This is a genomic window from Aeromonas sp. XH (assembly GCF_033348475.1).
GTDB classification, from domain to species: Bacteria; Pseudomonadota; Gammaproteobacteria; order Enterobacterales; family Aeromonadaceae; genus Aeromonas; species Aeromonas sanarellii.
The window spans coordinates 551,546-607,281 of the sequence record NZ_CP137630.1 but is presented as its reverse complement, the minus strand read 5'-3'; the positions used below and the strand labels follow the sequence as shown (position 1 = coordinate 607,281).

At 63.8% G+C, this 55,736-nt stretch carries 55 protein-coding genes and 5 tRNA genes (1 of these 60 cut by a window edge); 34 read left to right on the top strand and 26 right to left on the bottom strand.

What is annotated here, in order from left to right; all coding sequences use genetic code 11:
* Positions 1-44 precede the first annotated feature (44 nt).
* Together cysQ and nudE are read right to left on the bottom strand one after the other, a co-directional pair.
* Complete coding sequence (gene cysQ, locus R2B70_RS02905) at positions 45-857, bottom strand: 3'(2'),5'-bisphosphate nucleotidase CysQ (protein ID WP_161646607.1); 813 nt, start codon at positions 855-857, stop codon at positions 45-47.
* A 43-nt stretch (positions 858-900) separates the two neighbouring features.
* Positions 901-1,509: an ADP compounds hydrolase NudE gene (gene nudE / locus R2B70_RS02900; RefSeq protein ID WP_161646606.1), complete on the bottom strand. Its 609-nt coding sequence runs from the start codon at positions 1,507-1,509 to the stop codon at positions 901-903.
* Positions 1,510-1,656: 147 nt separating this feature from the next.
* Here nudE and yrfG point away from each other — a divergent pair, with 147 nt between their 5' ends.
* Complete coding sequence (gene yrfG, locus R2B70_RS02895) at positions 1,657-2,325, top strand: GMP/IMP nucleotidase (RefSeq protein ID WP_318162589.1); 669 nt, start codon at positions 1,657-1,659, stop codon at positions 2,323-2,325.
* 115 nt (positions 2,326-2,440) lie between these two features.
* On the opposite strand, the gene tyrS is transcribed toward yrfG, so the two are convergent.
* On the bottom strand, positions 2,441-3,709 hold the full coding sequence (gene tyrS, locus R2B70_RS02890; protein WP_318162588.1) for a tyrosine--tRNA ligase: 1,269 nt from the start codon (positions 3,707-3,709) through the stop codon (positions 2,441-2,443).
* A 145-nt stretch (positions 3,710-3,854) separates the two neighbouring features.
* On the opposite strand from tyrS, the gene R2B70_RS02885 reads away from it, so the two are divergent.
* The gene (locus R2B70_RS02885) at positions 3,855-4,670 is read left to right on the top strand and encodes a helix-turn-helix transcriptional regulator (protein WP_412055156.1); all 816 of its coding nucleotides are present in this window, start codon (positions 3,855-3,857) and stop codon (positions 4,668-4,670) included.
* A gap of 59 nt (positions 4,671-4,729) precedes the next feature.
* Here the strand turns inward: R2B70_RS02885 and exeN are convergent, their stop codons facing one another.
* The 13 genes from exeN to exeC form a co-directional block, all read right to left on the bottom strand.
* Entirely contained in the window at positions 4,730-5,488 is a 759-nt protein-coding gene (exeN, locus tag R2B70_RS02880; protein ID WP_318162587.1) for a GspN family type II secretion system protein ExeN, read from the bottom strand.
* Complete coding sequence (gene exeM / locus R2B70_RS02875) at positions 5,485-5,976, bottom strand: GspM family type II secretion system protein ExeM (RefSeq protein ID WP_209794011.1); 492 nt, start codon at positions 5,974-5,976, stop codon at positions 5,485-5,487. Before exeM ends, exeN begins: the two co-directional genes overlap by 4 nt.
* On the bottom strand, positions 5,973-7,157 hold the full coding sequence (gene exeL, locus R2B70_RS02870; protein ID WP_318162586.1) for a GspL family type II secretion system protein ExeL: 1,185 nt from the start codon (positions 7,155-7,157) through the stop codon (positions 5,973-5,975). The genes exeM and exeL overlap by 4 nt, the downstream gene beginning before the upstream one ends.
* A 112-nt stretch (positions 7,158-7,269) precedes the next feature.
* A complete protein-coding gene (gene exeK, locus R2B70_RS02865) occupies positions 7,270-8,280 on the bottom strand; it encodes a GspK family T2SS minor pseudopilin variant ExeK (RefSeq protein WP_318162585.1) in 1,011 nt (336 codons plus the stop codon).
* Positions 8,270-8,905 carry a GspJ family T2SS minor pseudopilin variant ExeJ gene (gene exeJ, locus R2B70_RS02860; protein WP_318162584.1) on the bottom strand — a complete coding sequence of 212 codons (636 nt, stop codon included), beginning with the start codon at positions 8,903-8,905 and terminating at the stop codon, positions 8,270-8,272. Before exeJ ends, exeK begins: the two co-directional genes overlap by 11 nt.
* Positions 8,902-9,246, bottom strand: a complete 345-nt coding sequence (gene exeI / locus R2B70_RS02855; protein WP_209794007.1) for a type II secretion system minor pseudopilin GspI — start codon at positions 9,244-9,246, stop codon at positions 8,902-8,904. The genes exeJ and exeI overlap by 4 nt, the downstream gene beginning before the upstream one ends.
* Positions 9,247-9,320: 74 nt before the next feature.
* Entirely contained in the window at positions 9,321-9,872 is a 552-nt protein-coding gene (exeH, locus tag R2B70_RS02850; protein ID WP_042075900.1) for a GspH family T2SS minor pseudopilin variant ExeH, read from the bottom strand.
* Positions 9,869-9,988: a prepilin-type N-terminal cleavage/methylation domain-containing protein gene (locus R2B70_RS02845; RefSeq protein ID WP_084202620.1), complete on the bottom strand. Its 120-nt coding sequence runs from the start codon at positions 9,986-9,988 to the stop codon at positions 9,869-9,871. The genes exeH and R2B70_RS02845 overlap by 4 nt, the downstream gene beginning before the upstream one ends.
* Before the next feature lie 47 nt (positions 9,989-10,035).
* The gene (gene exeG, locus R2B70_RS02840; RefSeq protein ID WP_216991036.1) at positions 10,036-10,464 is read right to left on the bottom strand and encodes a GspG family T2SS major pseudopilin variant ExeG; all 429 of its coding nucleotides are present in this window, start codon (positions 10,462-10,464) and stop codon (positions 10,036-10,038) included.
* Positions 10,465-10,555: 91 nt separating this feature from the next.
* Complete coding sequence (gene exeF / locus R2B70_RS02835) at positions 10,556-11,776, bottom strand: GspF family T2SS innner membrane protein variant ExeF (protein ID WP_042075903.1); 1,221 nt, start codon at positions 11,774-11,776, stop codon at positions 10,556-10,558.
* A 1-nt stretch (position 11,777) separates the two neighbouring features.
* Complete coding sequence (gene exeE / locus R2B70_RS02830; protein ID WP_318162583.1) at positions 11,778-13,283, bottom strand: GspE family T2SS ATPase variant ExeE; 1,506 nt, start codon at positions 13,281-13,283, stop codon at positions 11,778-11,780.
* On the bottom strand, positions 13,283-15,343 hold the full coding sequence (gene exeD / locus R2B70_RS02825) for a GspD family T2SS secretin variant ExeD (protein WP_216991037.1): 2,061 nt from the start codon (positions 15,341-15,343) through the stop codon (positions 13,283-13,285). The genes exeE and exeD overlap by 1 nt, the downstream gene beginning before the upstream one ends.
* 21 nt (positions 15,344-15,364) lie before the next feature.
* Positions 15,365-16,219 (bottom strand): GspC family type II secretion system variant ExeC, encoded by an 855-nt coding sequence (gene exeC, locus R2B70_RS02820; protein ID WP_280842014.1) that lies wholly within the window; start codon positions 16,217-16,219, stop codon positions 15,365-15,367.
* 213 nt (positions 16,220-16,432) lie between these two features.
* On the opposite strand from exeC, the gene hslR reads away from it, so the two are divergent.
* From hslR to R2B70_RS02785, 7 genes are all read left to right on the top strand, one after another.
* Positions 16,433-16,831, top strand: a complete 399-nt coding sequence (hslR, locus tag R2B70_RS02815; protein ID WP_318162582.1) for a ribosome-associated heat shock protein Hsp15 — start codon at positions 16,433-16,435, stop codon at positions 16,829-16,831.
* Between the two features lie 103 nt (positions 16,832-16,934).
* Positions 16,935-17,819 (top strand): Hsp33 family molecular chaperone HslO, encoded by an 885-nt coding sequence (gene hslO, locus R2B70_RS02810; protein WP_318163313.1) that lies wholly within the window; start codon positions 16,935-16,937, stop codon positions 17,817-17,819.
* A 149-nt stretch (positions 17,820-17,968) separates the two neighbouring features.
* Positions 17,969-19,594 (top strand): phosphoenolpyruvate carboxykinase (ATP), encoded by a 1,626-nt coding sequence (gene pckA, locus R2B70_RS02805; RefSeq protein ID WP_209794001.1) that lies wholly within the window; start codon positions 17,969-17,971, stop codon positions 19,592-19,594.
* A gap of 176 nt (positions 19,595-19,770) precedes the next feature.
* Positions 19,771-20,436, top strand: coding sequence for a GntR family transcriptional regulator (locus R2B70_RS02800; protein ID WP_042075918.1), 666 nt, complete (start codon positions 19,771-19,773; stop codon positions 20,434-20,436).
* A 33-nt stretch (positions 20,437-20,469) separates the two neighbouring features.
* Positions 20,470-22,272: an aminopeptidase P family protein gene (locus R2B70_RS02795; protein ID WP_318162581.1), complete on the top strand. Its 1,803-nt coding sequence runs from the start codon at positions 20,470-20,472 to the stop codon at positions 22,270-22,272.
* A 136-nt stretch (positions 22,273-22,408) separates the two neighbouring features.
* A complete protein-coding gene (locus R2B70_RS02790) occupies positions 22,409-22,861 on the top strand; it encodes a GNAT family N-acetyltransferase (RefSeq protein ID WP_318162580.1) in 453 nt (150 codons plus the stop codon).
* Positions 22,862-22,990: 129 nt separating this feature from the next.
* Entirely contained in the window at positions 22,991-23,461 is a 471-nt protein-coding gene (locus tag R2B70_RS02785) for a glycine zipper 2TM domain-containing protein (protein ID WP_042075925.1), read from the top strand.
* 75 nt (positions 23,462-23,536) lie between these two features.
* On the opposite strand, the gene R2B70_RS02780 is transcribed toward R2B70_RS02785, so the two are convergent.
* On the bottom strand, positions 23,537-24,499 hold the full coding sequence (locus tag R2B70_RS02780; RefSeq protein WP_318162579.1) for an inorganic triphosphatase: 963 nt from the start codon (positions 24,497-24,499) through the stop codon (positions 23,537-23,539).
* A gap of 170 nt (positions 24,500-24,669) precedes the next feature.
* On the opposite strand from R2B70_RS02780, the gene R2B70_RS02775 reads away from it, so the two are divergent.
* On the top strand, positions 24,670-25,350 hold the full coding sequence (locus R2B70_RS02775; RefSeq protein ID WP_042075928.1) for a TIGR00153 family protein: 681 nt from the start codon (positions 24,670-24,672) through the stop codon (positions 25,348-25,350).
* A gap of 23 nt (positions 25,351-25,373) precedes the next feature.
* A complete protein-coding gene (locus tag R2B70_RS02770; RefSeq protein ID WP_042075931.1) occupies positions 25,374-26,639 on the top strand; it encodes an inorganic phosphate transporter in 1,266 nt (421 codons plus the stop codon).
* 110 nt (positions 26,640-26,749) lie between these two features.
* Here R2B70_RS02770 and R2B70_RS02765 read toward each other — a convergent pair whose 3' ends face one another.
* Positions 26,750-27,988 carry a multifunctional CCA addition/repair protein gene (locus R2B70_RS02765; RefSeq protein WP_042075934.1) on the bottom strand — a complete coding sequence of 413 codons (1,239 nt, stop codon included), beginning with the start codon at positions 27,986-27,988 and terminating at the stop codon, positions 26,750-26,752.
* Positions 27,989-28,217: 229 nt separating this feature from the next.
* Between R2B70_RS02765 and R2B70_RS02760 the strand changes: the two genes are divergently transcribed.
* The 5 genes from R2B70_RS02760 to mltC all read left to right on the top strand — a co-directional run bounded on the left by R2B70_RS02760 (position 28,218) and on the right by mltC (position 33,179).
* Positions 28,218-29,861, top strand: coding sequence for an ExeA family protein (locus R2B70_RS02760; RefSeq protein ID WP_042075936.1), 1,644 nt, complete (start codon positions 28,218-28,220; stop codon positions 29,859-29,861).
* Positions 29,861-30,550: a GspB family T2SS assembly factor variant ExeB gene (gene exeB, locus R2B70_RS02755; protein WP_318162578.1), complete on the top strand. Its 690-nt coding sequence runs from the start codon at positions 29,861-29,863 to the stop codon at positions 30,548-30,550. Before R2B70_RS02760 ends, exeB begins: the two co-directional genes overlap by 1 nt.
* An 86-nt stretch (positions 30,551-30,636) precedes the next feature.
* Positions 30,637-31,722: an A/G-specific adenine glycosylase gene (gene mutY, locus R2B70_RS02750; RefSeq protein ID WP_318162577.1), complete on the top strand. Its 1,086-nt coding sequence runs from the start codon at positions 30,637-30,639 to the stop codon at positions 31,720-31,722.
* A complete protein-coding gene (locus R2B70_RS02745; RefSeq protein WP_010675742.1) occupies positions 31,719-31,991 on the top strand; it encodes an oxidative damage protection protein in 273 nt (90 codons plus the stop codon). Before mutY ends, R2B70_RS02745 begins: the two co-directional genes overlap by 4 nt.
* Positions 31,992-32,075: 84 nt before the next feature.
* Positions 32,076-33,179, top strand: coding sequence for a membrane-bound lytic murein transglycosylase MltC (mltC, locus tag R2B70_RS02740; protein WP_318162576.1), 1,104 nt, complete (start codon positions 32,076-32,078; stop codon positions 33,177-33,179).
* Positions 33,180-33,238: 59 nt separating this feature from the next.
* Here the strand turns inward: mltC and R2B70_RS02735 are convergent, their stop codons facing one another.
* Entirely contained in the window at positions 33,239-33,619 is a 381-nt protein-coding gene (locus tag R2B70_RS02735) for a NirD/YgiW/YdeI family stress tolerance protein (protein WP_318162575.1), read from the bottom strand.
* Positions 33,620-33,854: 235 nt separating this feature from the next.
* On the opposite strand from R2B70_RS02735, the gene R2B70_RS02730 reads away from it, so the two are divergent.
* The gene (locus R2B70_RS02730) at positions 33,855-34,862 is read left to right on the top strand and encodes an SGNH/GDSL hydrolase family protein (RefSeq protein ID WP_318162574.1); all 1,008 of its coding nucleotides are present in this window, start codon (positions 33,855-33,857) and stop codon (positions 34,860-34,862) included.
* 289 nt (positions 34,863-35,151) lie between these two features.
* Positions 35,152-36,183, top strand: coding sequence for a porin OmpA (gene ompA, locus R2B70_RS02725; RefSeq protein WP_042075948.1), 1,032 nt, complete (start codon positions 35,152-35,154; stop codon positions 36,181-36,183).
* 66 nt (positions 36,184-36,249) lie between these two features.
* On the opposite strand, the gene R2B70_RS02720 is transcribed toward ompA, so the two are convergent.
* From R2B70_RS02720 to R2B70_RS02710, 3 genes are read right to left on the bottom strand one after another with little or no spacing between them, the layout of a single operon-like run.
* A complete protein-coding gene (locus R2B70_RS02720) occupies positions 36,250-36,816 on the bottom strand; it encodes a membrane integrity-associated transporter subunit PqiC (protein WP_209793990.1) in 567 nt (188 codons plus the stop codon).
* The gene (gene pqiB, locus R2B70_RS02715; protein WP_318162573.1) at positions 36,813-38,462 is read right to left on the bottom strand and encodes an intermembrane transport protein PqiB; all 1,650 of its coding nucleotides are present in this window, start codon (positions 38,460-38,462) and stop codon (positions 36,813-36,815) included. The genes R2B70_RS02720 and pqiB overlap by 4 nt, the downstream gene beginning before the upstream one ends.
* Positions 38,455-39,726 (bottom strand): paraquat-inducible protein A, encoded by a 1,272-nt coding sequence (locus R2B70_RS02710; RefSeq protein ID WP_042075953.1) that lies wholly within the window; start codon positions 39,724-39,726, stop codon positions 38,455-38,457. The genes pqiB and R2B70_RS02710 overlap by 8 nt, the downstream gene beginning before the upstream one ends.
* A 177-nt stretch (positions 39,727-39,903) precedes the next feature.
* On the opposite strand from R2B70_RS02710, the gene hfq reads away from it, so the two are divergent.
* Complete coding sequence (gene hfq / locus R2B70_RS02705; protein ID WP_033128946.1) at positions 39,904-40,263, top strand: RNA chaperone Hfq; 360 nt, start codon at positions 39,904-39,906, stop codon at positions 40,261-40,263.
* 138 nt (positions 40,264-40,401) lie between these two features.
* Here the strand turns inward: hfq and R2B70_RS02700 are convergent, their stop codons facing one another.
* The 3 genes from R2B70_RS02700 to dapA form a co-directional block, all read right to left on the bottom strand.
* On the bottom strand, positions 40,402-40,992 hold the full coding sequence (locus R2B70_RS02700) for a beta-phosphoglucomutase family hydrolase (RefSeq protein ID WP_318162572.1): 591 nt from the start codon (positions 40,990-40,992) through the stop codon (positions 40,402-40,404).
* A gap of 149 nt (positions 40,993-41,141) precedes the next feature.
* A complete protein-coding gene (locus R2B70_RS02695) occupies positions 41,142-42,782 on the bottom strand; it encodes a GGDEF domain-containing protein (protein WP_209793985.1) in 1,641 nt (546 codons plus the stop codon).
* A 95-nt stretch (positions 42,783-42,877) separates the two neighbouring features.
* Positions 42,878-43,750, bottom strand: coding sequence for a 4-hydroxy-tetrahydrodipicolinate synthase (gene dapA / locus R2B70_RS02690; RefSeq protein ID WP_318162571.1), 873 nt, complete (start codon positions 43,748-43,750; stop codon positions 42,878-42,880).
* 299 nt (positions 43,751-44,049) lie between these two features.
* Here dapA and rsmC point away from each other — a divergent pair, with 299 nt between their 5' ends.
* The 9 genes from rsmC to R2B70_RS02645 all read left to right on the top strand — a co-directional run bounded on the left by rsmC (position 44,050) and on the right by R2B70_RS02645 (position 49,026).
* Positions 44,050-45,078 carry a 16S rRNA (guanine(1207)-N(2))-methyltransferase RsmC gene (gene rsmC / locus R2B70_RS02685; RefSeq protein WP_318163312.1) on the top strand — a complete coding sequence of 343 codons (1,029 nt, stop codon included), beginning with the start codon at positions 44,050-44,052 and terminating at the stop codon, positions 45,076-45,078.
* Positions 45,079-45,185: 107 nt separating this feature from the next.
* On the top strand, positions 45,186-46,445 hold the full coding sequence (gene glgC, locus R2B70_RS02680; RefSeq protein WP_084202623.1) for a glucose-1-phosphate adenylyltransferase: 1,260 nt from the start codon (positions 45,186-45,188) through the stop codon (positions 46,443-46,445).
* Positions 46,435-47,895: a glycogen synthase GlgA gene (glgA, locus tag R2B70_RS02675; protein ID WP_318162570.1), complete on the top strand. Its 1,461-nt coding sequence runs from the start codon at positions 46,435-46,437 to the stop codon at positions 47,893-47,895. The genes glgC and glgA overlap by 11 nt, the downstream gene beginning before the upstream one ends.
* A gap of 116 nt (positions 47,896-48,011) precedes the next feature.
* A tRNA-Leu gene (locus R2B70_RS02670) sits at positions 48,012-48,097 on the top strand.
* A gap of 56 nt (positions 48,098-48,153) precedes the next feature.
* A tRNA-Leu gene (locus R2B70_RS02665) sits at positions 48,154-48,239 on the top strand.
* A gap of 45 nt (positions 48,240-48,284) precedes the next feature.
* Positions 48,285-48,370, top strand: a tRNA-Leu gene (locus R2B70_RS02660).
* 45 nt (positions 48,371-48,415) lie between these two features.
* Positions 48,416-48,501: transfer RNA gene (locus R2B70_RS02655), tRNA-Leu, on the top strand.
* 71 nt (positions 48,502-48,572) lie between these two features.
* A tRNA-Leu gene (locus R2B70_RS02650) sits at positions 48,573-48,658 on the top strand.
* A 101-nt stretch (positions 48,659-48,759) separates the two neighbouring features.
* Positions 48,760-49,026, top strand: coding sequence for a late competence development ComFB family protein (locus tag R2B70_RS02645; protein ID WP_318162569.1), 267 nt, complete (start codon positions 48,760-48,762; stop codon positions 49,024-49,026).
* An 8-nt stretch (positions 49,027-49,034) separates the two neighbouring features.
* Here the strand turns inward: R2B70_RS02645 and R2B70_RS02640 are convergent, their stop codons facing one another.
* Positions 49,035-49,244: a hypothetical protein gene (locus tag R2B70_RS02640; RefSeq protein ID WP_318162568.1), complete on the bottom strand. Its 210-nt coding sequence runs from the start codon at positions 49,242-49,244 to the stop codon at positions 49,035-49,037.
* A gap of 300 nt (positions 49,245-49,544) precedes the next feature.
* On the opposite strand from R2B70_RS02640, the gene nhaC reads away from it, so the two are divergent.
* The 6 genes from nhaC to R2B70_RS02610 form a co-directional block, all read left to right on the top strand.
* The gene (nhaC, locus tag R2B70_RS02635) at positions 49,545-50,954 is read left to right on the top strand and encodes a Na+/H+ antiporter NhaC (RefSeq protein WP_216991055.1); all 1,410 of its coding nucleotides are present in this window, start codon (positions 49,545-49,547) and stop codon (positions 50,952-50,954) included.
* A gap of 106 nt (positions 50,955-51,060) precedes the next feature.
* Positions 51,061-51,984 (top strand): LysR family transcriptional regulator, encoded by a 924-nt coding sequence (locus R2B70_RS02630; protein ID WP_042075969.1) that lies wholly within the window; start codon positions 51,061-51,063, stop codon positions 51,982-51,984.
* Positions 51,985-52,184: 200 nt separating this feature from the next.
* Positions 52,185-53,330 carry an ABC transporter substrate-binding protein gene (locus R2B70_RS02625; protein ID WP_318162567.1) on the top strand — a complete coding sequence of 382 codons (1,146 nt, stop codon included), beginning with the start codon at positions 52,185-52,187 and terminating at the stop codon, positions 53,328-53,330.
* A gap of 68 nt (positions 53,331-53,398) precedes the next feature.
* On the top strand, positions 53,399-54,412 hold the full coding sequence (locus tag R2B70_RS02620) for an ABC transporter ATP-binding protein (protein WP_318162566.1): 1,014 nt from the start codon (positions 53,399-53,401) through the stop codon (positions 54,410-54,412).
* Positions 54,409-55,377: an ABC transporter permease gene (locus R2B70_RS02615; protein WP_043171458.1), complete on the top strand. Its 969-nt coding sequence runs from the start codon at positions 54,409-54,411 to the stop codon at positions 55,375-55,377. Before R2B70_RS02620 ends, R2B70_RS02615 begins: the two co-directional genes overlap by 4 nt.
* 110 nt (positions 55,378-55,487) lie before the next feature.
* Positions 55,488-55,736, top strand: the beginning of a protein-coding gene (locus tag R2B70_RS02610; protein ID WP_019840685.1) for an ABC transporter permease. Its footprint extends 567 nt past the window's final position; 249 of the gene's 816 nt are visible here — the first part of the coding sequence; the start codon lies at positions 55,488-55,490; its stop codon lies off the right edge, out of view.

Sequence of the window (55,736 nt, the reverse complement as noted above, 5' to 3'; positions counted from 1 at the left end):
CCCTGTGGTCGCCTGATTGCATTCCCAACGAGATTGTCGACCCGTCAGTGGGCCAGAATGCGTCCCCAGGCGAGATCCGGGTCCCCCATCACGATGAAGTCCGGGTTCTCCAGCGACTCCGTCTCGTTGTAGCTCAGCGGTTGCAGCGCCAGGCTGAGGATGCGGCCCCCCGCCGCCTCCACGATGCACTGGGCGGCGGCGGTGTCCCACTCCCCGGTGGGGCCCAGGCGCACGTAGCAATCCGCCACACCTTCCGCCACCAGGCAGGACTTGAGGGAGCTGGAGCCGAGCGGGATCAGCTCGTAGTGAATGGCCGGGTTGAGGCGGCGGGTCAGGGTCTCCAGCTTCTGGCGGCGGCTGATGGCCACCACCAGGGAGTCGGGCTGATCGTGTTCATGGTGCATGGCGCTGATGGGGCGCACCTCGCCATTCGCCTCCTTGAAGGCGCCGTGGCCGCGCACCGCCCAGTAGAGCAGGTCCGACTCGGGGGCATAGATGACCCCGAGCACGGGCACATTGTCCCGTACCAGGGCGATCAGGGTGGCGAAGTCACCGCTGCCGGCGATGAACTCGCCGGTGCCGTCGAGGGGATCCACCAGCCAGTACTGGCGCCAGTTCGCACGCTGGCTGAAGGGGATGTCAGCCGCCTCTTCGGTCAGCACGGGCACATGGGGAGTGAGCGCCGACAACGCCTGTTTGAGGTAGGCGTCGGCGGCAAGATCGGCACTGGTGACCGGGGTCGCATCCTCCTTCAACTGGCGCTCGAACTGACCGCCACGGTAGATCTCGTGAAGGATCCGCCCCGCTTCGCGGGCGATCGCCTTGACCTCAGGTATCCAGGCCAACAACTCCTGCATGGTGCTTCCCTCTATCTCTGATTGCCTAACCGCCCTGAACGGGCTAATCCTGCTGCTCCGCCAGCCAACGTTGGGCCAGCAGCAGGGCACTGATGCTGCGCGACTCGCTGAAGTCGGGTCGCGCCAGCAATTCGTCGATCCGGTTGAGGGGCCAGGGGATCACCTCCAGGGGCTCGGGCTCGTCGCCGACCCGCTGCTCGGGGTAGAGATCCCACGCCAGCAGGATGTCCATCCGGCTGGAAAAATACCCCGGCGCCAGCGACACCTGCTTGAGCAGGGTCAGGCTGCTCGCCCCGAAGCCCGCCTCCTCCATCAGCTCCCGGTTGCCCGCCTCGATGGCGCTCTCCCCCGGATCGATCAGCCCCTTGGGAAAGCCCAGCTCGTAGGAGTGGGTGCCCGCCGCGTACTCGCGCACCAGCAGCAGGGTATGGGCATCGAACAGGGGCACAACCATGACGGCCCCCCGGTTGCCGCCGCGCATCCGTTCGTAGACCCGCTCCTCGCCGTTGGAGAATTTCAGGTGGAGGGACTCCACCTTGAACAAGCGGCTCTCGGCCACGATCTCGGCCTTGAGGATCTCGGGCTTGCTCTTGTCGTGCGCCATGGTCTCGGCACTGAGGTGCACGGGGTTGCGCTTGTGGGGATCGCTCATCGGGGCTGACTGCTCGTTAAAAATCGTGTTTCAAGAGTAAACGACTCCCCGGGTGAACACCACGGGGCAAGGGCGGGAAAGATGCCCGAAAAATCCGTTATAATGCCCCCCCGTTTTTCCCCTCCCCCACAGACATCGCGAGGCCCCATGTCGACTCCCCTGCCCTGGCACCAGATAGATACCGTTTTGCTCGATATGGATGGCACCCTGATCGACCTGCATTTTGACACCCACCTCTGGCAGACCCTGGTGCCGGAACGCTACGCCGAGCGGCTCGGCCTGCCGCTGGCCGAGGCCAGGGCGCAGATCGAGGCGCACTATCACGCGGTCAGCGGCACCCTCGACTGGTACTGCGTCGATTACTGGACACGGACCCTGGGGCTCGACATCCGCGCCCTCAAGCAGGAGATCCTGGCGAAGATCCAGTGGCGGCCCCACGTCCTCCCCTTCCTGGCCGCACTGCGGGTGGCGGGCAAGCGGCTGGTGCTCTTCACCAATGCCCATCCCGCCAGCCTGTCGGTCAAGGATGCGCACCTCGGCCTCGCCGAGCACCTCGATCTCATGGTGAGCACCCACGATCTCGGCTGGTCCAAGGAGAGCCAGCACTGCTGGCAGGCACTCGCCGAACGGCTGGCCTTCGACCCGCCCCGCACCCTGTTCGTGGATGACAGCGAGCGGATCCTGCGCGCCGCCGCCGACTACGGCATCGGCTACCAGCTCGCCATCCAGAACCCGGACAGTTGCCAGCCCGAGCAGCGCATCACCGCCTTCCCCGCGATCCGCGACTACGCCGAGTTATTGCCGCTGACCGTGTGAGGCCAAGGCTCACCGCCTTCCCCGTTATGCTCCGCAACTACGCCGGATAGCTACCGCCGACCCAGCGGGCAAACAAAAGGGCTGCCAGGGCAGCCCTTGTCGATCCCGGGTCGACTCAGCCCCGCCACGCCACCAGCCGATACTGCTTCTTGCCCCGGCGCAGCAGCAGGTAGCGGCCGAACAGCCGCTCCTCCACCCCCAACCGCTCATCCTGGCAGATCTCGCCGTTGACGCTGACGGCCCCCGCCGCCAGCAGCTCCCGGGCGATGCGCCTGGAATTCGCCAGACCGCTCTCCACCAGCAGGGTCACCAGATCCCTCTCCCCCGCGATGTGACTGCAAGGCAGGCCATCCTGCGCCAGCTGGGCGAGATCGCTTTCCCCAAGGCGTGCTACCTCGCCCCTGAACAGCAATTCGCGGATGCGCCGCACCGCCGCCAGCGCCCCCTTGCCGTGTACCAGCTCGGTCAACTCGTCCGCCAGCACCTGCTGGGCCAGCTTGCGCCCCTGCCGCTTGGCATCCTCCGCCTCCAGCGCGGCGATCTCGGCCAGCGGCATAAAGCTGTAGTAGCGCAGGAAGCGGTAGACATCCTCGTCCGCGGTGCCGAGCCAGAACTGGTAGAAGGCGTAGGAGGAGGTGAGCGCCGGGTCCAGCCAGATTGCGCCCCCCTCGGTCTTGCCGAACTTGGTGCCGTCCGCCTTGGTGATGAGCGGCAGCGTCATGCCATAGACCTGCGCCTGATGGAGCCGGCGGGTGAGATCCATGCCGCTGGTGATGTTGCCCCACTGGTCGTTGCCGCCGATCTGCAGGGTGCAGCCGAGGCGCTGGTTGAGCACGGCGAAGTCCTGGGATTGCAGCAGGGCGTAGGAGAATTCGGTAAAGGAGATGCCCTGATCCGGGCGGGCGAGGCGCTGGCGCACCGATTCCCGGGCCAGCATGGCGTTGACCGAGAAGTGCTTGCCGATGTCCCGCAGAAAGTCGAGGGCCGACATCTGCCCCATCCAGTCGGCGTTGTTCACCAGCCGCGGCGCCGCCAGCCCTTCGCTCGCCGGCAGCAGCGCTCTTATCTGGGCCGACAGGCTGGTCACCCAGCCCTGCACCGTCTCGGTGCTGTTGAGGTTGCGCTCGGTCGCCTTGAAGCTGGGATCGCCGATAAGGCCGGTGGCGCCCCCCACCAGCGCCACCGGGGTGTGACCCGCCAGCTGAAAGCGGCGCAGCATCAGGAGCGGCACCAGATGGCCGATGTGCAGGCTGCCGGCGGTGGGATCGAACCCGCAGTAGACGGTGCGCGGGGTGGTGAGATGATCGGCCAGCGCCGCCGGGTCGGAATTCTGGGCCACCAGGCCGCGTCGGGTGAGCTCGTCGAGCAGATGGGGATTGATCATGGAAGACTCCAACAGCAGGGGAAAAGCCCACATATTCGCCGCTCTGGCCTGCACCGAATATGTCCCCTGGGGGACAGTTTTGTCACTCCCGTGCTAGCATCCGGCCATAGTGGGTAGCCAGCCCAGCCACCCGGAGCCCATCGCCATGCCCCTGTCTCCTGCCACGGATACCCTGACCCCAAGCCTGACCGCCGCCGTCGATGCCCTGCACGGCAGCGGCTTCCCGGCGGCCCTGGTGCACCTCATCCAGCAGCAGGTGGCATTCGACTGCGCCCTGCTGCTTGGGGTGGGGCTGCGCCCCGTCTACCTCTACGACAACCTGCACCACCAGCGAGCCCTGCTGTTCGACCGCTACCTCACCCGCCACTTCAGCCGGGATCCCTTTATGCAAGCACTGGAGCAGGGGCTGGGTGCCGGGGTCTGGACCCTGGCACAAGTATCGCGGGGGCGGCTGGACCCCGAGTATCGCCACCACTTCTACCAGGCCACCGGCTGGCAGGAGGAGGTGGGGCTGATCCTGCCGGTGCGCGCCGGCTTGACCCTGATGCTGTTTCTGGGGCGGCTCGACAAGCGCAGTTCCCTCGGCCGGGACGAGCTGGCCCGGCTGGAGGCGTTGTTTCCGCTGGTGCACTCCCTGTGCCGCCAGCATTGGCGAGAGGAGACGCCGCGGCTGGCGCTGAGCCCGTCCCTGCCGGGTGGCGTCGACCTCAAGGAGACGGTGGCGCAGGCCATCGCCAGTCTGGGGAGCGAGAGCCTCACCCGGCGGGAGCGCCAGGTGGCGGGCCTGCTGCTGCAGGGGCTGGACACCGAGGCCATTGCCGCCGAGCTCGGCATTGGCAGCGGTACGGTAAAGAATCACCGCAAGCACCTCTACGCCAAGCTGCACCTGCGCTCCCGGGCCGAACTGTTCCACTTCTTTCTCAACCACCTGATCACGGTGCCAAGCGGCACGGCCCCATAACGACACCACCCCGCCAGGGCGGGGTGGTGTTCATAGTGCCAAAACAACCGTCACAGCCGTCAGATGCGACCCTGATAGCGCAGCGGGAAACGCCCCTGACCATCGGGCTGGCCGAGGAAGGGGAGTCCCTGCTTCATCTGGTCCGGCAGATCGGGCCCGGGTTTGAGGGTGCCCTGGAACAGGTACTGGCGATTGGCCTGCAGCTCCAGCTTGCCCAGCACCTGCACCGCCTCCGAGCCCTGCTTGATCTCGGCCACCAGCCGGGAGTCGAGGCAGGTCAGCTTGATCTCGGGATCCCCCAGCGCCAGCTTGCCCGCCGGAGTGTCCGCCTGCGCCTCATACCAGTGGAGGTCGCCGTAGAGGTTGTCGCACCAGGGATTACCCTGGGCAAACTGATCGATCTTGAGCTGCAGCTGGCCCCCCGCCGTCAGGGGGAAGGGCGGCCTCATCGGCACCCGCCCCAACACCCAGGAGGCCGGCGCATTCAGGGTAATGTCGCGGCCGAAGGCGGTGCCGCTCCAGCCGACCACCCCCTGACCGTTGAGGCCGCCACGCTCGCCAAAGCGGACCGAGACCTCGGGCGCCAGGCGCAGCAGAGACCAGCCGTTCAGCTCCCAGCGCACCTGGGTCAGCGACTCGCTTGCGTATTGCAGACGGGCGACCTGACCGCTCCAGAGGGTGCCGCTCACCCCCTCCAGCCGCACCAGGTTAGGGGGGAGTGGCAGGTGGTGCACCACCAGGGATGCGGGCAACTGGGCCAGCAGGAAACCGAGATAGGCCAGCAGGAAGAGGCTGGCGATCACTATTTTTCGCTTCATTGGGAACGACTCAACTGCAAACGTCTGACCTTGACCAGCCCGGGCGCCAGCCCCTCGCGGGCCACCTCGATGATCTGCACCTGGACGCCGTACTGATCGGAGAGGGTCGCGAGCCAGATCAGCAGATCGTCGAACGGCACAGTGTCTATCCACACCTGCAGCTCCTGCCCCTGGGGCTGCAGCCGGGCAATCTTGATCTTCTGGTTGAAAGCGGTGCGGTTCACTACCCCGTCCAGAGTGCCGCTGGTATCGATCTGGCGGCCCTGGCCACCCTGCATCGCCAGCACCTCCTGTCCTTTCTCCTTGAGCCAGGCCAGGGTCTGCTGCTGGTTCACCACCTGCCGCTCCCGCTCGGCGATGCGGCTGGCCACGGGCTGCCAAATGGCCCAATAGAAGAGGCCGATGAGCAGCACGCTGCCCCCCACCGCCACCAGCCGCTGCTCGCGGCCGCTGATGCCGCGCCACCAGCCTTGCAGTTTGTCCATCATGACGATCTCCCCTTGAGCACCAGCGCCCCTTCGACCTTGCCTTCGGTGCTTCGCACCTCACCCTGCTGCACCTCGAAGCGCTTGCCCGCCAGCTCGCGGAAACGCTCGATCTCGGTGAAGCCGGGGGCCGTCACCTGCAACCTCAGCTCGCCCCGGGCTGCATCGAAGCGCAGCACCTCGGGCTTGAGGCCGGGCACCTCGGCAAACACCGGGGCCAGCTCGGTCAGGAGCAACAGGACGCCGTCCTGGGGAGCCTGCCCCAGGGACTTGAGGTGCTGGGTCATCTGGCTGCGCACGTTGACGATGCGGCTCTCCCCCGGGAAGATCCGGGTGTAGACCTGCCGGATCTCCGCCTTGAGGGCCTTGTCCTGCTCCGCCAGCTGATAGAGGTGCACGCCGCGCTGGGCCAGGGCCACCAGCAGCAGCCCCCCCGCCAGCAGGGCCACCTTGCGCCACTGCAACCAGTAGCGGGCGTATTCGGTCTGGGGACGATAGGCCCCCTGCAGCAGGTTGGCCTGACAGGCGAGCGCCCCTTTCGCCAGCAGCAGCATGGGCAGTTCGGGATCGGCCGCCTGCCAGTTGCCGGCCGCCATGGCGGGGATGGGGGTATGACTGTGGAGGGTGACGGGCTCGGGCTGGGCCGCCAGCAGCATGGCCAGCAGGGACTCCTCCGCCACTATGCCCTGACGGGGCCCCTGGCGAACCAGCCACTCCTCACCCAGTTGCAGGGCGGACCAGCCATCGTCGGCCAGCGGCAGCGCCAACACGTCCGGCAGCAGCTGCAGGGTCTTGAGCCCCGCCTGCTGCAACCAGTCGAGCCAGGTCTGCATCTTCGCCCTGTCTACCGCCATCAGATCCACGTCCTGACCCTGATGGCCCAGCACCACCAGGTGCAGCTCGTCCACGTCGGAGGCGATCTGCTCCTCCAGCAGATAGGGCAGGGCCGCCGCACTCTGGCGGCTGTATTTGCCCGGCAGGCTGACCCGCCGGAAGATAAGATCGCTGCCGGGCACCAGGGTCACCACGGGGCGACCGCCGGCACGCTCCTGCAGCTCGCCGAGGGCATGGGCCGAGGCCAGGGTGCCGGAGGCGATGATCTCCTGCTCCTGCGTCGACCACACCAGCCAGTGCACCGGCTGCTGTGCATGGGTCCCCAGACGGATGACCAGACTCTCGCTCACAAATCATTCTCCTGCCATGCCCGCCGGCATAAGGTCGCCGGGCGGGGTCGCAGCCTTGGGCTGCAATCTGGATAAGGGGCGGGACGGACGGGTCTGTCCCGTCCTCTCCCTGTCATTCGGCGCCGCCGCTCAGGCGGCGCAGCATCACCAGCTTGTTGTCCTTGCCACGCTGGAAGACGGTCTCGAGCCTGGCCCGGGTCTCCCCCACCTCCGCCAGCAGATGGGCCTCGAAGAAGCTGCTCTTGATGTCCAGGGCCCCGTCGAGCCCGGTGATGGCACCCGGCTGGACCTGGAACTGCTCCGTCATCTCCTGCTTGTTCTTCCACCCCTTCCTGGGCCTGTTGGTCAGCACCTGTCTGGCATCGTCGAGGGATATCCTGCCCTGGTAGAGCCCCACCAGCAGGGCCGCCTGCTCCGGCTTGATGGTGTTGATGTTCACCACCAGCTTGTCGTTGGGCAGGGCGCACACATAGGGGGCGAGCCTCGCGTAGAGCGCACCGCTCACCCCGCGCACGGCCCGCAATTCGTCCGTACCCAGCATCCGCTGGTTCGCCACCAGATAGGGGGGATTGAGCCCCTCGTAGTAGGCATCCTCGGCCCCGTTGCTCGAGACCAGCTGGGTATCCTTGTCGGTCCAGTCCCGGATGGCGTCCGTCAACTGCACCGCCTCGTACTCGTCAACCTCGAGCTGGGCCAGCAGGGCGCGGAACGCCTTGAACTGGTAGGGCTGGGACTCGAGATCGTCGCCGTTCTCCCCATCCCTGAGGGGCACGCTCAGGCTGTTGAGGTTGAAGCAGGATTGCAGATCCCGCACCCGGCCGGACAGGGTGCCATCCTCCACCGGGAAGACCCCGTCCTCCCGCGCCCAGTGCTGTCCCAGGCTCACCCGGTCCGGATCATCCTTGTAGTCCTGGTTCAGCGCCTTGATCACCAGCGCCTCCGCCGACATGGCATACCACCAGGCCTGCTTGCCCAGGGTGAGGTTGGCGGTACGCCGCAATTCCAGCTGCAACCTGCCGCTCATGTTGCTGGCGACGATCACCATCACCGACAGGATGAGCAGCACCACCAGCAGAGCCATGCCCCCCTGCCTGGCGGGGCCTGTCATTGGTCTAACCGCCATTCTCGGCCCTCTGGCCACCGGCCCCTATCAGGAACTGGCGACGTATGATGCCGTAATCCTCCAGCTCCAGCTCCACCGCCAGCCCGTAGGGCAGCAGGTCGCGCTGGGTCCACTCCTCCTTCCACTGCCCCCTGTCGTAGAAGTAGAGCCGCAGCGCCGTCACCCCGGTCAGCACGGGCTGGATGCGCGGCTCGGTCCCGATGGCCGGATCCGGATAGAGGTAGCTCAGCCGCTCCAGGGTCTGCCCCTTGAGCCGCCAGCCCACCCGTTGCAGTCCGGAACGCGGCAGCATGCCATCCGGATTGAGCCAGCCACCGCGAGTGAAGGCCATGCCCCAGTCGTCGCTCTGCTGGCCGAAGCGCGATGCCGCCAGCAGCACCTTGTTGTTCTCGCCGTCGATGCGACCGCTGCGCGGCACCATCTGGGTGACGTCCCGCTCCAGCAGGCTGAAGGCGAGTTGCAATTCGGAGAGGCGGGCCTCCTTGCGCTTGGCCACCTCGTCGCTGGTCAGCACCCCTTGCAGCACCTGATAGGCTCCCAGGCTCAGAGTGGCGAAGATGGCGATGGCCACCAGCATCTCCAGCAGGGTAAAGCCACTGTGGTAGGAAGGGCGGGTGTTGCTCATCGGCTGAGATAGGTCCGGATCATGGCCACCGGGCTCTCTGCCTTGGGCGCGGTGCGCACTTCCATGTCCAGCGCCCTGAAGTTGCTGTCCGCCGTGGCGACACCGCGATAGCGCCAGTACCAGGTCTGTCCGGCCATCTCCTCGTCCCCTTCCACCCAGCTGTCTCCCGGCCACTTGCCCTCGAGCCTCTGCTGCACCAGCTGATTCTCCACCACCCAGGTCGCCAGGGTCTTCTGCTCCAGATAATTGAGGCCGGAGAGGTGCTCGCTGGCGGTCTTCATCACCGCCAGCCCGGCGATGGCGAACACCGCCAGGGCCACCATGACCTCCAGCAGCGTCATGCCGCGCCCCCTGCCGGGGCCACCCGCCAGAGAGGTGCGGCAAACCCGAACGCCGCCTGTGTGCCTGGTGCCCCTCACTCTTCTTCCTCTTCATCCTGCAACAGGGAGAGGCGACCGAACTCGTCCCCCCTGACGGTGCGCAGGTACTCCAGGTCCTCGTCCTGCTGGCTCAGGGTCAGCACGAAGGGGGTGAGCTCCCCCCCCGGGAAGACGAAGATCTGGGGCGTGCGCTCCTCTTCGGCACGGCCCTGTTCCTGGCGCTCGTCCGACTCGGTACGCCAGTTGAAGCCTTCCAGCTCCACCGCCAGGGTCATCCCCTCCGGCAGCTGCACCGGCCCCAGCAGCTTGTCCCCAGTCAGCGCCTGCCACTTGCGATCCTTGGCCGCGCGGGACATGAACTGCCAGCCGTTCTCCTCGACCCTCAGCCCCAGCAGCCGGCCATCCATCACCGAATACTCCTGCGCCTGCTGCAGGGTCGCCATGAAGCGGCGCGCCTGCTTGTCCAGTTCCCGATCCCCCCTGGCGCCCCCCATGCTGAGGGTGACGGCAGTGGCCACCAGCCCCATCAGCATGGCCACCAGCAGAACTTCCAGCAGGGTAAAACCGGCATGGCGACTATGCTTCATGGCGCCAGCCCCAACTGCATGGCGGTAGCCTCGAGCCGTCCCATCAACATGGCGACCAGCAACACCTCCAGCAGGGTGAAGCCGGACTGGCGACGGGCAGAGGAGGCCACCTTCATTCAGGCAGCTCCGGGGTGACGGGGTGAGCGCGACGCGGCGGGATCACTTATTGGAAATCCTTCAGGTTCCAGTTGCCGATGTCGTCATCGGTCCCGGCTTCCCCGTCCATCCCCATGCTGAAGATGTCGATCTTGCCGAACTGGCCCGGGCTCAGCAGCTGGTACTGGTTGCCCCAGGGGTCCTGCGGCAGGCGCTTGATGTAGCCCCCGTCCCGGTAGCTGCGCGGCTCGGGAGATGCGGTCGGCTTGTTGACCAGGGCATCCAGACCCTGCTCCGTGGTCGGGTAGCGGTTGTTGTCCAGCTTGTACATGTCCAGGGCGTTTTCCAGCGCCACTATGTCGGAGACGGCTTTCTGCTGATCCGCCTTCTCCTTGTTGCCCATCAGGTTGGGGACCACCAGGCTGGCCAGGATCCCGAGGATCACGATGACCACCATGACTTCCAGCAGGGTAAAACCGCGATGACGACTGTGCATTACTACTTACTCCCTAACGAATGAGATGGCGCGGGCCATCAGAAAGTGATCCATGGGTTCGACGGCCAGCCGGCCCTCGAACGCCTAAGCCTCATAAATTCACCATGTTGTTGAGCTCCAGGATCGGCTGCAGTATCGACATCACGATAAAGAGCACCACCCCGGCCATGGAGACCACCAGCATGGGTTCGAACACCCCGAGTGCTATGTTCACCTGGGTCTCGAACTCCCTGTCCTGGTTGTCCGCCGCCCGCTCCAGCATGCTGTCGAGCTCGCCGCTCTGCTCGCCTGAGGCGATCATGTGCAGCATCATGGGCGGAAAAATTCTGGTTTCATCCAGCGCCTTGCGCAGGCTGGTCCCCTCCCGCACCCGCTCGGTGGCCTCACCGATACGCATGCGGGCGTAGTCGTTGGAGAGCACCTCCCCCGAGATCTTCATCCCTTCCAGCAGGGGCACGGCACTGGCGTTGAGGATGCTCAGGGTGCGGGCGAAGCGGGCTGTGTTGAGCCCCCGGCTGACCCGGCCTATCACCGGCAGGCGCAGGATGACCTGATGCCAGTGACGGCGACGCTTGTCGTCGGTCAGCCACCAGCGCCAGACCAGAGCAGCGAGGCCGAGCAGCAGCAGGAACCAGAGGCCGTAGTGCTGCAGCAGCTCGCTGGTGCCGATGAGGAAGCGGGTGGTGCCCGGCAGTTGCTGGCCCATGTGCTCGAACTGGGCCACCACCTTGGGTACCACGGCGGTGAGCAGTATGGAGATGACGCCGATCGCCACCAGGGTGAGGACTATGGGATAGATCATCGCCTGCAGCAGCTTGGTGCGCATGTGCTGGCGCTGCTCCGTGTAGTCGGCGAGCCGGTTCAGCACCTTCTCCAGGTGACCGGACTTCTCGCCGGCCGCCACCATGGAGCGGAACAGCTGGTCGAACACGTGAGGGAAGGCCCCGAGCGAATCGGCAAGGGAATAGCCCTCCACCACCTTGCTGCGCACCGTGGCCACCAGGCTGCGCAGGTGGGCCTTCTCGCACTGCTCGGCGACGGCCTTGAGCGCCTCCTCTATGGTGAGCCCGGCCCCCACCAGGGTCGCCAGCTGGCGGGTGATGAGGGCCAGCTCGGCGGTGCTGGCGCCGCGGCGCAACAGCACGAAGCGGTTCGCCTCGCGCTTCGCCTTTTCTGTGGTCTCGTTCACCTCGAGAGGCGTCAAGCCCTGTTCGCGCAGCAGCTGGCGCACCTGGCGGGCGGAGTCCCCCTCCATCACCCCGGATTTCTGCCTGCCCCTGGGGTCGAGGGCCTTGTATTCGAACGCCGCCATCTCAGTCTTCCCGGGTCACGCGCAGCACCTCTTCGAGGCTGGTCTGGCCCTGCAGGACCTTGTCGATGCCGTCGCGGCGGATGCTGGGGGTATGGGCCCGGATCAGCCGCTCGATGGCGAGCTCGCCGCTGGCACAGTGAATCGCCTCGCGCACCGCTTCGTCCACCACCACCAGCTCGTGGATGCCGGTCCGGCCGCGATAGCCGGTGTGGTTGCACTGCTCGCAGCCCACCGGGCGCCAGATCTGCTGATCCGGTGGAAGATCCAGCCCCATGGCGAGGCGCTCCTGCTCGGTGATCGGGTGCGCGGTGCGGCAATCCAGGCAGAGGGTGCGCACCAGCCGCTGGGCCAATACCGCCAGCAGGGACGAGGAGAGCAGGAAGGGCTCTATCCCCATGTCCCTCATCCGGGTGATGGCGCCGATGGCGGTGTTGGTGTGCAGGGTCGACATCACCAGGTGACCGGTCAGCGACGCCTGCACCGCGATCTGGGCGGTCTCGAGGTCGCGGATCTCCCCCACCATCACCACGTCCGGATCCTGACGCAGGATGGCGCGCAGGCCGCGGGCGAAGGTCATGTCCACCTTGCTGTTGACCTGGGTCTGGCCCACCCCTTCGAGGTCATACTCGATGGGGTCTTCCACCGTGAGGATGTTGCGATCACGGGAGTTGATCTCGGACAGGGCCGCATAGAGGGTGGTGGACTTGCCCGAACCGGTCGGCCCCGTCACCAGTATGATGCCGTGGGGCTTGCGAATGAGATCGCTGATGATGTTGCGGTTGGCGAGCGTCATGCCGAGCTGCTTGAGCTCGAGGCGCACGTTGTTCTTGTCCAGCAGTCGCAGCACCACCCGCTCGCCGTAGCTGGAGGGCATGGTGGAGACCCGCACGTCCACGGCGCGGCCGCCGATGCGCAAGGAGATGCGGCCATCCTGGGGCACCCGCTTCTCGGCGATGTCCATCCGCGACATCACCTTGATGCGCGATACCAGCAAGGAGGCGAGCTTGCGATGGGGCCGCAGTATCTCCCGCAACACGCCGTCGATGCGAAAGCGAATGACCAGGGCCCGCTCGAAGGTCTCGATGTGGATGTCGGACGCCTCCTCCTTGATCGCCTCGCTCAGCATGGCGTTGATGAGGCGGATGATGGGGGCGTCGTCGTCGGCGTCCAGCAGATCTTCGCTCTGGGGCAGCTCCTCGGCCAGGGCGAAGAAGTCCATCTCGTTGCCGAGATCCTCCATCAGCTGGCGCGCCTCGGAGGAGTCGCGCTGGTAGTGGGCCATCAGGAGCGTCTCGAACTCGTCGCTGCCAAGCTGTTCCACCTGGAAGGCGCAGCCCGCCACCCGCCGCACCTCCAGCAGGGTCTGCGGGGTCACGCCCTGGCGACAGAGCAGCACTGGGGTCCCCTGGCGCTCGGTCAGGATGACCCCGAAGTTGCGGGCGAAGGCGAACGGCAGTTCCGGCAAGGAGGCCGGCAGCTCGCTGCCATCGAGCTGATAGGCGGCCATCAGGGCTTGCTCTGCACGAAGGGTTGGCTCTGGGGCTGCTGCACCATGGGTCTCACCACAGTGGTCGACTGCTGCTGCGCCTTCATCAATTCGATCTGCTTCTGCACCTCGGGGGAGAGCATCACATCCTGGCCGTAGGCGGGCAACACCTGGCGGGTCGGCGAGGTGGCATAGCCCTCCTGGGCGGCCAGGTTCAGCTGCTCGGCGCGGAACAGGGTGTACTTGTTGCTGGAGACCCCGGTGTAGACGTTGGCGTCACGCAAGATGGTCGGCCGGATGAAGACCATGAGGTTGCGCTTGGCCGTGGTATTGGAGGTGGAGCGGAACAGGTAGCCCAGCACGGGGATGTCCCCGAGCAGCGGCACCTTGGAGACCTGCTCCTTGGTCTGTTCGTCCATCAGGCCGCCCAGCACCACTGTCTCGCCGCTCTTGACCAGCACGGCGTTCTTCACGGTGCGGGTATCGAAGGTGGGGCCCAGGTTCGCGGTCCCGGTCGCCTGGGTCTGGGCCACGCTGGAGACCTCCTGCTCGATGTTGAGCAGCACCGAGTCCCCCTCGTTGATCTGGGGCGTCACCACCAGCTTGGTGCCCACCGTCTTGCGCTCTATGGTGTTGAACACCTGATCGCTGGTGGTGGAGCTCTGGGAGCCGCTCTGCACCGGCACTTCCTGGCCGACGTTGAAGGAAGCTTCCTTGTTGTCCATGGTGACGATACTCGGGGTCGAGAGGATGTCGTTCTTGGTGTTGGTGGAGAGCGCCGTCACCAGGGCGGCCCAATCCCCCTTGTAGAAGCCCGCCGCCATGCCGCTGAAATCACTGAGCAGGTTTTCGAGCCCGTCGGTGTTGCCGTTGTCGTCGTAATCCTTGCCCGCGATGATGGCGGGGCCGATGGGCAGGCCGGTATTGGTGAACTGGGTGCCGCCGCCGTTGGCGTTGGCCCACTGCACCCCGAGGTTGAGGCCGTCACCGTCCTGGATCTCGACGATGATGGCCTCCACCAGCACCTGGGCACGGCGGATGTCGAGCTTGGCGATCACCTGCTCCAGCTCGGCCATGACGTCCGGCTGGGCGGTGATGACCAGGGCGTTGGTGGTCTCGTCCGCGGAGATGGCGAGCTGGCCGCCCCCAATGCTGGCGCCGCCGGCGGCCGTGGCCGCTGCCCCGCCCTTCTTGTCCGCCGCGATGCTGGAGCTGACGCCCTTGAGCACGTCCACCAGATCCTTGGCCTTGCCATATTTCAGATAGAAGACCCGGGTGTTGCCCTGGCTCTGCAGATCCCGATCGAGCTGACGCACCATCTGGATGATGCGGGCCCGAGCCTTGGGCTCGCCGCTGATCACCACGGAGTTGGTACGCTCGTCGGCCACCACCTTGGGGGAGAGCAGCAGGGAGGCGTTGGCCCCCTGATTGCTGCCGTCCTTGTTCAGATTGGTCACCAGCCGCACCATCTCGCCGGCGGAGGCGTACTTGAGCTTGATGACGTCCATGTCCTGGTCACCGGCCTTGTCCACCCGGCGCACCACCTCCACCAGGCGATTCACCACGGCCGCCCGGCCGGTGATGAGCAGCACGTTGGAGGGTTCGTAATGGACCACGTTGCCGCCGCCGGCGTTGTCGTTGAGCTGGCGCAGCAGGGGGGCCAGTTCGCGCACCGACACGTTGCGCACCGGCACCACCCGGGTCACCATCTCGTCGCCCACACCGGGATTGCTGTCATCCACCACGGGAATGGCCGAGGTCTTGGCATCCTTGGAGCGCACCACCTTGAGGACCCCGTTGTTCATGGGCACCACGGCGAAGCCGTAGACGTCGAGCACGCTCAGGAAGAACTGGTAGTACTGATCCTCGTTGAGCAGATCGTAACTGCGCACATTGATCTTGCCGCGCACCGAGGGCTCGATGATGATGGTCTTGTTCAGGTTCTTGCCGACCGTGTTGATGAACTCTTCGATGTCGGCGTTCTTGAAGCTGGCGGAATATTCGGTGGCCCAAGCAGAACCGGCCATCATCAAGGCTGCCGCCACAGTGGCGAGACGCCAGTGCTTCCCTTTATTTGTCATTCTTGGTGCTACTCCGATTCATTATTCTGACAAGCCGACATACACGTCGTAGAGCTGTCCTTGCCGCTCGACGGTGACGGTCATTTCCGTGGCACCCGCCACCTGCTGCATCGCCTGCATGGCCTGTGCGTTGTCACGGAGATCCAGGCCATTGATGCTGACCGCCAGATCGTTGGCGACCAGACCGAGCTGATTGAACACTTCCGGATTGCGGCCTGGATTGAGACGATAGCCGACCATGCGGCCATCCACCCGGACCGGGGAAATATTGAGGTAATCGGTGATCTTGCCTGGATTGCTCAGCAACTCGCTGCGCACCGAGGAGAGCTTGTCGTCCTGAGTGCCCTGCCTGGGCAGCGGCTTGCCATACTCTTCCCCGTCCAGCATCAGGGTCTCGTCGCGCCCCTCCCGGGCGATGATGACCCGGTCGGCGAACACCTGGCGGATCTTGGCCTGGGTGCCGTCGATGTAGTCACCTATGCCATAGGAGTTCTGCAATCCGTTGTGGGCGATGATGGCGATGGACTTGGCCGGATCGGAGCTCGCCAGCACCCCGTTGAGCTGGGCGTTGAGCTGGGTCTTGGGGGCATCGGCTGCGACGGCATCTGCCACCTTGTCGCCCTTGGGCTGCTGCGCCTTGCCAAACAACGAGAGGCGGCTGACATTGGCGATATCCAGGCGATTGCCGCCACTGCCCTGGGCCGAGGTGACCGATGGCTGCCAGGGGACGCTGCGGGATGGCTGGGCCAGTTCGAACAGGCGCCAGGTGAGCACGGCGCACTGCTGCGCCAGCAACAAGAGCAGCAGCCAGAACAGAGGCTGGCTGAAACGGGAGAGTGGCACGGCCTTGCAGCGAGCCAGAAGGGGGCTCAGCAAGTCATCCCTGAACGGTAGCGTCATCTTTATCAAAATTGTCTGGCATCCAAGTCGGTTGGCTATTGTGTACGGCAATGGACCCAGAGACAACCGACCGGATGGGATGAGGGGGTGAAAATCCAGATCCCGTCACACCGCCGTTCTCCCTGTTTCTATCCCCCCCCTTGCCTCTGGTATAATCAGGCGCCCTTTTCAGCCACACGGAGCCGATTCATGCCAAATCTAGCAGAAAACAGCACTCAGGTACGGCTCGACAAGTGGCTGTGGGCCGCCCGCTTCTACAAGACCCGTAGTCTGGCACGGGATCAGATCGACGGCGGCAAGGTCCACTACAACGGCCAGCGCAGCAAACCGGGCAAGACCGTCGAGGTCGGCGCCCTCGTCCGTTTCTGGCAGGGCCAGGACGAACGGGAGGTACGGGTGCTGCAGGTGAGCGAGCAGCGCAAGTCCGCCCCCCTGGCCCAGCAGCTCTATGAAGAGACCGAGGCCAGCCTGAAAAAGCGGGCGGAAAACAGTGAGGCCAGGCGCTTCAACAGCCAGTTTGCCCCGAGCCCGGAACGCCGCCCCGACAAGCAGGAGCGGCGCCAGCTGATCAAGGTCAAGCAATCCTAATCTGCCTGTGTGGCCCCTTTATGACGGCAGGTGGGGGAATTAGTTCCTAACCACCTGTTTAACAATGTATTCATTTTCCCCAAGAACATCCTAGGACAACATGATGAGTAACCAAGATCTCCTGTATCGCTATCTGTTCGAAGAGTACGAAGTGCGGGGGGAGCTGGTCCAGCTGGATCGTACCTATCGTCACATCATCGATGCCCAGAACTACCCGGTACAGGTGCAGCAACTGCTGGGCGAGCTGCTGGTCGCCACCAGCCTGCTGACCGCCACCCTCAAATTCGAGGGCTCCATCACGGTGCAGTTGCAGGGGGACGGCCCGGTGCGTCTGGCGGTGATCAACGGCGATCACAACCAGCAGTTGCGTGGCGTGGCCCGCTACGAAGGGGAACTGCCGACGGACGGCAAGCTGCAGAGCCTGATCGGCCAGGGTCAACTGGTGATCACCATCACCCCGGAACAGGGTGAGCGCTATCAGGGCATCATCGCCCTGGAGGCCGATACCCTGGCGGCCTGCCTCGAGCAGTACTTCGCCAAGTCCGAACAGCTCGCCACCAAGCTCTGGATCAGAACCGGCCACCATCAGGGCGAGCCCCGCGCCGCCGGCATCCTGCTGCAGGAGCTGCCCGCCCAGAGCGAGGATCACAGCGCCGACTTCGAACATCTGGAGCAGCTCACCAGCACCATCAAGGACGAGGAGCTGTTCGGTCTGGAAGCGGAAGAGATCCTCTACCGCCTCTACCACCAGGACAAGGTGCGGGTGTTCGATCCCCAGGCCATCGAGTTCCGCTGCACCTGCTCCCGCGCCCGCTGTGAAGGAGCCCTGCTGCAGATAGAGAAGGAGGAGGCGGTGGCCATGGTGCAGGAGCTCGGCAAGATCGACATGCACTGCGACTACTGCGGCGCCCACTACGAATTTGATGGGATAGACATCGAAACCCTGTTCAGCAGGGCTCCCGGTAATGATGCAAACCAGTTACACTAATCAAAGGCGGGCAAAACCCGCCTTTAACTTAAATAACAAAAAAATACCCTATTTTATAAAGTTTGATGGCGATCGCTAAAAACTACCACCTAGGTGGTAGCATGAACGTCAGATAGAACCCTACACACCTCTGAACCCAGGAGAATACAATGACAATCGTGGTAGAACCCGCCCTGGCCCAACAACTGAAGCTGGACCAGTACGGTATCAAAAACAGCCAGGAAATCGTTCGCAACCCCTCCTATGAGCAGCTTTTCGCAGAAGAGACCCGCCCAGACCTGGAAGGCTTCGAACGTGGCGTCGTCACCGAGCTCGGCGCGGTCAACGTCAACACCGGCATCTTCACCGGTCGCTCCCCGAAAGATAAATATATCGTCAAGGACGGCACCACCCAGGATACCGTGTGGTGGTCTGACCAGGGCAAGAACGATAACAAGGCGATCACCCCGGAAGTGTGGTCACATCTGAAATCCCTGGTGACCAAGCAGCTCTCCGGCAAGCGCCTGTTCGTGGTGGACGGCTTCTGCGGCGCCAACCCGGATACCCGCCTGGCCGTGCGCATCATCACCGAGGTGGCCTGGCAGGCGCACTTCGTGAAGAACATGTTCATCCGCCCGAGTGAAGCCGAGCTGAAAACGTTCGAACCTGACTTCGTGGTGATGAACGGTGCCAAGTGCACCAACCCGAACTGGAAGGAGCAGGGTCTCAACTCCGAGAACTTCGTCGCCTTCAACATGACCGAGAAGATGCAGCTCATCGGTGGCACCTGGTACGGTGGCGAGATGAAGAAGGGCATGTTCTCCATGATGAACTACTTCCTGCCCCTGCGCGGCATTGCCTCCATGCACTGCTCCGCCAACGTGGGCAAGGACGGCGACGTCGCCATCTTCTTCGGCCTCTCCGGCACCGGCAAGACCACCCTCTCCACCGATCCCAAGCGTCAGCTGATCGGCGATGACGAGCACGGCTGGGACGACCACGGCGTGTTTAACTTCGAAGGGGGCTGCTACGCCAAGACCATCAAGCTCTCCGAAGAGGCGGAACCGGACATCTACCACGCCATCCGTCGCGATGCGCTGCTGGAGAACGTGACCGTGGCGGCCGATGGCACCATCGACTTCGACGATGGTTCCCGCACCGAGAACACCCGGGTCTCCTACCCCATCTACCACATCGACAACATCGTCAAGCCGGTCTCCAAGGCGGGTCACGCCACCAAGGTGATCTTCCTGACTGCCGACGCCTTCGGTGTGCTGCCCCCGGTCGCCAAGCTGACCAAGGAGCAGACCAAGTACCACTTCCTGTCCGGCTTCACCGCCAAGCTGGCCGGCACCGAGCGCGGCATCACAGAGCCGACCCCGACCTTCTCCTCCTGCTTCGGCGCGGCCTTCCTCAGCCTGCACCCGACCAAGTACGGCCAGGAGCTGGTGAAACGGATGGAAGCGGCAGGGGCTGAAGCCTATCTGGTCAACACCGGCTGGAACGGCACCGGCAAGCGGATCTCCATCAAGGACACCCGCGCCATCATCGACGCCATCCTGGACGGTTCCATCGAGCAGGCGCCGACCAAGGTACTGCCGATCTTCAACCTGGAGGTGCCGACCGAGCTGCACGACGTGAACCCGGGCATCCTCGACCCGCGCGACACCTATGCCGATCCTACCCAGTGGGACGCAAAAGCCGTGGACTTGGCCCAGCGCTTTATCAAGAACTTCGAGCGCTTCACCGACAATGAAGAGGGCAAACGCCTGGTAGCGGCGGGCCCGCAGCTATAAAACGGGCGGATCGCCAGCCCCCATCCCGTACCGGTCAGCCCTGCTGACCGGTATTTTTTTGGCCGATGCGCGGCGTATGACTCCCGCCAAGCCTTGCCTTGTGGCCCCTTGCGCGTTAGATTCAGCCAAACTTTATACAATATACAATTTTGTAACGATTCCCCTGTGACCCGATCATGACCCCACCCTACAAGACCCGCACCCAGATGGTGATGGAGAACCTGCGCGGCCGGATATTGCGTGGGGAATTTCCCGCCGGCGCCCCCCTGCGTCAGGACGCCCTCGCCAAGGAGCTGGCGGTGAGCCGGATCCCGGTGCGGGAAGCCCTGATGCAGCTGGAGGCCCAGGGGCTGGTGAAGTTCGAGGCCCATCGCGGTGCCGTGGTCACCATGCTGGACGCCTCGGCCATCGAGGAGCTCTTTTATTTGCGGGCGCTGCTGGAAGCCGATACCCTGTTCCACGCCGTCGACAAGATGACGGAAGCCACCTTCGCCGAGGCGGAGGCTATCCTCGCCCAGTTCGATCTGGCGCTGGAGTCCGGCACCCAGATCGAGCACTGGGCCGAGTTGAATCACCGCTTTCACGCCACCCTCTATCAGGCTGCCAATCGCCCCCAGGCACTGGAGCTGATCGCCCAGATCAATCTGAGCTGCGACCGCTATGTGCGCTTCGAACTGCTGTTCGCCCAGGGCGGTGTGGACAAGGCCGAGCGTGAGCACGCCCGGCTGCTGGAGCTGTGCCGCACCCGCCGCAAGCACGAAGCAGTGGTGCTGCTCAAGCAACACATCGAGGCGGCAGGCCAGTCGATCAGACAGATCCTGGCAGGCAGCCACCATCCATGAACACTCACATCACCACAATCTGGCAATAACGACATGAATCATTTCGAGATTATTGAAACCCGCGTCGCCCAGGTCAGGGCCACACTGGCCACGTTGGAACTGGACGCCTTCATCGTTCCCCACGACGACGAGCACCTGGGGGAGTACATTCCCGCCCATGCCGAGCGGCTGGACTGGATCACGGGTTTCAACGGCTCCGCCGGTCTCGCCATCATCCTGGCGCAGCGGGCGGCCCTGTTCATCGACGGTCGTTATACGGTGCAGGCACGCATGCAGGCGCCGGCCGAGCTGTTCGAATTTCTCCATCTGGTGGAAGATCCCCACGTGCAGTGGCTGGCGGAGCAGCTGCCTGCCGGCGCCCGGGTCGGTTTCGACCCCCGCCTGCACAGCCTGGCCTGGTACCAGAACGCCAGGGCCGTGCTGGCGGATCGCGGCATCGCGCTGGTGCGGGTGGACGAGAACCCCATCGATCTGCACTGGGTCGATCGCCCGACCCCGGCCAAGAGCCCTGTCATCCTCTACAGCGAGGCACTGGCGGGCCAGTCCAGCCAGGCCAAGCGCGAGATGCTGGCCAGCGATCTGCGCAAGCGCGGACTGGATGCGGTGCTGCTGACCCAGGCCGAGCCCATCAACTGGCTGCTCAACCTGCGCGGCCGTGACGTGGAGCGGCTGCCGGTCGTGCTGGGTTTTGCGGTGCTCTACGCCAACACCAGCATGGATTTCTTCGTCGACACCGACAAGATCGACTGCTTCGCCTTCAGCCAGCACGTGGGGCAGGATGTCTCCGTCTACCCCATCGACAAGCTGGGTGATGTGCTGCAACGCATCGGCGAGGATCAGCAGAAGGTGCTGGCCGACCCCAACACCGCCAACGCCTGGACCCAGCTCATCATGGAAGAGGCGGGCGCCATCCTGGTGGCCGGTCAGGACCCGACCATGCTGCCCAAGGCGTGCAAGAACGAAGTGGAGCTGGCCGGCATGCGCGCCGCCCACCTGCGCGACGGCGTCGCCGTCACCCGTTTCCTCGCCTGGCTGGACCGGCTGGTCGCCAGCGGCTCCTTCGAGGGGGTGGATGAAGGCACTCTGGCCGACCGGCTGGCAGCCTTCCGCCACGAGCAGGAGCACTACGTCGAGCCGAGCTTCGACACCATCTCGGCGCTCGGCCCCAACGCAGCCATGTGCCACTACCGCCACACCAACGGCACGCCGCGTGCCTTCGGCCAGGACAGCATCTATCTGGTGGACTCCGGCGCCCAGTATCTGGACGGCACCACCGACATCACCCGTACCGTGAAGGTGGGTGAAGTGAGCGATGAGCACAAGGCCATGTTCACCCGGGTGCTGCAGGGCCACATCGCGCTGGATCAGGCCCGCTTCCCCCGCGGCACCGCCGGCATCCAGCTCGACGTGCTGGCCCGCATGCCCCTGTGGCAGGCCGGCTACAACTACGACCACGGCACCGGTCACGGGGTCGGTCACTTCCTGAGCGTACACGAAGGCCCCCAGCGCATCGCCCCCAAGGGCAGCCTGGTGGCCCTGCAGCCGGGCATGGTGCTCTCCAACGAGCCAGGTTACTACCGGGAAAACGGGTTCGGCATCCGCTGCGAGAACCTGGTGGTGGTCACCGAGCAGGAGCAGCTCGGCGAGCTGCCGATGCTCGGCTTCGAGCGGCTGACCTATGTACCGTTCGATACCCGCCTCATCGATCGCAGCCTGCTGAGCCCGGCGGAATTCCGCTGGATCAACGAATACCATGCCGAGGTCTATCGTCGTCTTAGCCCCCTGCTGGACGGCGAGGATCTCGCCTGGCTGGAGCAGGCGACCAGCCTCCTCTGATGACACAGGGCCTGCGGGCCCTGTTTTTTGCCCGCCGTCGGCCGGGGCAACCCCTTGCATCAAGCCGGTCACCCTTCTACCCTGTGCCCTTTTTGTGCTGCCGCCCGGCGGCAGAGACCTTATGCCAGGAGCCCGGATGCAGCCTCCCCCCGTTTTGCGCATTGCCACCCACGCCGACATGCACGCCATAGGACGGCTCGACGCCGACATCTTCGGTGAGGATGTCTATCCCCCCTTCTTCTTCCGTCAGGCCATGGATTTGTGGCCCGATCTGCTGGTCGTGGCGGAGCGGGAAGGCAGGCTGCTGGGCTATGCCCTGGGAGGGATGGGACAGGATCGGTCGCAGGGCTGGCTGCTGTCCCTCGCCGTGTTGCCCGAGGCGCGCGGCTTCGGTCTGGCAGAGCGCATGATGCGGCGGGTAGAGCAGGGGCTGGCGACTCTGCGAGTCGCCCGGATCAGGCTGACCGTGGATCCGGCCAATCCGGCCCAGCGCCTCTACCTGCGGCTTGGTTATTCCTTGCTGGCCGAGGAGGCGGGCTACTTCGGCCCGGGCGAGGATCGCCTGCTGCTGGAGAAGACCCTGGGCTGACCCGTTCGGGGGATGGTGCACCATACCCCCTCATAAATGGTTACATTTTGCAGGTTTGACGAGCAATCTGGTTGGCGTAAAGTGGAATCCATCACCCGATTAAACCTATGCCTGCCCAGGAGGCCCATCATGTTGAAACGCATTGCTCTCGTCACCCTGCTGGCCGCCACCACAGCCCTCACGGGCTGCGCCAACAGCGACGTCTACTCCGGCGATGTCTACACCAAGGATCGCGCCAAGCAGGTACAGACCGTCAGCTACGGCACCATAGTCTCCACCCGCCCGGTCAAGATCCAGGCCGATGAGAACTCGGTGCTGGGCACCATAGGCGGCGCCGTGGTCGGCGGCCTGCTCGGCAGCACCATAGGCGGTGGCCGCGGCAGCGACATCGCCGCCGCCGGCGGTGCCATCGCCGGTGCCGCCGCCGGCAAGGCGGCCGGTGACAAGCTCAACCAGGTCGATGGCGTCGAGCTCGAGATCAAGAAAGAGAACGGCGAGTCCATCGTGGTGGTGCAAAAAGCCAGCCCCACCTTCGTACCCGGCGCCCGGGTTCGCATGACCCAGGGCAATGGCAGCATCAACGTGGCCGTGGTGAACTGATCGCCTCCACCGGACGCCATAAAAAAGGTGAGCCCAGGCTCACCTTTTTTGTCCGTCTTGTCTGCCGCCGCCGGCTCAGGCCTCCTGATGCAGCCAGGCCGCGATGGCCAGTTGCAGACCCACCATACCGGCATCATGAAGCCGGGCGCGAAGTGACCCCGCCTCCCCCGCCACCGCCAGCAGGCGCTGCTGTACCAGGAGCCCGGGCAACCAGGACGGAGCCGGGGTCAGGGAGCCGGCGGCCTCGGCCACCAGGGCCACCCCTTCCAACAGGGCGTGCAGCGCCCGTTGCCGCTCGTCATCATCGCCACTCTCAAGCCAGAGCTGCTCATGGTGCTGCCAGTGTTGCAGGCCAAGGCCGATGCGCTCCTGCTGCGTCCGGCCCCCGACATCTGGCAAGGGCTGCACGGTCAGCGGCTTGCCGAGCCCCGCCAGCCGGTAACCGCGCTGCGCCTTGGACTGGGCCCCCAACCTGAGCCCGCCCAGCGTCGCCAGCCTCGCCGCCAGGGCGAACAGGGCGCCGGCCTCGCCGGACTTGATCTCCAGCTCCAGCTCGTCGATCCCGGTGCGTCCCAGAGCGCCGACAATCTCCCCCCGATCCCAGGCCAGCTCGATCTCGGCACGCTCTCCGGCGCTCTCGAATGCGATCAGCCAGTGGCGGCGCAGAAAGTCGGTGCTGAACTGGGCCACCAGCCGGGACTGGATCTCGTCGCGCACGGCCAGGCTTGGCCAGATCTCTTCGGGGAAGGTCGCCAGGGTCGGCAGCTCACCCTCGATCGGGGCATTGTACTCGGGCCTGGCGTGCAGCCCCCCCACCGCCTGACCCCGGCATTTGATGGTCTGCTCGGAGAAATGGTCGCTGCGGCGGATGCGCAACCCCATGTCGAGGCGGCGCAGATCCAGAGCGGGGGTGTCGAAATAGACATTGCCGAGCCTTGCCTGATCGGAGGAGATAATTTCAAGCGAATTCAGAAAGTTGGAGAGAGAGTCTTGAATATTGCTGGTGATGAAAAACTTTATCTCGATCTCAGTTTGCATAGTCATTCCGGGCGGGCAGGCAACTTTGGGGGGCATGATCCGGATCGCGGGGATATAATGCCAGCGATAGATTCAGGATTAATTCACGGTTTTATTGATGGCACAGTTCGGTTACCATGCGCCCCTCATAAAATCGTATCGAGTGTTTTTTCACCGACACAGGTTTGGCCATGCCAGTAAATACTATTTTGGGTCTTTTTGCCAAGTCCCCCATCAAGCCGCTGCAGAAGCATATCGTCAAGGTTCACGTGTGCTGCGAGCAGCTCATTCCCTTCTTTGATGCCGTTGCCGAAGAGCGCTGGGAAGATGCCGAGAAAATCCGGCAACAGATCGCCCAGCTGGAAAAAGAAGCGGACATTCTCAAGCGCGAAATTCGCCTGAAACTCCCCCGCGGCCTGTTCCTGCCGGTCGCCCGTACCGATCTGCTGGAGCTGTTGACCCAGCAGGACAAGATTGCCAACCGTGCCAAGGATATTTCCGGCCGCATGCTTGGCCGCAAGATGGAATTCCCCACCGAGATGCGTGCCGATTTCATGGCCTATCTCAAACGCTGTATCGATGCGACCGCCCAGGCCGAGAAAGCCATCAAAGAACTCGATGAGCTGCTCGAAACCGGCTTTAAAGGACGTGAAGTTGAAATGGTTGCCGAGATGATCCACCAGCTGGATCTCATCGAGGACGATACTGACACCATGCAGATCGGGCTGCGCCAACAGCTGCAAGCCGTTGAGCACAAGTACAATCCGATCGACGTTATGTTCCTCTACAAGATCCTCGAATGGGTAGGTGACCTGGCAGATCAGGCCGAGCGCGTTGGCGCCCGCCTGGAATTGATGCTGGCTCGTTCGTAATCGACTGACTGGGTAAACACTGAATGGACATTATCGCGAATTACGGCACCACCCTGGTGCTCGTGGCGGCCTTGTTCGGCTTTTTGATGGCCTGGGGCATTGGTGCGAACGACGTCGCCAACGCCATGGGCACATCGGTCGGCACCAAATCCCTGACCATACGCCAGGCGATCATCATCGCCATGATCTTCGAGTTCGCTGGCGCCTACCTGGCCGGTGGTGAAGTGACCGCCACCATCCGCAACGGCATCATCGACACCAGTGCCTTCGCCGATACCCCGGATCTGCTGGTGCTCGGCATGATAGCCTCCCTGCTGGCGGCGGGAGCCTGGCTGATCCTGGCCTCCTACTTCGGCTGGCCCGTCTCCACCACCCACTCCATCATCGGCGCCATCGTCGGCTTCGGGGTGGTGAGCATAGGTCCGGAAGCGGTGCAGTGGAGCAAGTTTGGCGGCATCGTCGGCTCCTGGGTGGTCACCCCGGCCATCTCCGGCATCATCGCCTACTTCATGTTCATCAGCGTGCAGAAGCTCATCTTCAACACCGACAACCCGCTCGCCAACGCCAAGCGCTATGTTCCCTTCTACATGTTCCTGACCGCGCTGGTGATCTGCCTGGTGACCATCAAGAAGGGTCTGACCCACGTCGGCCTGCACCTGAGCGATGGCGAGGGGATCCTGCTCTCCGTCGCCATCTCGGTGGCCCTCTCCATCGGCGGCTGGTTCTACATTCGCGGCCAGAAATACAACCCGCAGGATGACAACAAGATGCACTTCGCCAACGTGGAGAAGGTATTCGGCATCCTGATGGTGATCACCGCCTGCGCCATGGCCTTCGCCCACGGCTCCAACGACGTGGCCAACGCCATAGGTCCGCTCTCCGCCGTGGTCTCCACCGTGGAAAGCGCCGGCCAGATCAGCGGCAACAGCCACATCGCCTGGTGGATCCTGCCCCTTGGCGGCATAGGCATCGTCATCGGTCTGGCCACCATGGGCGAGAAGGTGATGGCGACCGTCGGCACCGGCATCACCCACCTGACCCCGAGCCGCGGCTTCGCCGCCCAGCTGGCCACCGCCGCGACCGTGGTGATCGCCTCGGGGACCGGCCTGCCCATCTCCACCACCCAGACCCTGGTGGGTGCCGTGATGGGGGTAGGCCTGGCCCGCGGCATCGCCGCCCTGAACCTGGGTGTGCTGCGCAATATCGTGATCTCCTGGGTGATCACCCTGCCCGCCGGCGCCATCCTGGCCATCGCCATCTTCTACGTGCTGCAGGCCTGCTTCTCCTAATCGCCTCCCGGCGACAGCAAAAAGCCCGAGTCAGTGACTCGGGCTTTTTTACGCTTCTCTTTTGCCTCAAACGGTCGATGACGCTGCACCAACCGCCCCGACACAGGCACTTATTCTTCGATGAAGGTCCACTCGTCGCGCACCCGGCTGATGGCGTCGAGCCGTCGCTTGCCGAGCTGCTCGCGGATCGCCTCCCCCTTGAAGCCCGCCGCCACTATCTCCTTCACCGGCACCGCCGTGGCCGCCTCCAGCGCCTGGGCCACGTAGTCCGGCTGGCTGTAGACCTTCTCCTCGAAACCGGTGCGACCGTGGAAGTCGGCGCGGCAGGCATCCAGCAACTGGGCGAAACGCTCCGGTCTGCGCCAGGCATCGGCCTTGTCGAACACCTTCAGCAGGGTCGCCGGCTTGAGCTCGAAGGCGATGTGGATGTGGGTGTGCAGATCGCTCACCAGCAGGGCCAGATCACGGCACTCGTTCGGTACCCGGAAGCGCTCGCAGAAGTCGCGAATGAGCGGCAGCCCCTTCTGTCCGTGGCCGTGGTGGCTCGGCCAGAACGCCGGCGGGGTCAGTCCCTTGCCGAAGTCGTGGCACAGGGCGGCGAAACGCACGGTCAGCTCGGGGGAGAGGCGGCACGCCTGTGCCAGCACCATCATGGTGTGGATGCCGGTGTCGATCTCCGGATGCCACCTGGCGGGGGCCGGCACCCCGAACAGGGCCTCCAGCTCGGGGAAGAGCGCCTTGAGGGCTCCACATTCACGCAGCACCTCGAAGAAGACCTGGGGGGTCGGCCCCAGCAGCACCTTCTCCAGCTCCTTCCAGACCCGCTCCGGGGTCAGGTGGGCGAGCTCGCCGGCGTCGGTCATCTCCCTCATCAGCCCCAGCGTCTCCGGGGCCACCACGAAGCCCTGGCCGTGGAAGCGGGCCGCGAAGCGCGCCACCCGCAGGATGCGCAGGGGATCCTCGGCAAAGGCCGGGGAGACGTGGCGCAGCAAGCGCCGCTCAAGGTCCTCGAGGCCGCCATAGGGATCGTGCAGTTGCCCGCCCTCGTCTTCGGCGATGGCGTTGATGGTGAGATCCCGGCGCAGCAAATCCTGCTCGAGCGTCACCTCGGGATCCGCGTGACAGACGAAGCCGGTATAGCCCCGCCCCTGCTTGCGCTCGGTGCGCGCCAGGGCGTACTCCTGATGGGTGCTGGGGTGTAGAAACACCGGGAAGTCGCGGCCAACCTGGGTGAACCCCAGCGCCAGCATCTGCTGCACGGTAGCACCGACCACCAGGTGATCCCTGTCTCCCTGCGGCAATCCCAACAGGCGATCCCGGACCGCCCCCCCGACCAGATAAATCTGCACGCGCACTCTCCTTCGATAAACCTGCTCCGATAATACCGCTTTTGGCCGCCAGAGACGATGACGCCCCCTCCACCAATCCGGGGTGGGCCCTCAGGTTATGGTCCATGATCATCATCATCCGGGCACAATGGCCCTCGCCGTTCGAGCCAGCCCCTCTTATGGAGCCCGGGTCTTTGACTTCCCTCTGGGGAGGCTTTAACCTGCCGCCATAACAATGGAATGGATCCTTATGTACACACAGTTCTTCGGTCTGTCGGAGCCCCCGTTCTCCATCTCGCCCAACCCCAAATACCTCTACATGAGCGAACGCCACGGAGAGGCCCTCGCCCATCTCAACTACGGGTTGCAGGACGGGGGGGGCTTCGTGCTGCTCACCGGGGAAGTGGGCACGGGCAAGACCACTGTCTCCCGCTGCCTGCTGCAGCAATTGCCCGCCGACACCGAGATCGCCTACATCCTCAACCCCTCACTGACCGAGCGGGATCTGCTGGCGGCCATCTGCGACGAATACCAGCTCGTCTACGAGCAGGAAGCCAGTCTCAAGCAGCTGTTCGATCTCATTCGCGACCATCTGTTGGTCAACCTGGCGGCGGGCAAGCGCAGCGTGGTACTGGTGGATGAAGCCCAGCATCTGCTGCCCGGCGTGCTGGAGCAGTTGCGACTGCTCACCAACCTGGAGACCGACGAGAAGAAGCTGCTGCAGGTGGTGCTCATCGGCCAGCCCGAGCTGCAGCAGATGCTGCGCCAGCCGCTGCTGCGCCAGCTGGCCCAGCGCATCACGGCCCGCTATCACCTGCTGCCGCTCTCCTGCCAGGACGTGGACGCCTACGTGCGCTTCCGGCTGCAGGTGGCCGGCTGCGTCCAGCCCATCTTCACCCCCAGGGCCATCCAGACCCTGCATCGCCTCTCCGGCGGCATTCCGCGCCTCATCAACCTCATCTGCGACCGTGCCCTGATCGCCGCCTTCGCCCGCGGCAGCCACAAGATAGTGCACGGCGACATCAGCCAGTCCGCCTTCGAGGTGAGCGGCATTCGCGACGAGGGGAGTTGGCAGTCCAGCCTCACCGTGACCCTGGCGGGCGCCCTGCTGGTCGCCGCCGGCTGGTGGGGCTGGCAGTTCTTCGGTGTCTTCCCCGCCCGCCCTCTGGTCAAGGTGGAGGTGCCGGTCAAGGTGGATGACACGCCGGAGCAGCTGGAGCAGCTGACCCGCGCCATCAATCAGGCGATCTCACCCGACGTGGCCATGCAGAACCTCTACAGGGTCTGGGGCTACCAGACGGAGCTGGAGGAGGCGACCTGCGACAATGCCCCCCGCGCCGGCCTGCGCTGCCAGGAAGGGGACGCCTCCCTGGCCCAGCTGCAGGCCCTGCAATACCCGGCCCTCATCAGCCTGACCGACGAGACGGGCGGTCTCTATTACGCCACCCTGGTGGGACTGGGGGCGGACAAGGCCTCCCTGCTCATCGGCAACCAGAGCTGGCAGGTGGACAGACAGTGGCTCTCCGACGCCTGGGGGGGCAGCTACACCCTGCTCTGGCGCATGCCCAGGGGCAATCTGACCCTGATCGGCAGCAATGCCGCGCCGGCCCAGATCCAGTGGCTGGACAACGCCCTGAGCCGGGCCCTGCAACAGCCGGATCGCAAGGTGAGCCGCTTCGACGCCACCCTCAAGAACAAGTTGCAGCAGTTCCAGCGCGAGCAGGGGCTGACCCCGGACGGCATCGCCGGCAGCAATACCCTGCTGCGCCTGAACGTGATGGCCGGGGAGCCCATGCCCAGGCTGGAGGATGAATCCCTGCGCGCCAATACCCCGGTCGACCTCGACAGCGTGGCGGACGACGACATGGAACCCATGGTGGAGGAGGCCTCCTGATGTCTACCCTGCTCAAGGCCCTGCGCCGGGCCGATCAAACCCAGTTCACCCCCCACATGCCGCTCATGGGCCTGCCCATGGGCCAGGAAGAGGAGCCCGGACGCCGCTGGATCTGGTGGCTGCTGGCCCCCCTTGCCCTGGTGATGGGGGCGGGTGCCAACTATGGCTGGCACCTCTATCACCTCAAACCCATAGAGCAGCAGGTCGAGATCAAGGAGGTGGTGACGCCGCCCTTCGTGCGGGTCGAACCCAGGCCCATGATCACCCGCCCGTTGCCCCCGCCGCTGCCGGAGCCCGTGGTCGCCCCCAGGCCCGCCGCGGCGACGCCGGCGACCGCCACCGCCACCGCCAGCCAGGGCGAGAGCCTGGCCGAACGCCTGATGGCCGCCCTCAACAACACCCCGCTGGTGGAAGAGACGGCGCCGCAGGCCCAGGTCCAGACCAGCGCCATCCCCCTCAGCGCCCTGCCCTCAGCCTTGCAGCAGCAGGTACCGCAGATGACCTACGGCGCCCACAACTACTCCTCCGACCCGGCCAAGCGGGCCGTGGTACTCAACGGACGGGAGTGGCGAGAGGGGAACGAGATAGCCCCGGGCGTACTGCTGGCGGCCATCGCCCAGGATTACATCGTCCTGCAGGTCGGCGGCCAGTACGCCAGTCTCAAGGCGCTGCAGGACTGGCGCGGTTAGTCCGGCCGAACCGGCCGATCACCCGCCACTGTCCATTCAGAGGGAGCCCGAGAGCTCCCCTTTTTCATCCATGACATGAGCACAATGTGAGCAATTCGAACGACACCACCTTCGCCGGTCGCATTCTGGACTGGTACCAGATCCACGGCCGCAAGACCCTGCCCTGGCAGCAGGACAAGACCCCCTACCGGGTCTGGATCTCCGAGATCATGCTGCAACAGACCCAGGTCGCCACCGTGATCCCCTACTATGAGCGGTTCATGGCCCGCTTCCCCGATGTGCTGGCACTGGCGGATGCCCCCATCGACGAGGTGCTGCACCACTGGACCGGGCTTGGCTACTACGCCCGCGCCCGCAACCTGCACAAGGCGGCCATGCAGATCCGCGATCTGCACGGCGGCCTGTTCCCGGAGCGGCTGGAGGAGGTGATGGCGCTGCCCGGCATCGGTCGCTCCACCGCCGGGGCCGTGCTCTCCCTCTCCCTGGGCCAGCCCCACGCCATCCTGGACGGCAACGTGAAGCGGGTACTCACCCGCTGGCTGGCGCTGGCGGGCTGGCCCGGTCAGAAACAGGTGGAGAACGATCTCTGGGAGCTGGCGACCCGCCTCACCCCCAGGGTCGGGGTGGCCCAGTACAACCAGGCCATGATGGACATGGGAGCCACCGTCTGCACCCGCAGCAAGCCCGCCTGCGAGCGCTGCCCGGTGCGGGACGATTGCCAGGGGCTGTCGCAGGGCAACCCCACCGCCTATCCCCACAGCAAGCCGAAGAAGAGCATCCCGGCCCGCAGCGGCATCATGCTGATCATCCGCCAGGGGGATCAGCTGCTGCTGGAGAAGCGCCCCCCCCAGGGGATCTGGGGCGGGCTCTACTGCTTCCCCCAGGTGGAATCCCTCGCCGAGGTGGCTGGGCGCCTGCAAGGCTTGGGGCTGGATGGCACCGACTATCGGGAGCTCGCTGGATTTCGCCACACTTTCAGTCACTTCCACCTCGATATCCGCCCTTTGCTGATCGAAATGGCTGCGCCGCCGCCCCCCATGCTCATGGAAGCGGATTCCCGACTCTGGTATAACTTACGCCATCCTGCCGAGGTGGGATTGGCGGCGGCCACGGCCCGCCTGCTCGCCTACCCGGACTTACAACCCGACTTGCAACCACAGAGGTCAACATGAGCCGTACCGTATTCTGCCTGCGCCTGAAAAAAGAGGCGCCGGGTCTCGATTTCCAACTCTACCCCGGTGAACTCGGCAAGCGGATCTTCGACAACATCAGCAAGGAAGCCTGGACCGAGTGGCAGAAGAAGCAGGTGATGCTGATCAACGAGAAGAAGCTGAACATGATGAACCTCGAGCACCGCCAGTTGCTGGAAAAAGAGATGGTCAGCTATCTGTTTGACGCGGGTGAAGTCCAGATCGACGGCTATACCCCGCCCAGCCAGTAAGCCGAGAGAGCGCCAAACGGTGGCACCTCTCCTGGCTCGAGCCAATCAGTGACGGGCGGCCCCACCGCCCGGTTTGAGGATCTTATGGGTCGATTTTTTTGGCTGCTGTGCGCCCTGCTGTTTCTCTCTGCCTGCTCATCCTCCCCCCAGACCGGCGGGAGCGACGATGATGATCTGGTCAACGGCAAGGACGTGCGCGGCTTTGAACACATGATCAGTGCGCTCTCCCACAACGTGAACGAGATATGGGGGCGCGAGGCGCTGTTCGCCGGCAAGTTCGACTACGTCAAGTACACGGATCAGTACAAGAGCCGGGCCCACATCGACTTCTCGGGTGGTCGCATCATGGTGGAGACGGTCTCCGGCCTAGACCCCCGTGCCCACCTGCGCCGTGCCATCATAGAGACCCTGCTGACCCCGGACGATCCGGCGGAAGTGGATCTCTATTCGGACAGGGAGATCATGCCCGGGGGCGAGCCCTTCCTCTATGGCCAGGTGCTGGACAACCAGGGGCAGCCGATCCGCTCCAGCTGGCGCGCGGAGCGCTATGCCGACTACCTGCTCGACACGGCGATGAAGAAGCGCACCCTGGGGATCCGCAACATCTTCTTCATCGACATCCCCATGGTGGCGAACCACGAGGACAGGCGGGGTTACAAGTACGCCAGCATCATCCGTGACGCCTCCCGCAAGTATGGGGTCGCCGAGAGCCTGATCTATGCGGTGATCAAGACGGAGAGCAGCTTCAACCCCTATGCGGTCAGCCATGCGAACGCCTATGGCCTGATGCAGGTGATACCGGCCACCGCCGGGCGGGATGTCTATGTGCGGGTCAAGGGGAAGAACGGACAGCCGACCCGGGAAGATCTGTTCAACCCGGCCTACAACATCGACGTGGGGACCGCCTATCTGCACCTGCTGCAAACCGTCTATCTGGCGGACATCCAGGATCCCCAGTCCCGCCGCTATGCGGTGATCTCCGCCTACAACGGCGGTGCAGGCGGGGTGCTCAACACCTTCTCCAGCAACCGCAAGGCCGCCCCGGACATGATCAACCGGCTCTCCCCCGAGGCAGTCTATCAGGTGCTGACCGAGCAGCATCCCAAGGCGGAGGCGCGCCGCTACCTCTACAAGGTCAACCAGGCCGAGAAGGGGTTCAAGCGAACCGTCGCCAGTCGGGCCGGCTGACGACGTCCAAAGAAAGAGGGGCGCTGATAGCGCCCCTCTTGCTGCTGACTGTTTGTCCCTCACTTGGCGATAAAGCCGCCCTTGCTCTGGGGAGCCGCCCCCACCTTCTCCAGGTGCTCCACCTCGACCTCGGTCTTGTTCCAGCTGTGGTCCACCTCGCCGCGCACGCGGATCAGATCGTCCGGACCCACTTCGGTGCCGCGCCACACATCCCCGTCCACTTCCACTTCCACTTCGCCGCTGTCATCGCGGAACATGTAGTTTTCACCGCCAAGATGCTTGACCAGCTTGCCTTCCAGGGTCACCCACTGGTCATCGGCCACGTCTTTCAACTGGGCGACCGAGATCTTGTTCTGCTCCTTGGGACCTGTGTAGGCCGCCATGGCGAAGGAAGAGACGGACATCAGTGCCACTAGGGCGATTGCCTTTGCTTTGTTCATTTCATGCTCCTGTCATTGGGGTATGCAGGCATCTTGCCCGGCTGTGCGTGAAACAAACGTGAAGCCTCCCCATCCAGGGGGGGCGATGTGACCGCAATCGCTTTAATGGCCCGAAGCGGCTGCAAACATGTATTCGAATGGATAGCTTCCTGCCTGGCCAAGCGGGTTCCCAGCCCGCGGCCATCGAGGAACAGCCCGCAGGCCTCGCCTGCCTTCAACCCATGAGAATACCCAGATGAACAAATGGCTTCTGTGTTTATTGGGGCTAGTCGCGCTGACGGCCCAGGCCACCGAGACACGCCCCCCCTTCTCCCGCATCGTGATGTTCGGCGACAGCCTCTCCGATACCGGCAAGATGTACGGCAAGATGCGGGGTTACCTCCCCTCCAGCCCGCCCTATTACCAGGGCCGCTTCTCCAACGGCCCCGTCTGGCTGGAGCAGCTGACCCAGCAGTTTCCCGGGCTGACCATCGCCAACGAGGCGGAAGGGGGAGCCACCGCCGTGGCCTACAACAAGATCTCCTGGAATCCCAAGTACCAGGTGATCAACAACCTGGACTACGAGATCACCCAGTTCCTGGAGAAGGACAGCTTCAAGCCGGACGATCTGGTGATCCTCTGGGTCGGCGCCAACGACTACCTGGCCTATGGCTGGAACACCGAGCAGGATGCCAGGCGAGTGCGCGACGCCATCAGTGACGCGGCCAACCGCATGGTGCTGGGTGGCGCCAAGCAGATACTGCTGTTCAACCTGCCGGATCTCGGCCAGAACCCCTCGGCCCGCAGCCAGAAGGTGGTGGAGGCGGCCAGCCATGTCTCGGCCTACCACAACCAGCTGTTGCTGAACCTGGCTCGCCAGCTGGCGCCCACCGGCATGGTGAAGCTGTTCGAGATCGACAAGCAGTTCGCCGAGATGCTGCGCGAGCCGCAGAACTTCGGCCTGAGCGACACCGAGAACGCCTGCTATGGCGGCGGCTACGTGTGGAAACCATTCTCTTCCCGCAGCGCCACCACCGACAGCCGACTGGCCCCCTTCAGCGCGCAGGAGCGCCTCGCCATCGCCGGCAACCCCCTGCTGGCCCAGGCCGTTGCCTCCCCCATGGCGCGCCGCAGTGCGGGTGAGCTGAACTGCGAGGGCAAGATGTTCTGGGACCAGGTCCACCCCACCACAGTGGTGCACGCCGCCCTGAGCGAGCGGGCCGCCGCCTTCATCGAGCAGGAGTACGAGTTCATCCCCCGGTGATGCTCCTCTTATGCAGCAGGCCGACGTCCGTCGGCCTGTTTTGATCCCTTCATCGAGTGTTTAATGAACACCCCATATGACACCCGTCACAATTCGGATTCATACTACCCCCTCTCTCCCCGGACTCCCCTATGATGGGCATAGTTATCACAATATGTTTTATATCAGTTGCTTGTAGATAAAAGAAAACGAGCTACGTTTAAACATGTTGTGGCTGAACGCTGGCCCAACCCATGAGGCGAGGCGACACGGATTCGTCCTCCCCACCAACAAGATTGCAGAGGCATCTATGAACAAAACACTGATTACCTTGCTGGTTTCAGGCCTGCTTGCGGCCAATGCCCAGGCTGCCGGACAAGACAACACCTGGTATGGCGGTGCCAAACTGGGTTGGTCCAACTTCTACGGTGTCGATGAGAGCAACACCATCGCCACCACCGACAAAGACGACGACGAAGTCGGTGCCGGCGCCTTCGCCGGTTACCAGATCAACCAGAACCTGGGGATCGAACTCGGTTACGACTACCTGGGCAAGCTCAAGTACAGCGGTACCCGCAATGCCGCGGCCTTCAATGACTCTGTCGAGGCCCAACTGGCCCAGCTGACCCTGAAGCTCGGCTTCCCGGTGGCAGACAACCTGGATCTCTACGGTCGCCTCGGTGGCGGTTACGGCTGGACCAGCAGCGATGAGCTGGACAACGACAGCCGCGCTGTCTTCGTCGGTGCGCTGGGTGCAGAATATGCCCTGAATCTGGACTGGGCAGCCCGCCTCGAATACCAGTACAGCACCCCGTACGGCAGCCGGGAAGATACCGGTCTGCGCATGGACAACGGCCTGCTCTCCCTGGCCGCCGTCTATCGCTTCGGCCAGGTCGCCCCAGTCGTGCCGGCCCCCGCCCCGGCTCCGGCCCCCGAGCCCGTGGTGGTCGACAAGCAGTTCACCCTGAGTTCGGACGTGCTGTTTGACTTCAACAAGGCCACCCTCAAGCCGGAAGCCGGCCAGGCACTGGATACCCTCTACAGCCAGATCGAGGAAGCCAGACCCAAGGATGGCTCGGCCACCGTCATCGGCTATACCGACCGCATCGGTTCCGATGCCTACAACCAGAAGCTCTCCGAGCAGCGCGCCCAGACCGTTGCCGATTACCTGATTGGCAAGGGGCTGCCTGCCGGCAAGGTCAATGTGGAGGGTCAGGGCAAGAACTCCCCCGTCACGGGCGACAGCTGCACCAGCAAGTCCAAGCGTGAGCTGATCGTCTGCCTGGCCCCGGATCGCCGGGTAGAGGTCAAGGTACAAGGGGTCTCCGAGGTACAGCAGTAACCTCGTCGGCTCTACAGCCCATGACAAGACGGGAGGCCAAGGCCTCCCGTTTTTCATGCCAACTTCTCAGCTGGTCTTGCGCACTTCCGCCGCTATCTGATCGAGCAGTTGCTGCCAGCCCTGTCCCAGCGCGTCGACCAGGGCCCCATAGCCATCGGCCGGCAGGACGTGCTCCTGCTGGAAGGGCACGTCCCGCAGCACGACCCCCTCCTCCGTCAGCAGGCGCCAGCGGCCGCTCAGCAGGGCCCGGCCATCGTGCCGTCCCTGGAAGTGCTCGACCGAGATGGTCAGCACAGGCCCCTTGCGGGCCCCGTCCTGACGCACCACCCAGCCCGGCAAGCGGCTGGAGAGGCCGTTGAGGGTCAGCTGGTTCAACTGGGCATCGAGGGAGCCCGCCCAGCGATGGTACTCGGCGAAGTGCAGCTCATTGCCTTCCAGCTGGTAAACCAGGCTCATCCGGTCGAGCTGGCCGGAGAGGGCCACGGGCCGCAGCACCAGCTGGTGTTGCGGCTGCGCCATGACGCCGGCCGGCTGCGGGCTGTCGGCATCGAGGGAATAGTAATGCAGCGTCGGGGCGGCGCTGCACCCCGCCAGCAGGCCCAGCAAGGTCAGGGCCATCATCCGTTTTTTCATTGTGTTCCTCGCTTGGGCTCAGGATCCCTGGGGCGGGAGCGATCGAAGATCAGCGAACTCGGCTGCTCGTTCAACGAATGCACCAAGGGTTGCAACTCGCTCATCAGCTGGTTGAGGGACTGTACAGACTGACGCAGCTCCTGATTGGTCTGGGAGCCGGCATCATAGGTCTGCAGCGTCTCCTGCAACTGCTTGAGGCTCTGGTTGAGGGACGCAGGCAGTTGCTGGGTCGATGGCTTTCCGGTGAACTGCTCCAGATTCGCGCTCACAGCCCTGATGTGCTTGAGTGTCTTGTCCAGGGTCGCCAGGGTGCTGTTGACTTGTGTGAGGGTGGTCGCCATATCCATGTCGACAAACTTGTCGAGGATCTGATTCACCTTGCGCTCGATCTGATCCAGCCCCGCCTGCACGGTCGGGAAGACCTGGTAGCCCGCCAGCTTGATGGGGTGATAGGCGGGGGCATCCGGATAGAAGTTCAGATCCACCACCTTGCCCCCGGTCAGCAGGCTGGAGGTCTTGAGGCTGGCCCTCAGCCCCTCCTTGAACTGCTTGCCAAAGAGAGTTCTCCATTGCTCTTTTTCCGCATTGGCGTAGCGATGGGAAATTCGCTGCACCTCGATGCGCGCCAGCACCGGGATCTGCCGGCTCTGGAACATCTGCGCGGCTTTGTCATCAATGGGGTAGGGCGCCGAGATGACGGTACCGACCCGGATGCCGCGATATTCCACCGCCGCCCCTGGGTGCAAGCCACCCACGCTGTCCTCGAACAGGAAGACGTATTCGATGAACTGATCCAGGCTACCGGCCAGCACGCTCGCCTCGTCCTTGAACAGCACAAACTCCTCGTTCTGCTTGACCGGTTCACCCGGCAGCCAGCCTGGGGGCAGCCCCATGGTTATGCCGCCGTTGATCAGGCTCTCGAGCGAATCCATCTTGACCTTCATCCCCTCGCTGCTCATGGAGACCTCGAAGCCCGGAGTCAGCCAGAAGCGGGAGTTGCTGCTCACCAGGATGTCGTAGGGGGCGTTGATGAAGAGCTTGTACTCCATCTCGCTCTTCTCGGGCAGGAAGTTGGCCTCCTCCACCTGGCCTATGGTGAACCCCTGGTAGCTGATGGGAGACCCCACCCCCAGCGCATTCGCGTCGCGACTGGACAGGGAGAGGCGCAGCCCCTTGGCATCCAGGGAAGCCAGGGGCGGTCTGTCCAGCATGGCGTATTCGCTGCGGGCCCGGCCTTTCTTGCCGGGAGATAGCTCGATATAGGCCCCGGAGAGCAAAGTGCCAAGACCCGAGACGCCCTCCCGCCCGACCCTGGGCTTGACCACCCAGAACTGGCTATCCTTCTTGAGCATGCCGGCGGCGGCATTGGTCAACCGCGCCTTGAGCACCGCGTGGCTGTAGTCTTCGCTGAGCTCCACCGTCTCGATGCGACCCACCTCCACCTCCCGGGAACGGATCACCGTCTTGCCCGCGACTATGCCCTCGGCGGTGGCCACGGTCAGGGTGAAGCTGGGGCCCTGGGAATACCAGTGCTGGAACAGCATCCAGGCTCCGATGAACAGCGCCAGCAGCGGCACCATCCAGATAGCGGCGGCCGAGCTCATGAAATCAGAGCCCGGTTTCCACCTCGTCTTACGCTCACTCACGTTCGCGTTCTCCTTGTTGTAAATCCCAGATCAGGCGGGAATCGAAACTCATGGCGGCCACCATGGTGATCAGCACGACCCCGGCAAAAGCGACGGCCGCTGGGCCAGGATAGATGGTCATCAGATTGTCCAGCCGGATGAGACCAGCCAGTATGGCCACCACGAAGACGTCGATCATCGACCAGCGCCCCACAAATTCGGTCATGCGATAGAGCTTGAGCTTGCGCAGCGGCGAGGCCCCCTGGCCGCGCTGCACCACGTAGCAGAGCCACAGCAGCGCCAGTATCTTCACCAGGGGGACCACCACGCTGGCGAAGAAGATGACGGCGGCGATGGGGTAGGAGCCCATGGCCCACAGCAGCACCACGCCCCCCATGATGGTCGAGGGGCTGTCATCCCCCAGGAACACGGTGTCCATGATGGGATAGAGGTTGGCGGGAACATAGAGGATCACCGAGGTGATGAGCAGTGCCCAGGTGCGGTTCAGGCCGCCCGGCTTGCGGCTGTGCAGATGATCGCCGCAGCGTGCGCAGCTGTGGGCATCCCCCTCGTTCAGGGCACCGCAGATGTGGCAGCCCACCAGCCCGCAGGACAGGGCGCTGGTCTCGGGATCCACCTCTCTGGCGGCGGTCGGCCCGAACAGCCGCTGCCACAGCCACATCCGATCCAGGGAGGAGATCATCTTGATGAGCAGCAGGGTGTAGCCGACGAAGGCCCAGAACGACAGCCCCATCTTGATGTCGGCCATGCCCATCAGCTTGACCAGGGAGATGAGCACCCCGATGAGGAAGACATCCACCATCAGCCAGGGCTTGATCCGGCACAGCAGGCGGCCGAGGGAGCGCAGGGCATTGCTGTGCAGATCCTTGTCGAGGCGCCACAGCACCAGCATGATGGAGCCGATATAGACCAGCGGCAGGCCGATCAGGGTCAGACTCAGCACGGCCCCCAGAAACAGGTAGCCCTGATCCACCAGGGTGGTGATGCACTGCAGGAAGGTCATCTCCTGCCCTACCCCGTGGGAAGAAAACGACATGAAGGTGAAGACGTTGGAGAACGCAAACATGATCAGGGCAGCGAAACCATAGGCGATGGGCTTGCGCTCCTGCTCCGGCAGGTGCCGGCTCAGAACATGGCCGCAGCGGGGACAGTCGCTCGCCTCCCCCACCGCAAGCGGTGTCGCGGGCACCAGCAGATCACACTCTTCGCATGCCGTCGCGTCATGGGTATAGATGGTTGGATGTTGGTGTGAAACCGGATGCAAGATAAGACCCCAGCATGAGGCCCGCCACGGGGCCAGAGCCGCCAATTATTACAGCAGCGGCCCGTGCCCACCAGCCCTGTCGTTGCACCATCCGGGCAGGGGGTGAGAATGACTTTGACAAGGCAGTGGCCATTTAGCACAATCAAACGCCACTTTTTTTCCGCGGGACAATAATTTATGACAACTGAATCCCCCAGCTACTCCACCATTGAGCAGGCCTTCTCCCTCGGGAACGGGCAAGATTCTGCCCTCAACTGGCTGCGCAAGAACCGCAGTCAGGTCGCCATCTTCCTGGTGAGCGGCATCAAACTGGAGGGGACCATCAGCGGCTTCGACCAGTACAGCGTGCTGCTGACCGACGCCCACGGCAACCAGCAACTGGTTTACAAGGCCAAGATCTCCACCATCGCCATGCACTCGGGTCGTCCCGCCGTCAGCATCCAGCGCGCCCGCAAGCCGCGCGTCTCCATGGCTCCGCGTCCCCACGGCGCACCTGGCCGTTACGACGACAATCAGGGTGGCAGCAGCGAGCAGTAAGGCTCGCCCCTCCCTCACCCCGAGGGTGTTGCTGCGTCAGCCGGTGACACCTGCCGATCCCCACTCTCATGTTTTGCCTGTCCCGTATGAGAGTGGGTCTTCTCTTTGGCTTAGACGCTCCCGACCGATACGCCCGGCTCAGTAAGTCAACCCGACCGGTTTTCCCTCTCTGACCATGCAGACCTGCATGCCTGCGGCCTCACCGGCCTGTGCCCCTATGCCCGTATCCTCGAACACCAGGCACTGGCCAGGCTCCACCCCCAAACGGTGCGCCACCAGCAGGAAGGTATCCGGATGGGGTTTGTGCAGCTCGACGTCATCGGCGGTGACCACCACGGGGAAGTAGCGATCCAGCCCGGTATTGCGCAGCACCGCCTCGGCATTGACGCGGGGCGAACCGGTCCCTATCCCCATGGGGATCAGGCCGTGATAACGCTCGACCAGATCCAGCATGGCCGGGAAGGGGGCCGCCTTGTGCAGGTTGGCGACGTAGTGCTCCGTCTTGCAGCGGGTCACCACCAGGGGATCCAGTGCGATCTGCTGCACCTCGGCCACCAGCAGGGCTATCTTGCGGCTGGGCATGCCCCCCAGTTCATAGAACCAGTCGGCATCGAACCGAAAACCAAACTCGCGGGCGGTGTGCTCCCAGGCGGCCAGGTGCAACGGCATGGAGTCCACCAGGGTGCCGTCGAGGTCGAAAACCAGGCCTTGAAATCCGGATAGGGTCATGGTGCAGGGTCTGTCTATGTGAAAATGGGCCCCCATTCTAGCCAGAGCGCGGGCGCATCGCCATGCGCCAGATGGCGAGAAACGCTTGCCACCTCATTTATACAGGGCGGCGTGGGCCTGATGCCGAGCGGACAGCCCCCACGCAGGTGTCAGCGATAGGCCAGAGTGCAGGCCCGTCCTTGGGACTTGGCGTGATAAAGCGCCTGATCCGCCTGCTCGGTCAGGGTTTGCCACCCCTTGTCCGCCGAAGGGACGAGGTAGCTGAAGCCGATGCTGACCGTGAGCCGCTGTGCCACCCGGGAGGCCGGATGGGGGATCTGCAACGCTTCCAGCCCCTGGTGGATCTGCTCCGCCAGTCGCTCAGCCTCCCCGGGTTGCGGGGCACACAGCAGGATCACGAACTCCTCCCCGCCATAGCGGGCCACCAGGTTGGTGCGCCGCCGCTCCGTCTCCTGCAACAGGGCCGCAACCCGTTGCAGGCACTGATCCCCCTTGCCGTGGCCGAAGTGATCGTTGTAGGACTTGAACTCGTCCACGTCGATCATCAGCACCGCCAAGACCCCCTGATGGCGGCGCGCCCGCTCCCACTCCCGCTCCATGGTGATGTCCCACTGGCGGCGGTTGGCGATCCCGGTCAGGGGATCCTCCAGCGACAGCAGGGAGAGGCGGCGATTGGCCTCTTCCAGCGCCCGATTGGTGTCCGCCAGCTGCCGGGTCCGCTCCTGCACCCGCTGCTCCAGCTCGCGGTTGAAGCGCTCGAGCGCCGACTGGGTGCGCTGGCGGATCAACAGCTGGGAGAGCATGGCCGCATACTGCTTGAAGATCTCGCTCTGATACGCCTTGAGCGGGCGGCGCCAGAGCAGGTTGTCGGCGGCGATCCAGCCCATGGGTGTGCTCCCGTCCCACAGGGAGACCATGGCATTCCAGCCGCGCCCCACCTCCTGCTTCTCGTAGTAGAGCGGCGTGTCCTCCAGCACCAGCACATAGTCCTTGCGCCGCAGCGCCTCCTGCACCATGGGGTGATCCGGTATGGGGCTGATGAAGTGGCGCTCGTCGATGAGCTCCCCCGCCTCGTTGGTGCCCCAGGTGCCGTGCATGGTCTTGACGTCGCCATCCGTCAGGAAGATGGCGACACGGTCGAATTGCAGGTCATGGCGGGCCAGCGCCACGGCGTCGTGCAGCAGGCGATCCTCGCTGTCGCAGCGGGCGAGCTTGACGCCCACCTGGTGCAGCGCCTGCAACATGCTGAGGAAGGAGTCCTGCAGGGCCTGGCTGCGCACGAGATCGGCCTGGGTATGAAGCCGCTGATCCCGCTCCAGATCCACCTGGCCCGCGAGTCGCCGGCTCTCCAGCTCGGCGGCGAGGTAGTGCATCAGCAGCTGGATGCTCTGTTGCTGGCGCCTGGGCAGGCGATCGAGGCGACGCCGGGTCTCCAGATAGACCACGGCCTCCAGCCCCTTGTGACGCTTGAGGGGGAAGCAGGCGCGCAGGCGTGGTATCTCCGGCTCGACGCTCTCCCAGATGGCATGGGTCGGCGCGATCGGTTCCACCAGCAACTGGCCGAGTTCGAGGGAACGTTCGATGAAGAGCATGGGCAGCTCGAGGGAGCCAAGGAGGTCGGCGTTCAGGCAGAGCAGCCCTTGCTCGGGACGATAGTGATAGAGCTGGGGCGTCGGTGCTCGCAACCACAGATAGATCTGTTCGGCCTCGGTCTTTTCTCTGACCGCAGACAGCGTCACTTCACAGAGGTGTTCAAAACTGGTGAAGTGCTCGGGATCCCATTCTTCCATGCCGACTCATCCTTGATTGTATCCAAGCGAGTATATCGACAAAGCCCGGTCATTCATTGACCGGGCGATCAAAAGCGAGATCCAGAGCCCAGTTTTTACAACAGATCCAATGCCTGCATGGCGGCGCGGATCCGCTCGCGGGTAGCTTCCGACAACGGCATCACCGGCAGACGGCACTCTTCGCTGCAGAACCCGAGCAGGGAGACTGCGTACTTGGCGCCCGCCGGGCTCGGCTCGGCGAACATGGCCTGGTGCAGCGGGATCAGCCTGTCCTGCAGCTCCCGGGCGGCCTGCCACTCGCCGGCCAGGGTCAGGTTCTGCACCTCGGCCACCAGCTTGGGGGCCACGTTGGCGGTCACCGAGATGCAGCCCTGGCCGCCACCTATGTTGTAAGCCACGGCGGTGGCATCTTCGCCGGAGAGCCAGGCGAACGGCTTCTTGATGAGCTGGCGCTCAACCCAGGGGCGGGCCAGATCGCCGGTGGCGTCCTTCACCCCGGCGATGCGCGGCAGTTCGGCCAGGCGTGCCAGGGTCGCCGGCTGTACATCGACGATGGCCCGCGGCGGGATGTTGTAGACGATGATGGGTTTGGTGGTGGCGTCATGCACCGCCTTGAAGTGGTGGTAGAGCCCCTCCTGATTCGGGCGGTTGTAGTAACCCGCCACGTGCAGGGTGGCATCCGCCCCGGCCTGCTCGGCGTAGCGGGTGTACTCGATGGCCTCGACCGGGTTGTTGGACCCGGCCCCTGCGATGACGGGAATGCGCCCCGCCACCTGCTTGACCACCAGCTCCACCACCCGGCAGTGCTCGTCGTGGGTCAGGGTCGGGCTCTCCCCAGTGGTGCCGACCGGCACTATGCCATGGGTCCCCTGCGCTATGTGCCACTCCACCAGGCGAGTCAGTGCGGCCTCGTCCAGCTGGCCCTGTCGGAATGGGGTGATCAGGGCGACTATCGAACCTTGAAACATGGGATTTCCTTCTCCTACACAGATGAAATGGTCAATAAAAAGCCCCGGTACGGGGGTCGCTACCGGGGCTTGAATCGTCTCAGGGATGAGAGGTTACGCGCGCACGCCAGCAGGCCCGAATGTCAGGCTGTGTTTGTGCTTTCGTTTCGATACGCATGACCGCATTGCATCATCCCCGGGTAAATAAGGCGTCTGGGCATATTTCGGGAACACGGCATAAATGTCAAGGCGAAAGCGGCCATGTATAATGGCCGCCCAAAAATGCGTGGAGAGACCCAATGAGCCGCCCTGCCGGAGCCATCAGCCAGAAAAACAGTGCCGTCAGCCAGATGCTGGAACGTAACCAAGCCCTCTTTGTCGGCAAGCGGCTCCTGGTGTGCGGCGCCCTGGAGGACGATTACCCCCGCCAACTGGCCGAACTGGCCCACTCGCTCACTGTCTTTACCACAGATTACTGCTATTACCGCAGCCAGCAGGCCGCGCTGGGGGATGCCATTCTGTTCGACCACCAGCTCGGCGGCCCCCCCCGTTTCGATGCCCTGCTGTTGCTGATGCCCAAGGCCAAGGCCGAGGCGCAATATCTGCTGGCCATGATGACGCCGCTGCTCGAGAGCGGGGCCGACCTGTTCCTCGCCGGCGAGAACCGCGGCGGCATCAACGGTGCCGACAAGCTGCTGGCCCCCTATGGCGAGCCGCCGGTCAAGCGGGACTCGGCGCGCCGCTGCTCCCTCTATCACAGTGAACTGAGCAAGCCGGTGGCCCCCTTCGAGCTGGACGCCTGGTTCAGCCGCTACGAGTGCCGGGCCGGCGACACCGGGCTGACCGTCATGGCTCTACCCGGGGTCTTCAGCGCCGACGGCCTGGATCTCGGCAGCCAGATGCTGCTGGCGAGCCTGCCCCCCATGCAGGGCAAACTGCTGGACTTCGGTTGCGGCGCCGGGGTCATCGGCTCCGTGCTGGTCAAGCGCAATCCGGCCCTGGCCGTCACCATGGTGGACATCAATGCCCTGGCGCTGGAATCCAGTCGCCGCACCCTGGCGGTCAATGGCCTGAACGGCCGGGTCCATGCCTCCGACGTTTACTCCGATATTGCCGAAACATTCCAACATATCGTCTCCAATCCCCCCTTCCACGCCGGGCTCAAGACCTTCTACGCCGCCACCGAAACCTTCCTGGCAAAGGCCCCCGCATTCCTGACCCGGGATGGCGACCTGACCATAGTTGCCAACGCCTTCCTGCGATACCAGCCTATACTGGATGCGCACTTCAAACAGACCGAGGTGATCGCGGGTGATGCCAAATTCAAGGTGTATCTGAGCAAAGCCTAAATAAGTGCAACGGTTGTAATAAAACAAGTAGAGAGTGCCAGACGGGATCTGCTAAGGTACCAAGAAAACGTTTACCACCCCTTTTGGGGTGTTTTTTTCGCAACAGCATGAAAACCTTTTCAAGGCATGAATTCAGGGAGAGAAATACGATGGCAGGCATACTCACCATGATACTGGCCGGCGGTGAAGGAACCCGTCTCCAGCCACTGACCACCACCCGCAGCAAACCCTCGGTCCCGTTCGGCGGCAGCTATCGCCTGATCGACTTCGTCCTCAACAACTTCGTCAACGCCGACTTCCTGCGTATCTACGTGCTCACCCAGTTCAAGTCCCAGTCCCTCTATCTGCACATGAAAAAGGGCTGGAACATCGTCGGCATCACCGACCGCTTCATCGACCCCATCCCGGCCCAGATGCGAATGGGCAAGCGCTGGTATGACGGCACCGCCGACGCCATCTACCAGAACCTGCGCTTCATCGAGATCTCCGACCCCGAGCACGTCTGCATCTTCGGCTCCGACCACATCTATAAGATGGATGTGAGCCAGATGGTGAGCTTCCACAAGCAGAAGGCGGCCGCCCTGACGGTCGCGGCCCTGCGTATGCCCATCGAGGAGGCAAGCGCCTTCGGGGTGATCGAGGTGGATCAGGAGGGACGCATGATCGGCTTTGAAGAGAAGCCCCGGCACCCGAAGCACATTCCCGGCGATCCCACCCAGGCTCTGGTCTCCATGGGCAACTACATCTTCGAGACCGAGGCGCTCTATCGCGAGCTCAAGCGGGATGCCGCCGAGGAAAACTCCAGCCACGACTTCGGCAAGGACATCATCCCCAGCCTGTTCCCCCGCGCCCCCGTCTATGTCTACGACTACAGCACCAACGTGATCCCGGGGGAGAAACCCAACGTCTACTGGCGCGACGTGGGGACGCTGGACGCCTATTGGCAGGCGCACATGGACCTGGTGGCCGACGATGCCCCCTTCTCCCTCTACAACCGCAAGTGGCCGCTGCATACCCACTACCCACCCCTGCCCCCCGCCACCTTCATCGACACCGACGACTGCAAGGTCAAGATCGCCAACTCCCTGATCTCCGGCGGCTGCTTCATTCAGGGCAGCCAGATCCAGCGCTCCATCCTGGGATTCCGCTGCAACATAGGCCCCTGCAGCCACATCAGCGAGTCCGTGCTGCTCGGTGACGTGAAAATCGGCGAGGGCTGCTCCATTCGCCGCGCCATCATCGACAAAAACGTTGAAATTGCACCCGGCACCGTGATCGGTGAGAATCTGGACCATGACAGAGAGCGGTTTACCGTGTCCGAAGGCGGTATCGTCGTGGTACCTAAGGGAGCAAGAGTTGGCTATTAACCCACTGAAAATCCTGTTTGTAGCCTCGGAGGTTGAGGGGCTGGTGAAGACCGGGGGCCTGGCGGATGTCGCCAAGGCCCTGCCGCAGCATCTTGCCCGGGCGGGCCACGATGTGCGCATCATTCTGCCCTTCTACAAGACCCTCAAGCGCCGGGACGAGGCCAAACTGCTCGCCTCGCGCTGGCTGCCCACGCCACAGGATCGGAGCGATATCGGTTATCGCATCCATCAGTTGGAACTGGACGGGATCTGCGTCTACCTGCTCGATTGCCCCCAGTATTTCGAACGTCCTCAGCTCTACGCCGAGAACAATCAGGCCTATCCCGACAACGGCGAGCGCTTCGCCTTCCTGGCGGCGGCGGCCCTGCACGCCTGCGAGCAGCTGGGCTTTGCCCCCGACATTGCCCACTGCAACGACTGGCACACCGGCCTGCTGCCGCTGCTGCTCAAGACCCGGCACGCCCATAACCCCTTCTTCCAGCGCACCCGATCCGTCATCAGCATCCACAACGCCGCCTTCCAAGGGGTGTTCGATCGCCAGCAGTTCTGGGCCGTGCCCGAGATCGCCGACTACGAACGGCGCATCAACTACGACTACGGCCACGTCAACCTGCTCAAGTGTGGCGTGCTCTATGCAGACAAGATCAATGCGGTCAGCCCCAACTACGCGAACGAGCTGCTGACCCACTTGGGGGCCCACGGCATGGCGAGCGTGTTCCAGCAGCGCGCGGCCGACCTGAGGGGCATCCTCAACGGCTGCGACTACCAAGACTGGGATCCCGCCTTCGATCCCCTGCTGCCCGCCACCTATGACGCCGACAACCTGGCCGGCAAACATGTCTGCAAACGGACCCTGCAGCAGGAGACGGGGCTGCCCGTCGGTAGCCTGCCCATCTACGGCATGGTGTGTCGTCTGACGGAGCAGAAGGGCGTACATCTGCTGATCCCGGCCCTGGACAAGTTCCTGCAACATAGGGTGCAGGTGGTGATAGTGGGATCCGGCGACCCCTCCCTCGCCGCCCAGTTGCAAAGCATCGCCCAGCAGCATCCCGAGAAATTTGTCTTTATCAACGCCTATGACGATCGCCTGGCCCACCTGGTGGAGGCTGGCGCCGACTTCTTCCTGATGCCTTCCCTGTTCGAACCCTGCGGCCTCAACCAGATGTACAGCCTGGCCTATGGCACCCTGCCCCTGGTGCGGGCGGTCGGTGGCCTGAAGGATACCGTGGTGGACTGGGATGCCGACCCCGAGCATGCGACCGGCTTCTGCTTCAACGATCCCACCGCCAGCACCCTGCTCGATGCGATGCGCCGCAGCCTGCTCCATTACCTGCAAGAACCAGAGCGTTTCGCCCGAATCCAGCACAACGCCATGAACACCCGCTTCGACTGGGCCGGCTCTGTCCCCCTGTACGAGCAGATGTATCGCGATGCCCTGGCCGGGACCTGACTCCGATTGCTGAAGTTTTGTGCCCTTGATACGGCTTTACCGGTCAACAGCGAAAAAAGTCCCCTTTGGCTGTTGACGCCCCCCCAAAACTCTATAGAATCCCCCACCGCAGTGATGCGAAGGTGGCGGAATTGGTAGACGCGCTAGCTTCAGGTGTTAGTGTCCCACGGATGTGAGGGTTCGAGTCCCTCTCTTCGCACCATACTGCGCCATGCTCTTATCGGACAGCATGTAAAACCAGACTGATAACCCGAATGTGCGAAGGTGGCGGAATTGGTAGACGCGCTAGCTTCAGGTGTTAGTGCCCCCCGGGTGTGAGGGTTCGAGTCCCTCTCTTCGCACCATGCTTTTGTCAGACAGCATGTAAATCCAGACTGATGACCCGATGTGCGAAGGTGGCGGAATTGGTAGACGCGCTAGCTTCAGGTGTTAGTGCCCCCCGGGTGTGAGGGTTCGAGTCCCTCTCTTCGCACCATGCTTTTGTCAGACAGCATGTAAATCCAGACTGATAACCCGATGTGCGAAGGTGGCGGAATTGGTAGACGCGCTAGCTTCAGGTGTTAGTGCCCCCCGGGTGTGAGGGTTCGAGTCCCTCTCTTCGCACCATGCTTCTGGCATGTAAAACACAGAGAATGCGCTCCAACCGCATTTAAAAACCAGCTGGAGAAAATCAGTGTGCGAAGGTGGCGGAATTGGTAGACGCGCTAGCTTCAGGTGTTAGTGTCCCACGGATGTGAGGGTTCGAGTCCCTCTCTTCGCACCATTCCTTCTGCAAAAGGCCCGTCACGACAGTGACGGGCCTTTTGTTTTTGTCCCTGCCATGGCTATGCTGTTGAAGACGTCATGCCACCACAGGAGCTTCCCATGATCCTGGATACCGACATTCACAACTTCTATGAGCATCTGGTGCTCAAGGAGATAGAAAAACAGGGGCTTAGCCAGACACTGCCCCCCCACCAACTGGCCGATCTCTGCTGCCTGACCCTGAACCAGCTCCCTTCCCACTACATCCGCCACGACGTCGACATGATCTACTTCACCACGGATGCAGAACGCAACGAGATGGAGCAGAAGGTCATCGCCTCCCTGCGACTGGCCCATGACAAGATCCAGGCCGTACCCGCCCGCTGACCGCTTTCCTATGGCCAGCTCTGCTGCCAGAGCAGGGTGACGACCCCCGTCATGCCCGCGACCGGCAGCAGGATCAGCGCCGGCCTCAGCCTGGGCTCCAGCATGATCCAGGCCGCCAGCAAGAAACCCAGGCTCCACAGGCCGTACGCCTTGTCCTGACCCCAGACCAGGACCGCCAGAAGAGCGGCCAAGAGTAGAGCACGTACTATCCAGTTCATTGGCAATGGCCCGAAAATACATTAATGATAACCATTATCATTTTTGATGTTGCCATCTGCAATCGAACTTGCCTATGGGTTTCCGGCTTTCAAGCGGCATCGACTGAACAGTGAAAAATGCCGATTGGATCAACTATTTTGTGGGATTTTAAAATTTTAAAGCGGTTTTGCCGAATGAGTGGGGATTTTACACCTCATCTTTATGGTAGATTGCGCCCTCTTTTGGTGAGCCCCTCGGGATACGCGTATCCGCAGGACGAGAGGGACTGACCTTGGCGAGCAAGAATTTAGGGAGCGTCTATGCAAAACCAACAAAACCACATCCGATTGCCGGGCATGTCACAGGTGTTTGCCTGCCTGGCTATCTTCCTGGCCCTGGCCTTCTCCTTCACCAGCGTGCTCGACCTGCCAATCCAGCTGGCACTGTTCATCGCCTGGTTCGTCATCATGGGGCTCGGCATCCGGCTCGGCCATGATTACAAGTCCCTGGAGCAGGCGGCCGTCGACGGCGTCGCCAAGGGGATGGGGGCCATCCTGATACTGGTCTCCGTCGGGGCACTGGTGGGCACCTGGATTGCCGGCGGCATAGTCCCCAGCATCATCTACTTCGGCCTCAAGGTGATACACCCGTCCATCTTCCTGCTGGCGACCCTGATCATCTGCTCCCTCACCTCCCTGGCCACCGGCACCTCCTGGGGCTCTGCCGCTACCGCCGGTATCGCCATGATGGGGATAGGCCACAGTCTGGGGGTCCCGGCACCTCTGGTGGCGGGGGCCGTGCTCTCCGGCGTCTACTTCGGTGACAAGCTTTCCCCCCTCTCCGACTCAGTGGTGCTGGCGTCGACCATGTCCAACGTCGACGTGGTGGAACACATCAAGGGGATGCTGCCCATCAGCCTCTTCTCCTACGTCATCACCGCCGCCCTGTTCACCGTGGTCGGCATGCAGTACTCCGGCAACGTCAGCCTGGAGCAGGTCAACCTGGTGATGGAGGCCCTCGACAAGCAGTTCAACATCACCCCGCTGGCCATAGTTCCGGTGATCCTGGTGCTGGGCCTCTTGGCCAACCGCAAGCCCGCCTTCCCGGTGATCAGCTTCGGCGCCCTGCTGGGGCTCGTATGGGCCATCGCCTTCCAGGGCATGGATCCGGTCAAGGCGATGCACGCCGCCTACAGCCCCTTCCCCATCGTCTCCGGGGTCGACTTCATCGACAACATCCTGGGCCGTGGCGGCATGGAGTCCATGCTGGGATCCGTGGCCGTCATCATCTTCGGTCTGGGGTTTGGCGGCCTGCTGGAGAAGGTCGGCATTCTCTCCGTCATCGCCAGCGCCTTCGAGAAGCGCATCAACAGCGCCGGCAGCCTGACCAGCCACACCATTGGCACCGCCTTCCTGGCCAACGTGTTCGGCTCCGCCATGTATGTGTCGCTGATCCTGACCCCCAAGATCATGGCCAAGAACTACGACCGGCTGGGGCTGGCGCGCAAGAACCTCTCCCGCAACGCCGAGTTTGGCGGCACCCTCACCTGCGGCATGGTGCCCTGGAGCGACAACGGCATCTTCATGGCCGGGGTGCTGGGGGTGGCCACCCTCGACTACCTGCCCTACATGTGGCTCAGCTTCACCTGCATCATAGTGACCATCACCCTCGCCTATCTGGGCAAGGCGGTGAACCGGGTGCCGGTGATCGAGGCGGCCAACTCCCGCTAACCGCCGGAAAAACCATGACAAAAGGCGCCAGCACGGCGCCTTTTGTCTGGGCGCGATTCGAGGTTAAGCTGGCAGTCACCTTGATCGCACGCGGCAGGACGCCCAGATGAACTTCACCTTTCGCCAGATCCGCTATTTCGTGGCCGTGGCCGACAGCTTCTCGGTCAGCCGCGCCGCCGCCGAGCTGCACATATCCCAGTCGGCGGTCACCAGCGCCATCCGCGAGCTGGAGACCGAGCTCGGCGCCGCCCTGTTCGAGCGCAATCCGCGCGGCGTCAGCCTCACCACCCAGGGTCACCAGTTTCTGCTGCACGCCCGTCGCATCCTCGGCGCCATGACCGAAGCCGGCCAGTCCCTCAAGGCGGTGGCCCAGCAGGATCAGGGGCGGCTCACCATAGGCGTGACCACGCTAGTGGCCGGCTACTACCTGTCGGAGGCACTCGGCCGCTTTCGCCGCGCCTTCCCGGCGGTGCAGATCGAGGTGAAGGAGGACGAGCAGCCCTATCTCGAGCACCAGATCGTCAACGGCGAGGTGGACGTGGGGATCCTGATGACCAACCGCACCATCCGCCAGGAGGCGTTCGATACCGAACTGCTGACCCGCTCGCCGCTGCGGGTCTGGCTCGCCGCCAACCACCCGCTCTGCGCCGAGTCGACCCTCTCCCTCAAGGCGCTCGGCGAAGAGCCCATGATCTCGCTGACCGCCGACCAGCTGGATCAGATCATCGGCGGCGGCCTGCGCCGCTACGGCATCGCGCCACGCATCGTGCTGCGTACCGCCTCGGTGGAAGCGGTCCGCAGCCTGGTGGCTAGCCAGCTCGGGCTCGCCCTGCTGCCGGATTTTGCCTACCGCCCCTGGTCCCTGGAGCAGGAACGGGTCGAGGCCCGCGCCATCAAGGAGCCCATCCCCGCCATCGACATCGGCCTGGTGTGGCGGCGCGGCTCGCGGCTGGACTGGACCGCCCGCGAGTTCATCGACATCGCTAGGGATCAAAGCCGGCTGCGGGCCCGCCAGCACCTTCCCCGCTGAGTGGAGCCTCCTGCTCCGTCACGGGGTCTCTTGCAGAAACTCAGATTCATCTGCACTCGATATCAATTTTTAAGATACCTATGGCGTTAAAAATTGAAATTCTCATTGCTCATTGCTTCTCCTACGCTCATAGCTGGTTAACAGGATGTTAATTGTCAGCGTGGCATCACAACCGTGCCCGCCCCAGCAAGGAGAGCAAGATGAAACTGACCCCCCTCACCCTGGCCCTGATCCCCGCCCTGCTGGCAGGCCAGACCCAGGCCGCCCCCACCTCCCTCGGCAAGGGTGAAGGCCAGCTCAACATAGTGGCCTGGGCCGGCTATGTGGAGCGCGGCGAGACCGACAAGAACTACGACTGGGTGACCGGCTTCGAGAAGGAGACCGGCTGCAAGGTCAACGTCAAGACGGCCGCCACCTCGGACGAGATGGTGGCGCTGATGAACGAGGGGGGCTTCGATCTGGTGACCGCCTCCGGCGACGCCAGCCTGCGCCTCATCGCCGGCGGCAAGGTGCAGGCGCTGAACCTGGCGCTCATCCCGAGCTACAACAAGATAGACCCCCGCTTGCAGAAGGCCCCTTGGCACACGGTGGACGGCAAGCATTACGGCGTGCCCTACCAGTGGGGCGGCAACATATTGATGTACAACACCAAGGTGTTCCCCAAGGCGCCCGACTCCTGGAGCGTGGTGTTCGAGGAGCAGACCCTGCCGGACGGCAAGTCCAACAAGGGGCGGGTGCAGGCGTTCGACGGCCCCATCCACATCGCCGATGCCGCCCTCTATCTGATGACCCACCAGCCGGCCCTCGGCATCAAGGATCCCTACGAGCTGAACGAGGATCAATACAAGGCCTCCCTCGACCTGTTGCGCAAGCAGCGCCAGCTGGTAGGTCGCTACTGGCACGATGCCTTCGTCCAGATCGACGACTTCAAGAACGAGGGGGTCGTGGCCTCCGGCTCCTGGCCCTTCCAGGCCAATACCCTGATCGCCGACAAGCAGCCCATCGCCACCACAGTGCCCAAGGAAGGCGTCACCGGCTGGGCCGACACCAGCATGGTGCACAGCGAGGCCAAGAACCTGACCTGTGCCTATAAGTGGCTGGAGCACTCCCTCAACAACAAGCTGCAGGGGGATCTCGCCTCCTGGTTCGGCTCCGTGCCCGTGGTGCCGGCCGCCTGCGAGGGCAACGCCCTGCTGGGGAAAGAGGGGTGCAAGACCAACGGCATCGACAACTTCGACATGGTGCACTTCTGGCGCACCCCTGTCTCCCAGTGCAAGAGCCAGGGAACCTGCGTCCCCTACTATCGCTGGGTCTCGGACTATATCGCCATCCTGGGTGGCCGCTGATCCAGGCAATGCTGTAACCACTGGGCCGGACAGGAGTCCGGCCCGCTTCCCATAGACAAGGACGTATCATGACAGCCGTACAATTTGACCGGGTCAGCCGCCACTATGGCGAGGTGGCCGCGGTTGACGACATCTCCTTCCAGATCCCCGCCGGCGAGTTCTTCACCCTGCTGGGGCCGAGCGGTTCCGGCAAGACCACCTGCCTGCGGATGATCGCGGGCTTCGAATACCCGAGCGAGGGGGAGATCCGACTGTTCGGCGAGCCCTGTTCCACCGTGCCCCCCTACGATCGCAACCTCAATACCGTGTTTCAGGACTATGCCCTGTTTCCCAACATGGATGTGCGCGACAACATCGGCTACGGCCTGATGCTCAAGGGCGTCGCCAAGGCGGAGCGCTACCGCAAGGTGGACGAGATGCTGGAACTGGTGCGCCTGCCCGGCGTCGGCAACCGCAAGCCGGGCCAGCTCTCCGGCGGCCAGCGCCAGCGCATCGCCATCGCCCGGGCGCTGATCAACCAGCCGCGCATCCTGCTGCTGGACGAGCCGCTCGGCGCGCTGGACCTCAAGCTGCGCGAGCAGATGCAGCTCGAACTGAAAGCCTTGCAGCGCCAGCTCGGCATCACCTTCATCTTCGTCACCCACGACCAGCAGGAAGCGCTCTCCATGAGCGACCGCATCTGCATCTTCAATCAGGGCAAGATCGAGCAGATTGCCGCGCCGGATACCATCTACGATGCCCCCGCCACCCCCTTCGTCGCCCGCTTCGTCGGCACCGTCAACCTGTTCGAGGGGGAGCAGGCCAGGCGCCTGTGCGGCGATGAGCGCCAGATGATGGTGCGCCCGGAGCGGATCCGGCTCGCCGAGGCCGGCGCGCCGGGCTGGTCAGGGGAGGTGCGCGAAGTAGATTATCTCGGCCCCTTCGTGCGCTACCGGGTCGATCTCGGCGAGCAGCTCGAGCTTATCGTCAACCATCCCAACGAGGGCCAGGCCCGCCTGCCCCGTGGCACCCGGGTCAGCCTCAGCTGGCCGGAGCAGGCGATCCATCGCCTGCACACCGCCCACCAGGGAGCTCAACCATGAGCGCCCCTCACAGTGCGAGCCTTGCCATGAGCCACGCTACCGACTCCGTTCGCGTAAGGCCGCTGCGGCGCCTCTCCACCCTGCTCTATGGTCGCTCCGGGCTGCTGCTGGCCATCCTGCTCGGGCCGCCCCTGCTCTGGCTCGGCATCATCTATGTCGGCTCCCTGCTGATGCTGCTCTCCAACGCCTTCTTCGGGCTGGACGAGTTCAGCGGCCAGATCCGCCACGAGCTGGGGCTGCAGAACTTCGTCGCCCTGCTGCGGGCGGAGAACCTGGACGTGATCCTGCGCACCGTCGGCATGTCGCTGCTGGTGACCCTGGCCTGTGCCCTGCTCGGCTTTCCGGTGGCCTACTACATGGCGCGCTACACCAGCGGCAAGACCCGGGCCCTGTTCTACGTCGGCATCATGCTGCCGCTCTGGTCCAGCTATCTGGTGCGGGTCTACGCTTGGAAGCTGATCCTGGCCAAGGAGGGGGTCATCAGCTGGCTGGCAGACACCCTGGGACTGGACTGGCTGCTGGACGCCATCCTCTCGCTGCCAGTGATAGGTGGCCCGTCGCTGTCGTTCTCGCGCATCGGTACCTTCATCGTGTTCGTCTACGTCTGGCTGCCTTTCATGATCCTGCCCATCCAGGCGGCGGTGGAGCGGATCCCGCGATCCTTGCTGGAAGCGAGCGGCGATCTCGGCGCCACCCCGGCCCAGACCTTTCGCACCCTGATCCTGCCGCTGGCCCTGCCCGGCGTGGTGGCGGGCTCCATCTTCACCTTCTCCCTGACGCTGGGGGACTACATCATCCCCGGCATCATAGGCAACTCCACCATGTACATAGGTCAGGTGGTCTACATGCAGCAGGGCACGGCGGGCAACCTGCCCTTCGCCGCCGCCTTCTCGCTGGTGCCGATCCTTATCATCGCCATCTACCTCACCATCGCGAAACGCTTGGGAGCCTTCGATGCGCTTTGATACCCATATGTCACTCATCCATACGAGTTCGCGGGTGCCCATCCTGATCATGGCTATTCACCTGACGACAGCGAAACGCCTGGGGGCCTTCGATGCGCTCTAATACCTCCATGAAACGGGACCATGGCAGCCAGCCCTCCGGCCTGCTCAAGTACGCGGCCATCGGCGGCCTGTTGTTCCTGCACTTTCCGATCCTGTTCATCTTCCTCTATGCCTTCACCAGCGAGAGCAAGAGCTACCAGTTCCCACCCCCCGGGCTCACCCTCAAGTGGTTCGAGGTGACCCTCAACCGCCCCGACGTGTGGCGCGCCATCCAGCTGTCGCTGGAGGTAGCTGGGCTGGCGACGCTGGCCGCCATG

Bases quoted from the DNA above. Each gene is read 5' to 3' on its own strand.
- cysQ (WP_161646607.1), bottom strand. From the start codon at position 857: ATGCAGGAGTTGTTGGCCTGGATACCTGAGGTCAAGGCGATCGCCCGC.
- nudE (WP_161646606.1), bottom strand. From the start codon at position 1,509: ATGAGCGATCCCCACAAGCGCAACCCCGTGCACCTCAGTGCCGAGACC.
- yrfG (WP_318162589.1), top strand. From the start codon at position 1,657: ATGTCGACTCCCCTGCCCTGGCACCAGATAGATACCGTTTTGCTCGAT.
- tyrS (WP_318162588.1), bottom strand. From the start codon at position 3,709: ATGATCAATCCCCATCTGCTCGACGAGCTCACCCGACGCGGCCTGGTG.
- R2B70_RS02885 (WP_412055156.1), top strand. From the start codon at position 3,855: ATGCCCCTGTCTCCTGCCACGGATACCCTGACCCCAAGCCTGACCGCC.
- exeN (WP_318162587.1), bottom strand. From the start codon at position 5,488: ATGAAGCGAAAAATAGTGATCGCCAGCCTCTTCCTGCTGGCCTATCTC.
- exeM (WP_209794011.1), bottom strand. From the start codon at position 5,976: ATGATGGACAAACTGCAAGGCTGGTGGCGCGGCATCAGCGGCCGCGAG.
- exeK (WP_318162585.1), bottom strand. From the start codon at position 8,280: ATGGCGGTTAGACCAATGACAGGCCCCGCCAGGCAGGGGGGCATGGCT.
- exeJ (WP_318162584.1), bottom strand. From the start codon at position 8,905: ATGAGCAACACCCGCCCTTCCTACCACAGTGGCTTTACCCTGCTGGAG.
- exeI (WP_209794007.1), bottom strand. From the start codon at position 9,246: ATGACGCTGCTGGAGGTCATGGTGGCCCTGGCGGTGTTCGCCATCGCC.
- exeH (WP_042075900.1), bottom strand. From the start codon at position 9,872: ATGAAGCATAGTCGCCATGCCGGTTTTACCCTGCTGGAAGTTCTGCTG.
- R2B70_RS02845 (WP_084202620.1), bottom strand. From the start codon at position 9,988: ATGAAGGTGGCCTCCTCTGCCCGTCGCCAGTCCGGCTTCACCCTGCTG.
- exeG (WP_216991036.1), bottom strand. From the start codon at position 10,464: ATGCACAGTCGTCATCGCGGTTTTACCCTGCTGGAAGTCATGGTGGTC.
- exeF (WP_042075903.1), bottom strand. From the start codon at position 11,776: ATGGCGGCGTTCGAATACAAGGCCCTCGACCCCAGGGGCAGGCAGAAA.
- exeE (WP_318162583.1), bottom strand. From the start codon at position 13,283: ATGGCCGCCTATCAGCTCGATGGCAGCGAGCTGCCGGCCTCCTTGCCG.
- exeD (WP_216991037.1), bottom strand. From the start codon at position 15,343: ATGACAAATAAAGGGAAGCACTGGCGTCTCGCCACTGTGGCGGCAGCC.
- hslR (WP_318162582.1), top strand. From the start codon at position 16,433: ATGCCAAATCTAGCAGAAAACAGCACTCAGGTACGGCTCGACAAGTGG.
- hslO (WP_318163313.1), top strand. From the start codon at position 16,935: ATGAGTAACCAAGATCTCCTGTATCGCTATCTGTTCGAAGAGTACGAA.
- pckA (WP_209794001.1), top strand. From the start codon at position 17,969: ATGACAATCGTGGTAGAACCCGCCCTGGCCCAACAACTGAAGCTGGAC.
- R2B70_RS02800 (WP_042075918.1), top strand. From the start codon at position 19,771: ATGACCCCACCCTACAAGACCCGCACCCAGATGGTGATGGAGAACCTG.
- R2B70_RS02795 (WP_318162581.1), top strand. From the start codon at position 20,470: ATGAATCATTTCGAGATTATTGAAACCCGCGTCGCCCAGGTCAGGGCC.
- R2B70_RS02790 (WP_318162580.1), top strand. From the start codon at position 22,409: ATGCAGCCTCCCCCCGTTTTGCGCATTGCCACCCACGCCGACATGCAC.
- R2B70_RS02785 (WP_042075925.1), top strand. From the start codon at position 22,991: ATGTTGAAACGCATTGCTCTCGTCACCCTGCTGGCCGCCACCACAGCC.
- R2B70_RS02780 (WP_318162579.1), bottom strand. From the start codon at position 24,499: ATGCAAACTGAGATCGAGATAAAGTTTTTCATCACCAGCAATATTCAA.
- R2B70_RS02775 (WP_042075928.1), top strand. From the start codon at position 24,670: ATGCCAGTAAATACTATTTTGGGTCTTTTTGCCAAGTCCCCCATCAAG.
- R2B70_RS02770 (WP_042075931.1), top strand. From the start codon at position 25,374: ATGGACATTATCGCGAATTACGGCACCACCCTGGTGCTCGTGGCGGCC.
- R2B70_RS02760 (WP_042075936.1), top strand. From the start codon at position 28,218: ATGTACACACAGTTCTTCGGTCTGTCGGAGCCCCCGTTCTCCATCTCG.
- exeB (WP_318162578.1), top strand. From the start codon at position 29,861: ATGTCTACCCTGCTCAAGGCCCTGCGCCGGGCCGATCAAACCCAGTTC.
- R2B70_RS02745 (WP_010675742.1), top strand. From the start codon at position 31,719: ATGAGCCGTACCGTATTCTGCCTGCGCCTGAAAAAAGAGGCGCCGGGT.
- mltC (WP_318162576.1), top strand. From the start codon at position 32,076: ATGGGTCGATTTTTTTGGCTGCTGTGCGCCCTGCTGTTTCTCTCTGCC.
- R2B70_RS02735 (WP_318162575.1), bottom strand. From the start codon at position 33,619: ATGAACAAAGCAAAGGCAATCGCCCTAGTGGCACTGATGTCCGTCTCT.
- R2B70_RS02730 (WP_318162574.1), top strand. From the start codon at position 33,855: ATGAACAAATGGCTTCTGTGTTTATTGGGGCTAGTCGCGCTGACGGCC.
- ompA (WP_042075948.1), top strand. From the start codon at position 35,152: ATGAACAAAACACTGATTACCTTGCTGGTTTCAGGCCTGCTTGCGGCC.
- R2B70_RS02720 (WP_209793990.1), bottom strand. From the start codon at position 36,816: ATGAAAAAACGGATGATGGCCCTGACCTTGCTGGGCCTGCTGGCGGGG.
- hfq (WP_033128946.1), top strand. From the start codon at position 39,904: ATGACAACTGAATCCCCCAGCTACTCCACCATTGAGCAGGCCTTCTCC.
- R2B70_RS02700 (WP_318162572.1), bottom strand. From the start codon at position 40,992: ATGACCCTATCCGGATTTCAAGGCCTGGTTTTCGACCTCGACGGCACC.
- R2B70_RS02695 (WP_209793985.1), bottom strand. From the start codon at position 42,782: ATGGAAGAATGGGATCCCGAGCACTTCACCAGTTTTGAACACCTCTGT.
- dapA (WP_318162571.1), bottom strand. From the start codon at position 43,750: ATGTTTCAAGGTTCGATAGTCGCCCTGATCACCCCATTCCGACAGGGC.
- glgC (WP_084202623.1), top strand. From the start codon at position 45,186: ATGAAAACCTTTTCAAGGCATGAATTCAGGGAGAGAAATACGATGGCA.
- R2B70_RS02645 (WP_318162569.1), top strand. From the start codon at position 48,760: ATGATCCTGGATACCGACATTCACAACTTCTATGAGCATCTGGTGCTC.
- R2B70_RS02640 (WP_318162568.1), bottom strand. From the start codon at position 49,244: ATGAACTGGATAGTACGTGCTCTACTCTTGGCCGCTCTTCTGGCGGTC.
- nhaC (WP_216991055.1), top strand. From the start codon at position 49,545: ATGCAAAACCAACAAAACCACATCCGATTGCCGGGCATGTCACAGGTG.
- R2B70_RS02630 (WP_042075969.1), top strand. From the start codon at position 51,061: ATGAACTTCACCTTTCGCCAGATCCGCTATTTCGTGGCCGTGGCCGAC.
- R2B70_RS02625 (WP_318162567.1), top strand. From the start codon at position 52,185: ATGAAACTGACCCCCCTCACCCTGGCCCTGATCCCCGCCCTGCTGGCA.
- R2B70_RS02620 (WP_318162566.1), top strand. From the start codon at position 53,399: ATGACAGCCGTACAATTTGACCGGGTCAGCCGCCACTATGGCGAGGTG.
- R2B70_RS02615 (WP_043171458.1), top strand. From the start codon at position 54,409: ATGAGCGCCCCTCACAGTGCGAGCCTTGCCATGAGCCACGCTACCGAC.